The 57,671-nt window shown below is 59.7% G+C and carries 54 protein-coding genes and 2 pseudogenes (2 of these 56 only partly in view); 50 read left to right on the forward strand and 6 right to left on the reverse strand.

Annotated elements, in window-relative coordinates:
* Positions 1-210, forward strand: partial view of an alternative ribosome rescue aminoacyl-tRNA hydrolase ArfB gene (gene arfB, locus NTD87_RS23785; protein ID WP_262116639.1) — the 3' portion only. Its footprint begins 204 nt before the window's first position; 210 of the gene's 414 nt are visible here — the last part of the coding sequence; its start codon lies beyond the left edge, outside the window; the stop codon is at positions 208-210.
* Here the strand turns inward: arfB and NTD87_RS23790 are convergent.
* From NTD87_RS23790 to phhA, 6 genes are all read right to left on the reverse strand, one after another.
* A complete protein-coding gene (locus NTD87_RS23790) occupies positions 207-1,421 on the reverse strand; it encodes an MFS transporter (RefSeq protein ID WP_262116640.1) in 1,215 nt (404 codons plus the stop codon). The genes arfB and NTD87_RS23790 overlap by 4 nt on opposite strands.
* Positions 1,422-1,536: 115 nt before the next feature.
* On the reverse strand, positions 1,537-1,719 hold the full coding sequence (locus tag NTD87_RS23795) for a hypothetical protein (RefSeq protein WP_262116641.1): 183 nt from the start codon (positions 1,717-1,719) through the stop codon (positions 1,537-1,539).
* A gap of 76 nt (positions 1,720-1,795) precedes the next feature.
* Positions 1,796-1,927, reverse strand: coding sequence for a hypothetical protein (locus tag NTD87_RS23800; protein WP_262116642.1), 132 nt, complete (start codon positions 1,925-1,927; stop codon positions 1,796-1,798).
* A 304-nt stretch (positions 1,928-2,231) separates the two neighbouring features.
* Positions 2,232-3,425, reverse strand: coding sequence for an amino acid aminotransferase (locus NTD87_RS23805; RefSeq protein WP_410017514.1), 1,194 nt, complete (start codon positions 3,423-3,425; stop codon positions 2,232-2,234).
* Entirely contained in the window at positions 3,425-3,781 is a 357-nt protein-coding gene (locus tag NTD87_RS23810) for a 4a-hydroxytetrahydrobiopterin dehydratase (RefSeq protein WP_027620983.1), read from the reverse strand. Before NTD87_RS23810 ends, NTD87_RS23805 begins: the two co-directional genes overlap by 1 nt.
* Positions 3,782-3,861: 80 nt before the next feature.
* Positions 3,862-4,653, reverse strand: a complete 792-nt coding sequence (phhA, locus tag NTD87_RS23815) for a phenylalanine 4-monooxygenase (protein ID WP_262116643.1) — start codon at positions 4,651-4,653, stop codon at positions 3,862-3,864.
* Positions 4,654-4,931: 278 nt separating this feature from the next.
* On the opposite strand from phhA, the gene NTD87_RS23820 reads away from it, so the two are divergent.
* The 49 genes and pseudogenes from NTD87_RS23820 to fliP all read left to right on the forward strand — a co-directional run.
* The gene (locus NTD87_RS23820; protein ID WP_262116644.1) at positions 4,932-6,491 is read left to right on the forward strand and encodes a sigma-54-dependent transcriptional regulator; all 1,560 of its coding nucleotides are present in this window, start codon (positions 4,932-4,934) and stop codon (positions 6,489-6,491) included.
* Positions 6,492-6,830: 339 nt separating this feature from the next.
* On the forward strand, positions 6,831-7,571 hold the full coding sequence (locus NTD87_RS23825) for a flagellar basal body rod protein FlgF (RefSeq protein WP_262116645.1): 741 nt from the start codon (positions 6,831-6,833) through the stop codon (positions 7,569-7,571).
* Between the two features lie 45 nt (positions 7,572-7,616).
* Complete coding sequence (gene flgG / locus NTD87_RS23830; protein ID WP_262116646.1) at positions 7,617-8,402, forward strand: flagellar basal-body rod protein FlgG; 786 nt, start codon at positions 7,617-7,619, stop codon at positions 8,400-8,402.
* Positions 8,403-8,453: 51 nt separating this feature from the next.
* Positions 8,454-9,134, forward strand: coding sequence for a flagellar basal body L-ring protein FlgH (gene flgH, locus NTD87_RS23835; protein WP_262116647.1), 681 nt, complete (start codon positions 8,454-8,456; stop codon positions 9,132-9,134).
* Positions 9,135-9,149: 15 nt separating this feature from the next.
* Positions 9,150-10,259, forward strand: coding sequence for a flagellar basal body P-ring protein FlgI (locus NTD87_RS23840; protein WP_262116648.1), 1,110 nt, complete (start codon positions 9,150-9,152; stop codon positions 10,257-10,259).
* 10 nt (positions 10,260-10,269) lie between these two features.
* A complete protein-coding gene (gene flgJ / locus NTD87_RS23845; protein ID WP_262116649.1) occupies positions 10,270-11,562 on the forward strand; it encodes a flagellar assembly peptidoglycan hydrolase FlgJ in 1,293 nt (430 codons plus the stop codon).
* A 23-nt stretch (positions 11,563-11,585) separates the two neighbouring features.
* The gene (flgK, locus tag NTD87_RS23850) at positions 11,586-13,640 is read left to right on the forward strand and encodes a flagellar hook-associated protein FlgK (RefSeq protein ID WP_262116650.1); all 2,055 of its coding nucleotides are present in this window, start codon (positions 11,586-11,588) and stop codon (positions 13,638-13,640) included.
* A gap of 13 nt (positions 13,641-13,653) precedes the next feature.
* Entirely contained in the window at positions 13,654-15,219 is a 1,566-nt protein-coding gene (locus NTD87_RS23855; RefSeq protein WP_262116651.1) for a flagellar hook-associated protein 3, read from the forward strand.
* 115 nt (positions 15,220-15,334) lie between these two features.
* Complete coding sequence (locus tag NTD87_RS23860; protein WP_262116652.1) at positions 15,335-18,931, forward strand: glycosyltransferase; 3,597 nt, start codon at positions 15,335-15,337, stop codon at positions 18,929-18,931.
* 213 nt (positions 18,932-19,144) lie between these two features.
* Positions 19,145-19,918, forward strand: coding sequence for a glucose-1-phosphate cytidylyltransferase (gene rfbF / locus NTD87_RS23865; RefSeq protein WP_262116653.1), 774 nt, complete (start codon positions 19,145-19,147; stop codon positions 19,916-19,918).
* The gene (rfbG, locus tag NTD87_RS23870) at positions 19,900-20,982 is read left to right on the forward strand and encodes a CDP-glucose 4,6-dehydratase (protein ID WP_262116654.1); all 1,083 of its coding nucleotides are present in this window, start codon (positions 19,900-19,902) and stop codon (positions 20,980-20,982) included. Before rfbF ends, rfbG begins: the two co-directional genes overlap by 19 nt.
* Positions 20,979-21,539 (forward strand): dTDP-4-dehydrorhamnose 3,5-epimerase family protein, encoded by a 561-nt coding sequence (locus NTD87_RS23875; RefSeq protein WP_262116655.1) that lies wholly within the window; start codon positions 20,979-20,981, stop codon positions 21,537-21,539. Before rfbG ends, NTD87_RS23875 begins: the two co-directional genes overlap by 4 nt.
* Positions 21,536-22,762 carry a class I SAM-dependent methyltransferase gene (locus NTD87_RS23880; RefSeq protein WP_262116656.1) on the forward strand — a complete coding sequence of 409 codons (1,227 nt, stop codon included), beginning with the start codon at positions 21,536-21,538 and terminating at the stop codon, positions 22,760-22,762. Before NTD87_RS23875 ends, NTD87_RS23880 begins: the two co-directional genes overlap by 4 nt.
* Before the next feature lie 5 nt (positions 22,763-22,767).
* Positions 22,768-23,625 (forward strand): NAD-dependent epimerase/dehydratase family protein, encoded by an 858-nt coding sequence (locus NTD87_RS23885; RefSeq protein ID WP_262116657.1) that lies wholly within the window; start codon positions 22,768-22,770, stop codon positions 23,623-23,625.
* Positions 23,615-24,688: a class I SAM-dependent methyltransferase gene (locus NTD87_RS23890; RefSeq protein WP_262116658.1), complete on the forward strand. Its 1,074-nt coding sequence runs from the start codon at positions 23,615-23,617 to the stop codon at positions 24,686-24,688. Before NTD87_RS23885 ends, NTD87_RS23890 begins: the two co-directional genes overlap by 11 nt.
* A gap of 19 nt (positions 24,689-24,707) precedes the next feature.
* Positions 24,708-25,445, forward strand: coding sequence for a cephalosporin hydroxylase family protein (locus NTD87_RS23895; protein WP_262116659.1), 738 nt, complete (start codon positions 24,708-24,710; stop codon positions 25,443-25,445).
* 55 nt (positions 25,446-25,500) lie between these two features.
* On the forward strand, positions 25,501-28,431 hold the full coding sequence (locus NTD87_RS23900) for a TIGR00180 family glycosyltransferase (RefSeq protein WP_262116660.1): 2,931 nt from the start codon (positions 25,501-25,503) through the stop codon (positions 28,429-28,431).
* A 110-nt stretch (positions 28,432-28,541) separates the two neighbouring features.
* The gene (gene pseC / locus NTD87_RS23905; RefSeq protein ID WP_262116756.1) at positions 28,542-29,711 is read left to right on the forward strand and encodes a UDP-4-amino-4,6-dideoxy-N-acetyl-beta-L-altrosamine transaminase; all 1,170 of its coding nucleotides are present in this window, start codon (positions 28,542-28,544) and stop codon (positions 29,709-29,711) included.
* Positions 29,712-29,745: 34 nt separating this feature from the next.
* Positions 29,746-30,366: a pseudaminic acid biosynthesis-associated methylase gene (locus NTD87_RS23910; protein WP_262116661.1), complete on the forward strand. Its 621-nt coding sequence runs from the start codon at positions 29,746-29,748 to the stop codon at positions 30,364-30,366.
* Positions 30,363-31,073 (forward strand): pseudaminic acid cytidylyltransferase, encoded by a 711-nt coding sequence (gene pseF, locus NTD87_RS23915; RefSeq protein WP_262116662.1) that lies wholly within the window; start codon positions 30,363-30,365, stop codon positions 31,071-31,073. The genes NTD87_RS23910 and pseF overlap by 4 nt, the downstream gene beginning before the upstream one ends.
* The gene (gene pseG / locus NTD87_RS23920) at positions 31,070-32,575 is read left to right on the forward strand and encodes a UDP-2,4-diacetamido-2,4,6-trideoxy-beta-L-altropyranose hydrolase (protein ID WP_262116663.1); all 1,506 of its coding nucleotides are present in this window, start codon (positions 31,070-31,072) and stop codon (positions 32,573-32,575) included. Before pseF ends, pseG begins: the two co-directional genes overlap by 4 nt.
* On the forward strand, positions 32,568-33,620 hold the full coding sequence (gene pseI, locus NTD87_RS23925; RefSeq protein WP_262116664.1) for a pseudaminic acid synthase: 1,053 nt from the start codon (positions 32,568-32,570) through the stop codon (positions 33,618-33,620). Before pseG ends, pseI begins: the two co-directional genes overlap by 8 nt.
* A gap of 226 nt (positions 33,621-33,846) precedes the next feature.
* Positions 33,847-34,773, forward strand: a complete 927-nt coding sequence (locus tag NTD87_RS23930; RefSeq protein WP_071551296.1) for a ketoacyl-ACP synthase III — start codon at positions 33,847-33,849, stop codon at positions 34,771-34,773.
* Positions 34,774-34,854: 81 nt separating this feature from the next.
* Complete coding sequence (locus NTD87_RS23935) at positions 34,855-36,147, forward strand: motility associated factor glycosyltransferase family protein (protein WP_262116665.1); 1,293 nt, start codon at positions 34,855-34,857, stop codon at positions 36,145-36,147.
* Entirely contained in the window at positions 36,144-36,416 is a 273-nt protein-coding gene (locus NTD87_RS23940; RefSeq protein ID WP_262116666.1) for a hypothetical protein, read from the forward strand. The genes NTD87_RS23935 and NTD87_RS23940 overlap by 4 nt, the downstream gene beginning before the upstream one ends.
* Before the next feature lie 249 nt (positions 36,417-36,665).
* Positions 36,666-37,517 carry a flagellin domain-containing protein gene (locus tag NTD87_RS23945; RefSeq protein WP_262116667.1) on the forward strand — a complete coding sequence of 284 codons (852 nt, stop codon included), beginning with the start codon at positions 36,666-36,668 and terminating at the stop codon, positions 37,515-37,517.
* Between the two features lie 72 nt (positions 37,518-37,589).
* Positions 37,590-37,940 carry a flagellar protein FlaG gene (locus NTD87_RS23950; protein ID WP_262116757.1) on the forward strand — a complete coding sequence of 117 codons (351 nt, stop codon included), beginning with the start codon at positions 37,590-37,592 and terminating at the stop codon, positions 37,938-37,940.
* A gap of 83 nt (positions 37,941-38,023) precedes the next feature.
* Positions 38,024-39,472, forward strand: coding sequence for a flagellar filament capping protein FliD (fliD, locus tag NTD87_RS23955; protein ID WP_262116668.1), 1,449 nt, complete (start codon positions 38,024-38,026; stop codon positions 39,470-39,472).
* 129 nt (positions 39,473-39,601) lie between these two features.
* On the forward strand, positions 39,602-39,997 hold the full coding sequence (gene fliS / locus NTD87_RS23960; protein ID WP_262116669.1) for a flagellar export chaperone FliS: 396 nt from the start codon (positions 39,602-39,604) through the stop codon (positions 39,995-39,997).
* Between the two features lie 10 nt (positions 39,998-40,007).
* Positions 40,008-40,304 carry a flagellar protein FliT gene (locus NTD87_RS23965; RefSeq protein WP_262116670.1) on the forward strand — a complete coding sequence of 99 codons (297 nt, stop codon included), beginning with the start codon at positions 40,008-40,010 and terminating at the stop codon, positions 40,302-40,304.
* A 170-nt stretch (positions 40,305-40,474) separates the two neighbouring features.
* On the forward strand, positions 40,475-41,950 hold the full coding sequence (locus tag NTD87_RS23970) for a sigma-54 dependent transcriptional regulator (protein ID WP_262116671.1): 1,476 nt from the start codon (positions 40,475-40,477) through the stop codon (positions 41,948-41,950).
* Positions 41,951-42,059: 109 nt separating this feature from the next.
* Complete coding sequence (locus tag NTD87_RS23975; RefSeq protein ID WP_262116672.1) at positions 42,060-43,271, forward strand: sensor histidine kinase; 1,212 nt, start codon at positions 42,060-42,062, stop codon at positions 43,269-43,271.
* 5 nt (positions 43,272-43,276) lie between these two features.
* Positions 43,277-44,671 (forward strand): sigma-54-dependent response regulator transcription factor FleR, encoded by a 1,395-nt coding sequence (gene fleR / locus NTD87_RS23980; protein WP_262116673.1) that lies wholly within the window; start codon positions 43,277-43,279, stop codon positions 44,669-44,671.
* A 277-nt stretch (positions 44,672-44,948) separates the two neighbouring features.
* A complete protein-coding gene (fliE, locus tag NTD87_RS23985; protein WP_262116674.1) occupies positions 44,949-45,278 on the forward strand; it encodes a flagellar hook-basal body complex protein FliE in 330 nt (109 codons plus the stop codon).
* Positions 45,279-45,292: 14 nt separating this feature from the next.
* On the forward strand, positions 45,293-47,080 hold the full coding sequence (gene fliF, locus NTD87_RS23990; RefSeq protein ID WP_262116675.1) for a flagellar basal-body MS-ring/collar protein FliF: 1,788 nt from the start codon (positions 45,293-45,295) through the stop codon (positions 47,078-47,080).
* Entirely contained in the window at positions 47,073-48,092 is a 1,020-nt protein-coding gene (gene fliG, locus NTD87_RS23995) for a flagellar motor switch protein FliG (protein WP_262116676.1), read from the forward strand. The genes fliF and fliG overlap by 8 nt, the downstream gene beginning before the upstream one ends.
* A gap of 4 nt (positions 48,093-48,096) precedes the next feature.
* Positions 48,097-48,906, forward strand: coding sequence for a flagellar assembly protein FliH (gene fliH / locus NTD87_RS24000; RefSeq protein ID WP_262116677.1), 810 nt, complete (start codon positions 48,097-48,099; stop codon positions 48,904-48,906).
* Entirely contained in the window at positions 48,896-50,254 is a 1,359-nt protein-coding gene (fliI, locus tag NTD87_RS24005) for a flagellar protein export ATPase FliI (protein ID WP_262116678.1), read from the forward strand. The genes fliH and fliI overlap by 11 nt, the downstream gene beginning before the upstream one ends.
* Before the next feature lie 6 nt (positions 50,255-50,260).
* Positions 50,261-50,710 (forward strand): flagellar export protein FliJ, encoded by a 450-nt coding sequence (fliJ, locus tag NTD87_RS24010; RefSeq protein WP_262116679.1) that lies wholly within the window; start codon positions 50,261-50,263, stop codon positions 50,708-50,710.
* Positions 50,711-50,795: 85 nt separating this feature from the next.
* A pseudogene (locus tag NTD87_RS28175) lies at positions 50,796-50,906 on the forward strand (anti-anti-sigma factor); the annotation flags it as partial.
* Positions 50,895-51,167, forward strand: a pseudogene (locus NTD87_RS24015) (STAS domain-containing protein); the annotation flags it as partial. The pseudogenes NTD87_RS28175 and NTD87_RS24015, both read left to right, overlap by 12 nt.
* Before the next feature lie 5 nt (positions 51,168-51,172).
* On the forward strand, positions 51,173-52,879 hold the full coding sequence (locus NTD87_RS24020) for a fused response regulator/phosphatase (RefSeq protein WP_262116681.1): 1,707 nt from the start codon (positions 51,173-51,175) through the stop codon (positions 52,877-52,879).
* Positions 52,880-52,909: 30 nt separating this feature from the next.
* Positions 52,910-53,254 carry an Hpt domain-containing protein gene (locus NTD87_RS24025; protein WP_262116682.1) on the forward strand — a complete coding sequence of 115 codons (345 nt, stop codon included), beginning with the start codon at positions 52,910-52,912 and terminating at the stop codon, positions 53,252-53,254.
* 106 nt (positions 53,255-53,360) lie between these two features.
* A complete protein-coding gene (locus NTD87_RS24030) occupies positions 53,361-54,728 on the forward strand; it encodes a flagellar hook-length control protein FliK (RefSeq protein WP_262116683.1) in 1,368 nt (455 codons plus the stop codon).
* Positions 54,729-54,960: 232 nt separating this feature from the next.
* Entirely contained in the window at positions 54,961-55,461 is a 501-nt protein-coding gene (gene fliL, locus NTD87_RS24035) for a flagellar basal body-associated protein FliL (RefSeq protein ID WP_262116684.1), read from the forward strand.
* A 9-nt stretch (positions 55,462-55,470) separates the two neighbouring features.
* Complete coding sequence (fliM, locus tag NTD87_RS24040; protein ID WP_010456950.1) at positions 55,471-56,439, forward strand: flagellar motor switch protein FliM; 969 nt, start codon at positions 55,471-55,473, stop codon at positions 56,437-56,439.
* 69 nt (positions 56,440-56,508) lie between these two features.
* Positions 56,509-56,970, forward strand: a complete 462-nt coding sequence (gene fliN / locus NTD87_RS24045) for a flagellar motor switch protein FliN (RefSeq protein WP_262116685.1) — start codon at positions 56,509-56,511, stop codon at positions 56,968-56,970.
* Positions 56,971-57,402: a flagellar biosynthetic protein FliO gene (gene fliO, locus NTD87_RS24050; RefSeq protein ID WP_262116686.1), complete on the forward strand. Its 432-nt coding sequence runs from the start codon at positions 56,971-56,973 to the stop codon at positions 57,400-57,402.
* On the forward strand, positions 57,402-57,671 hold the beginning of the coding sequence (gene fliP, locus NTD87_RS24055; RefSeq protein WP_262116687.1) for a flagellar type III secretion system pore protein FliP. 480 nt of this gene lie beyond the right edge of the window; 270 of the gene's 750 nt are visible here — the first part of the coding sequence; its start codon is at positions 57,402-57,404; the stop codon falls past the right edge of the window. Before fliO ends, fliP begins: the two co-directional genes overlap by 1 nt.

A 57,671-nucleotide genomic window follows, 5' to 3' on the forward strand; every position in this document is an offset into this window, starting at 1 on the left:
GTGATCATCATCAAGGCCCAGCAATACCGTACGCAGGAAGCCAATCGCGCCGATGCGCTGGCGCGGCTGACCGAGTTGATCCTCAGCGCCACCAAGGTTGAAAAGAAGCGTCGCCCGACCAAACCGACCCTGGGTTCGAAGAAGCGGCGGCTGGAGTCAAAAACCAAGCGCGGCTCGATCAAGGCCGGGCGTGGCAAAGTCGACTTCTAGCGGGCTTCGCGTTCTTCTCGATACTTTTCGTTCAGGTGCAGTGGCGCCTGGCGGTACAGGTAGACGCTGAGCATCAAACCGCTCAAGGCGGCGAGGGCGGCGAACAGGAAGATCGAGGCAAAACCGAATCCGGCCGCGATGGCACCCGCGAATGGCCCGGTGATCCCCAGCGACAAGTCGATAAACAACGAGTACGCCCCGACCGCTGCGCCACGGCTGGAGGCCGGCACCAGATTCACCGCTTCCACACCCAGCGCCGGGAACACCAGCGAGAAGCCGAACCCGCTCAACGCCGCACCCGCCAGTGCCCAATGGGCGTCCGGGGCCAGCCACAACAGCAACAAGCCGAGGGTTTCGACCGACAGGCAGGCAATCGCCACACGAAAGCCGCCAAGGCGATTGATCAGGTTGCCGAACAACAGGCGCGCGCCAATGAAACAGGCACCGAACAGGCTCAGGCAGAGCACGGCGTCGTCCCAATGTCGGGTGGCGTAATACAGGGTGATGAAGGTGGCAATGGTGCCAAATCCGATCGAGCCCAGTGCCAGCCCGCAGCTGTGGGGCAGCACCCGTCCCAGGACATGCATGAAGGGCAGGCGTTCGCCGACGACGATCGGCGCTGCGGTTTTCGGCCAGGCCAGCAGCAATCCCAGCGCTCCCAGCAACAGAATGCTCACGCCCATGCTCCACAGCCCGAAGTGATGCACCAGCAGCACACCGAGCGGTGCACCGACGGCCAGTGCGCCGTAACTGGCGATGCCGTTCCAGGAGATGACCTTGGCGGTATTCGCTGCCCCGACCCGGCCGATGCCCCAGCCGATCGATCCCGATCCCACCAGGCTTTCGGCACTGCCCAGCACCAGTCGACCGATCAACAGGCTGATCAGGCTCAAGGTCGGCAGGCTTTGCGTCCAGGCCGACAGCAGCATGAATACGCCGCTCAAGCCGCATCCGGCCAAGCCATACATCACCGCGTGTTTGCTGCCCTGGTTGTCAATGATTCGGCCCGCGTAGGGGCGACTGAGCAGGGTGGCGAGGTATTGCACGCTGATCACCAGGCCCGCGATCACGGCGCCAAAGCCCAGGTCGCTGTGCACATAGCCCGGCAACACGGCCAAGGGGATGCCGATGTTCAGGTAGCCGATGAAGGTAAACAGGACGATGGATACGACTTGCAGCGTGACCGCCATGGGGCGCTGAGGATCTGGCATGGGAAAAGGTCCACGGGACAGCAGGATAGATAGGCTGCTTATGATACCGATGGTTGGATGCGCAGAGGGGGAGAAATTGGCGCCAGGTGTCGGCCGTTGTGTTGCCTGACAGGCATCAGGATTTGGCGGGTGCGACCAATTGCGTGGTGACCAGTGCGGCGAGGGCGTTTTCCTGGCTGCCGAAGCGGGCCAGTAGCAGGGCTTGTTTCTCGGGTGTCAGGCGGTTCCAGACATCGATCATCTTTTCGGCAGTGCCGATCAGTACGCTGGCCTGGCTTTCGGTGAAGGTGTCGCTCATGGGGCAGGTCCTTGGGTTCAGGCTGTGTGGAAAGCGCATGAGTCAGCGCTTTCCACACGGTCTGGGTAGTGCTTTTTCAGTCTTCGCTGTCGGCCTTGCGGCTGCCAGTGGCTTCTTTCGGCTCGGGCTTTTGGGCACCGGCTTGTTGCGGGGTTGTCTGCGCAGTTTCGTGCAGGCTTGGGAAGGGGAGATTAGGAATCTCGTGCATGTTGGTCGCTCCTCGCAAGGTCTGTTTTTAAATCGCTGTGTAGATCCGCGCTTTTAAAAAGCCTGGGCAGGATACAGCAGGGGAGATGACAGAAAGACTTTTATCTCCACTTGTTGCGACAGATGGCCGCAGCCGGTACTCGCAGGCAATTGTGGCGAGGGAGCTTGCTCCCGCTGGGCTGCGGAGCAGCCCCAAAAGCCAGGCAATGGGTTCGTTCAGTTAGAACTCGATGCAGGTTTTACGACCGCTTCGCGCTCGAGCGGGAGCAAGCTCCCTCGCCACAGGGAGCCTGCCTTGCATGGGGTTACTTGCAGACGTCTGCGATGGCTTGCGCCAGCAACTCCAGGCGTGTGGCATCAATCCCGGCGACGTTGGCCCGGCCGGAGTTGACCATGTACACGCTGTGGTTGTCCCGCAGGTTTTTCACCTGAGCCGGTGTCAAACCGGTGTAGGAAAACATTCCGCGTTGCACGCCAATATGCGCGAAGCGTTCGCCCAAGCCGTGCGGCTCCAGCGCTTCCACCAAGCCCGTGCGCAGCTGGGCAATGCGCAAACGCATGGCTTCCACTTCATTGGCCCACAGCTGTTTCAGCTCCGGGTCGCCGAGGATGGTTGCCACGACGGCGGCGCCGTGATCCGGTGGTGTCGACCACAGGTTGCGGGCGATGTTGGCCAGTTGGCTGCGGATATCAACGAGCTTCTCGGCATCCTTTGCGCAGACGATCAGCGCACCGGTGCGGTCGCGGTACAGGCCAAAGTTTTTCGAGCAAGAACTGGTGATCAGCAGCTCAGGCAGTTCAGCGGCAAACAATCGCACGGCCCAGGCGTCCTGCTCCAGACCATCGCCAAAACCCTGATAAGCGAAGTCGATCAGCGGCAGCAGTTCGCGGCTGCGAACCACTTCCAGCACACGGCGCCAGTCATCGTGAGACAGGTCGAAACCGGTCGGGTTGTGGCAGCAGGCGTGCAGTAGCACCACGTCGCCCTTGGGAATCAGGTTCAGGGTTGCCAGCATGGCTTCGACGTCGAGGCGGTTGTCGCTGCCCACGTACGGGTAGTGGCTGACCTTGAGGCCAGCGGTGGCGTAGATGGTTTCGTGGATTGGCCACGTCGGGTTGCTCAGCCAGACGCCGCGGCCCGGCAGGCATTGCGCGATGAAGTCGGCGCTCAAGCGCAAGGCACCGGTGCCGCCCGGGGTCTGGGTCGCGCCGACACGCTGCTCGGCGATCAGCGCTGAATCAGCGCCGAGCACCAGCTCATTGATCACTTTGCCGAACGCCGCATCACCGTGACCACCGATGTAGGTCTTGGTGGTCTGACGATCCACCAGACGCAGTTCGGCGAGTTTCACCGACTGCGGAATCGGAGTCAGGCCCTGGGCATCCTTGTAGACGCCCACGCCAAGGTCGAACTTGCGCGGATTGCTGTCCTGCGCATAGGCCTCCATCAGGCCGAGGATCGGGTCGCCGGGTACTCGGCCGATGGCGTCGAAATGCATTATTTTCGGCCCTCGGCGTCTTTCGCCACTTCGTCAGTGCGCGCGGCCATGATGAAGTCGTTGCGGTGCAGGCCTTTGATCGAATGGCTCCACCAGGTCACGGTGACTTTGCCCCACTCGGTGAGCAAGCCTGGGTGGTGACCTTCGGCCTCGGAGATTTCACCCATGGCGTTGGTAAAGGCCAGGGCGAATTTGAAATTCTTGAACAGGAAGACTTTTTCCAGTTGCATCACGCCGTCGCGAACTTCGATGTTCCAGTCAGGGATCTGCTTGATCAGTACCGGCAGTTCTTCGTCGCTGACTTGTGGGGCATCGGCGCGGCAGGCTTCGCAATGGGCTTGGTTCAGAGCGGTCATGGTGGGTTCCTGAATTCAGTTCTTGTTAGACGTTGTTACTTTTTACGAGCATTTGCAAGGTTGCCGCGACTGCGGCGCTCTCAGGCCGCCTTGGGTTTGGGCGGAAATTTCGGTGCGTGCAGACCTAGCTGCATGCCTTGCTGGACCATGCCCATGATGTCCTCGTGGGCCAGATCGAACAGGCGCTTGAGGTCAGGCAGGACAAAGTACAGCGGTTGCAGGATGTCGATGCGATACGGCGTGCGCATGGCTTCCAGCGGATCAAAGGCTTGATGCTCTGGTTCGTCGGACAGGCTGTACACGGTTTCTTTCGGCGAGGAGAGGATGCCGCCGCCGTAGATGCGCTGGCCTTGCGGGGTGTCGACCAGGCCGAACTCGATGGTCATCCAGTACAGGCGCGCCAGATAGACGCGTTCTTCCTTGGAGGCCTGTAGGCCGAGTTTGCCGTAAGTGTGGGTGAATTCGGCGAACCAAGGGTTGGTCAGCAGTGGGCAGTGGCCAAAGATCTCGTGGAAAATGTCCGGCTCTTGCAGGTAATCCAGTTCTTCGCGAGTACGAATAAAGGTCGCGACGGGAAACTGCTTATTGGCCAGCAATTCAAAGAAGGTCTGGAACGGAATCAGCGCCGGCACCCGGGCCACTTGCCAGCCGGTGGTCTCGCCGAGAACCTTGTTGATTTCGTCGAGCTGCGGAATGCGGTCATGGGGCAGGCCGAGCTTTTCGATGCCGTCCATGTATTCCTGGCACGCACGACCCTCGAGCACTTTCAGCTGGCGAGTGATCAGCGTATTCCACACCGCGTGTTCTTCAGCGGTGTAGTGAATAAAACCTTGCGCATCGGGCTCGCGGGCCACGTATTGCGTCTGCTTCATGCTGCTCTCCTGCAAAGGGATACGTTCTTGTTATGTCTTGCTATGGACTTAGAAATACGCCGAATTGTGCGACCCTGCAGCAGGGTTTGAGTGTGGCACGTAGGAAAATTCTCGGCTTTTCGTAAACTATTCGTTACGGTTTTGCCCCGATGGCGCAGGTATTGAGATTTCACGGTTTGAAAAGGCCTTGAGCTGTCACATAATCTTGACGACTAACTTTGCGCGTCGGCAGAAAAATCCTCGCCACGTGCTCTATCCACCACCGTTCGGGCCTTTATATGCGTATCAAAGTTCATTGCCAGAACCGCATCGGCATCCTGCGCGACATCCTCAATCTGCTGGTGGAGTACGGGATCAACGTCGCCCGCGGTGAGGTGGGCGGCGAACATGGCAATGCGATCTACCTGCATTGCCCGAACCTGATTAATCTTCAGTTCCAGGCGTTGCGTCCGAAGTTCGAGGCGATTGCCGGTGTATTCGGCGTCAAGCGCGTAGGGCTGATGCCCAGCGAGCGTCGGCACATGGAGTTGAACGCCTTGCTCGGTGCGCTGGAGTTTCCGGTGTTGTCGATTGATATGGGCGGCTCGATCGTTGCGGCCAACCGCGCGGCTGCGCAATTGCTGGGTGTGCGGGTGGACGAGGTGCCGGGTATTCCCTTGTCGCGTTATGCCGAGGACTTCGATCTACCGGAGCTGGTGCGCGCCAACAAGTCGCGGATCAACGGCTTGCGGGTCAAGGTCAAGGGTGACGTGTTCCTGGCCGATATCGCGCCGTTGCAATCGGAGCATGACGACAGCGAGGCCATGGCCGGTGCGGTGTTGACGCTGCATCGGGCTGATCGGGTCGGTGAGCGTATCTATAACGTGCGCAAGCAGGAGTTGCGCGGCTTCGATAGCATTTTCCAGAGTTCCAAGGTCATGGCGGCGGTGGTCCGCGAAGCGCGGCGCATGGCGCCACTGGATGCGCCGTTGCTGATCGAAGGCGAGACCGGCACCGGTAAAGAGCTGTTGGCGCGCGCCTGCCATCTGGCCAGCCCACGCGGGCAGTCGCCGTTGATGGCGCTCAACTGCGCCGGGTTGCCGGAGTCGATGGCCGAGACCGAGCTGTTTGGCTACGGCCCGGGTGCGTTCGAAGGGGCGCGGGCCGAAGGCAAGCTCGGGCTGTTGGAGCTGACAGCAGGCGGTACGCTGTTTCTCGATGGCGTCGGGGAAATGAGCCCGCGTTTGCAGGTGAAACTGCTGCGGTTTTTGCAGGACGGTTGCTTCCGCCGGGTCGGCAGCGATGAAGAGGTTTATCTGGATGTGCGGGTGATCTGCGCCACCCAGGTCGATTTGTCCGAGCTGTGTGCGAGCGGTGAATTCCGTCAGGATCTTTACCATCGTTTGAATGTGCTTTCACTGCACATCCCGCCGCTGCGTGAATGCCTCGACGGGTTGACGCCATTGGTGGAGCACTTCCTCGATCAGGCCAGTCGGCAGATTGGTTGTCCGTTGCCGAAACTGGCGCCTGCGGCGATGGACCGGCTCAGCCATTACCACTGGCCGGGCAACGTTCGGCAGTTGGAGAACGTGTTGTTTCAAGCGGTTTCGTTGTGTGATGGCGGCACGGTCAAGGCTGAACATATTCGTCTGCCGGATTACGGCGTGCGCCAGCCCCTGGGGGATTTCTCGCTGGAAGGCGGCCTCGATGAGATTGTCGGGCGGTTCGAAAAGGCTGTGCTGGAGCGACTTTACTCCGAACATCCAAGCAGCCGCCAACTGGGCAAGCGCCTCGGGGTTTCCCACACCACCATTGCCAACAAGCTACGTGAATATGAAGTGGGTAAGACCGAGCCATAGCTGGTATCAGCTGTGTTTGTGCTGGCCTCATCGCGAGCAGGCTCGCTCCCACAGGGTTATGGAGTGCTCACATATTATGTGGCCACTGAAGACTCAAAGTGGGAGCGAGCCTGCTCGCGATGGCGGTAGTGGCTGTAGCTCAAGATCAAAAGGTTGCCGCCAAACGGCATAACCGCGCCGGTTTTTCGTCTTTGACACAATTGCCCATTCCCTGCTGATTCCTCTCAAGTCCTTTGTTTAGAGGACTTGGATCCCCTGTGTGGAAGTTGGTCTGCAAATTGCTTGAGGCTCAGCAGTACAGCGGTGGGCGGCAAACGTCCGACATGCAGAGGAAAGACTGTGGACAAGTACCTTTATGTGGCAATGACCGGCGCCAGCCAGAACGCACTGGCGCAAAAGGCTCATGCCAACAACCTGGCGAACATCTCCACCAACGGCTTTCAGAAGGACCTGGAGCAGGCGCGATCGATACCGGTGTTTGGTGACAGCTTTCCGGCGCGTGCGTTTGCCATGACCGAGCGTCCGGCCACCGACTTTTCTCCTGGCTCGATGATAGAAACCGGTCGTGACCTCGATGTAGCGGTCAGCGGCAACGGCTGGATTGCCGTGCAGAACCCGAGCGGTGGCGAAAGCTATGTGCGCACCGGCAGTCTGAATGTCGACGCCCTGGGTGTGCTGCGCGCCGGCAACGGTATGCCGGTAATAGGCAATGGCGGTCCGATCGCCGTGCCGCCCGAGCAGAAAATCGAAGTCGGTCAGGACGGCACGATCAGCATTCGTGCGATGGGCGAAGGTCCGCGCGTCATGGCCGAGGTCGACCGCATCAAGCTGGTCAACCCGGATATCAAGAACATGACCAAGGGTCTGGACGGTTCGATCCACACCGCAGACGGCAAGCCGGCACCGGCCGATGCCAACGTGCAACTGGTGTCGGGCTTCCTTGAGTCGAGCAACGTCAATGCCGTCGAAGAAATGACTTCGGTGCTGGCCTTGTCCAAGCAGTTCGAACTGCACATCAAGATGATGACCACCGCCAAAGAAGACGACCAGGCCATGGCTCGGGTCTTGCAGATCAGCTAATTATCAGAACGTCGCGCCGTAAAACAGGCGCACGAGGAGAATCGAATGCTTCCGGCTCTATGGGTTGCCAAAACAGGTCTGTCCGCCCAGGACACCAACCTGACGACTATTTCCAACAACCTGGCGAACGTGTCGACCACGGGCTTCAAACGTGACCGTGCCGAATTCCAGGACTTGTTGTACCAGATCAAGCGTCAGCCAGGTGCTCAGTCGACCCAGGACAGCACACTGCCGTCGGGCCTGCAATTGGGTACCGGTGTGCGCATTGTCGGCACTCAGAAAAATTTCACCGCCGGTAGCCTGCAAACTACCGACCAGCCACTGGACATGGCGGTCGATGGTCGTGGTTTTTTCCAGATTCTGCAGCCCGATGGCACTACCGCTTACACCCGTGACGGTACTTTCCACCTGAGCTCCACCGGCCAGATCGTCAATGCCAGCGGCTTCGCGCTGGAGCCGGCAATCGTCATTCCGAACGATGCCCAGACCTTCACGGTCGGTCGCGACGGTACGGTTTCGGTGACCATTCCAGGCAACGCCACCTCGCAAGTGATCGGCAACCTGCAAACCGCCGACTTCATCAACCCGGCTGGCCTGCAGGCTGCGGGTAACAACCTGTTCCTGGAAACCGCGGCCAGCGGCGCGCCACAAGTCGGCACGCCAGGCCTGAACGGTTTCGGCACCACGCTGCAAAACACCCTGGAAACCTCCAACGTCAGCACCGTTGAAGAGATGGTCAACATGATCACCACTCAGCGTGCCTACGAGATGAACTCCAAGGTGATTTCCACCGCCGACCAGATGCTCTCGTTCGTCGCGCAAAATCTGTAATCAAGTCTGTGGGGCGGCATGAGGCCGCCTGCAACACCGTGAGGTAGGGTCATGAATCGCTTTGTATCTGTTCTCGCACTGAGTGGGATCGCCGTGCTCGCGGGCTGCGTCGCCCCGACGCCGAAGCCCAATGACCCGTACTACTCGCCGGTGCTGCCTCGTACACCCTTGCCGTCTGCGGCGAACAACGGCTCGATCTATCAGGCCGGTTTCGAGCAGAACCTGTACAGCGACCGCAAGGCCTACCGGGTCGGTGACATCATCACCATCACCCTGAACGAAAAGACTCAGGCCAGCAAAAACGCCAACTCCCAGCTGGCCAAAACCAGCAAGACCACGATGGGTCTGACGTCGTTGTTCGGTGGCACCCCGGCCGCCAATAGCCCCCTGAGCCTGAGTGCCGGTTACAGCGGCGACCGTGCGACCAAGGGTGACAGCAAGGCCGGGCAGGGCAACAGCCTGACCGGTTCGATCACCGTGACCGTTGCCGACGTATTGCCCAACGGCATCATCGCGGTGCGTGGCGAGAAGTGGATGACCCTCAACACCGGTGATGAGCTGGTGCGCATTGCCGGTCTGGTCCGGGCGGACGATATCGCGACCGACAACACTGTTTCGTCGACCCGTGTCGCGGATGCGCGAATCACCTATTCGGGTACCGGATCGTTTGCCGATGCGAGTCAGCCAGGCTGGTTCGACCGTTTCTTCTTAAGCCCGCTTTTCCCTTTCTAGGTGATGAAACGACTCATGTTTAATTTCAAGCACCTGATGGCGGCCCTGTTGTTGCTGTCCACCTCCCTCGGCGCTCACGCCGAGCGGTTGAAGGACATCGCCAGTATTTCAGGCGTGCGTTCCAACCAATTGATCGGCTACGGCCTGGTTGTCGGGCTTAACGGCACCGGTGACCAGACCACGCAGACTCCGTTCACCCTGCAGACCTTCAACAACATGCTCTCGCAGTTCGGCATCAAGGTGCCGCCAGGGTCGGGCAACGTGCAGTTGAAGAACGTCGCGGCGGTGTCGATCAGTGCCGATCTGCCGGCGTTTGCCAAGCCGGGTCAGCAGGTCGATATCACCGTATCGTCGATCGGTAACTCCAAGAGCCTGCGGGGCGGCACCTTGCTGCTGACGCCGCTCAAGGGGATCGATGGCAACGTCTATGCGGTCGCTCAGGGCAACCTGGTGGTGGGTGGTTTTGACGCTGAGGGTCGCGACGGTTCGAAGATTACCGTCAACGTTCCGTCGGCAGGTCGCATCCCCGGCGGTGCTTCGGTCGAGCGTTCGGTGCCGAGCGGTTTCAACCAGGGCAACAGCCTGACCCTTAACCTCAACCGCTCCGACTTCACCACCGCCAAGCGCGTCGTCGACAAGATCAACAATATGCTCGGCCCTGGCGTGGCGCAGGCTATCGACGGCGGTTCGATCCGTGTCACGGCGCCGCTTGATCCAAGCCAGCGTGTCGACTACCTGTCGATCCTGGAAAACCTCGAAGTCGATCCAGGTCAGGCAGTGGCCAAGGTCATCATCAATTCGCGGACCGGCACCATCGTGATCGGTCAGAACGTCAAGGTTTCACCGGCCGCCGTCACTCACGGCAGCCTGACCGTGACCATCACCGAAGACCCGATCGTCAGCCAGCCAGGGCCTTTGTCCAATGGTCAGACGGCCGTCGTGCCGCGTTCCCGGGTCAATGCTCAGCAAGAAGCCAAGCCCATGTTCAAGTTTGGCCCTGGCACCACGCTGGACGAAATTGTCCGTGCGGTGAATCAGGTTGGCGCGGCACCGGGTGACTTGATGGCGATCCTCGAAGCCTTGAAACAGGCCGGCGCCCTGCAAGCCGACCTGATCGTGATTTGAGATGGCGAACATGGATCTTCACAAGAGCGGGCTGGTCAGCAGTGGCGATTCGGGTTCGTACTCGGACCTGAACCGGCTTAACCAGCTCAAGGTCGGCGACAAGAACAGCGACTCGAACATGCGCAAAGTGGCGCAGGAGTTCGAGTCGCTGTTCCTTGGCGAGATGCTCAAGTCCATGCGTTCGGCCACCGAAACGCTGGGCAAGGACAATCCGCTGAACACGCCGGCAGCCAAGCAGTACCAGGAAATGTACGACCAGCAGCTGGCGGTTTCCATGTCTCGTCAGGGTCATGGTATCGGTCTGGCCGACGTGCTGATACGCCAGATGTCGAAGAACAAACCGCTGGCTCCGGGCGAGGCGGCGGCGATGTCTGCCGCCAAACAGGAAGTGGCGAAAGCGGCGGTGTCGACGCCGGTGGCTGCCGGCACGCTGGGCACCAATGGACCCTTGTCGCGACTCAATGGCGAGCGTCCGCTGTGGGCTTCGCGGTCGGTCAAGGCGCCGCAATCAACGGCCAGTCACAGTAATGATGTGGCGCTGCTCAACCAGCGGCGTCTGGCACTGCCGCCGAAACTCACGGACCGCTTGCTCGCCGGTCTGGTGCCGTCGGCATCGACGACCGCTGCGACCACAACGACGGAGCTCAACAAAGTCCAATTACCTCAGGGCAGCAAGACTGCGTCCGATCCTCTATTCAATGGCGATTGGCTGGCCTCGCAAACGGATTCGACATCGGGCGGGGGCATGCAGATTTATGGGCGTGCCATGGCTCAAATACCACTGGCGCCGGCGAAGAAAACCTTCAGCTCTGCCGACGAATTCATCAATACCATGATGCCGATGGCCAAAGCCGCCGCCGACCGCATTGGCGTCGATCCGCGCTACCTGGTAGCCCAGGCCGCACTGGAAACCGGCTACGGCAAATCGGTCATGCGCGCCCAGGATGGCAGCAACAGTCATAACCTGTTCGGCATCAAGGCCGGCAGCAGTTGGCAGGGTGATTCGGCGCGGGCAATCACCAGCGAATTCAGAAATGGCGCGATGGTCAAGGAGACGGCCGAGTTCCGTTCCTACGACTCTTATCAGGACAGTTTCCATGACCTGGTGACTTTGTTGCAAAGCAACAATCGCTATCAAGATGTGCTGAAGTCGGCCGATAACCCAGAACAGTTTGTACGCGAATTGCAAAAGGCCGGGTATGCAACCGACCCGAACTACGCCAGCAAGATTTCGCAGATTGCCAAGCAGATGAAGAGTTACCAGAACTACGCTGCGGCGGGCTCTTCCACGACGCCTTTATAGGCATAAGGTATAAGGTCTGAACCATGAGTTTGCTCAATATCGGGATGTCGGGGTTGAATGCGGCCTCATCGTCTTTGGCGGTGACCGGCAACAACATTGCCAACGTTGACACGGCCGGCTATTCGCGCCAACAAACCGTGCAGAGCAGCAATTCCTCGATTCAGTACGGCAACAACGTATTCATCGGCACTGGCACGACCCTGGCGGACGTGCGTCGGGTGTACAGCGCCTACCTCGACACCCAATTGCAGACCACCACCTCGCTTAACGGCCAGGCATCGTCCTTCCTGGGGAAAGTCACGCCGGTCGACACGCTGCTGTCCGACAGCAACACCGGCCTCAGTGGCGCGCTGCAGAAGTTCTTCACTTCCCTGCAAAGTGTCGCGACCTCGCCTACCGATGATCCGTCCCGCCAATCGGCGATGACCAATGCCAAGGCCCTGAGCGATCGCTTCAACTCGATTTCCAAGCAGTTGACCGACCAGAACACCGGCATCAACTCCAACCTGTCGGACATGGCTTCGCAGGTGAATAAACTGGCGAGCTCGATCGCCCAGTACAACCAGCAAATCACTCAAGTGTCGGGCAGCAACACCAGCAACAGCAGTGGGCCGAGCGACCTGCTCGACAAGCGCAACGAGGCGGTCCGTCAGCTCTCCGACCTGGTCGGTGCTCAGGTTGTCGAGCGCGGAACCAACTACGATGTCTACATCGGAAGCGGCCAGCCGTTGGTGATGGGCAGTACCACCAACACCCTGGAAACCGTACCGGGCAAGAGTGATCCGAGCCAGTCGGCGCTTCAACTGAACCGCGGTTCGAGCGTCATCGATATCACCTCGGTGACGACGACGGGGCAGATTGGTGGCTTGCTGAGCTATCGCAGCGAAGTGCTCAACCCGGCAATCAACGAGCTGGGACGGGTTGCACTGGTTGTTGCCGATCAGATGAACCAGCAGCAAGCCCAGGGCATCGACAAGAACGGCAACTTCGGTTCACCGATCTACAGCAACATCAACAGTGCCACGCTGATCGGTCAGCGCAGCATTGCCCAGGCAGGTAACAGCGCCGGTTCCGGTAACCTCAACGTCACCATCAACGACACGGGCAAGCTGACCACCAACGATTATCAGGTGACCTTCAGCAGCGCCACGAACTACAGCGTCACGCGCTCCGATGGCACCGCCATGGGTGCCTTCAGCACCACCACGACACCGGCTCCGGTGATCGACGGCTTCAGCATGGCGCTCAATGGCGGCGGTGCGATGAGCGCCGGCGACACCTTCAAGGTGACGCCAACCCGTAGCGGTGCCAGTGATATCCAGACCGTGATCACCGATCCGAAAACGCTCGCCGCGGCTGCACCTCTGAGCGGTGTCGCCAGTGCCAACAACAAAGGCACCTACAGCCAGCCAACGTTGACCAGCACCCTGGACATCTACAACCCGGCGGCCAATGCCGACATGCAAACCGGGCTTCAGTATTCGACACCGGTCAAAGTGGTGTTCGACCCGGCGGGTGCCGGGACTCAGGGTTATAAGCTTTACGATGCCAAGGGCGTCAGCATGGGCACGGGCACCATCGTTCCCGGTCAAAGCAATACCCTGAACCTGCAAGTGAACATGGTCGATGGCACAGGTGCCCCGATCCTGGACGGCGCGGGGGTACAGAAGACGTTCTCGGTTCAAACCACTGTCAATGGCTCGCCTGCGGCGGGTGAGAGCTTCAGCATTTCGTTGACCGGCGCCAACTCTTCGGACAACCGCAACGGTACCGCACTGGTCGGCTTGCAGACCAAGCAAACCGTGGAAACCGGCTCGACGAGCAAGGGCGTGAGCATCTCGGATGCCTACGGCAAACTGATTTCCAATGTCGGTGCCCAGGCTGCCCAGGCCAAGTCCGACAGCGATGCCGCCACCGTGATTCTGACCGGCGCCAAGAGTGCTCGCGATGCCCTGTCGGGGGTCAACCTCGATGAGGAAACCGGCAATCTGGTGAAATACCAGCAGTACTACACCGCCTCATCGCAGATCATCAAGGCTGCGCAGGAAACCTTCAGCACGCTGATCAACAGTCTTTAAGGAGTCGTAATTCATGCGCATTTCTACCGCCCAGTATTACGAAACGACCGCTGCCAACTATCAGCGTAACTACAGCAACGCACTGCAGACCAGCGCCGAAGCGAGCAGTCTGACCAAGGTCAACACGGCCGCTGATGATCCGATTGGTGCTGCGCGTTTGCTTCAGCTCGGGCAACAGAGTTCGATGCTGGATCAGTACGCTGGCAACATCAGCAACCTCAAAGGGTCGTACAGCCAGTCCGAAACCGCCTTGAGCGCCATTGGTACTGCCTTGCAACGGGCCAAGGAGCTGACGTTGGCTGCCAGCAACGGCACGCAAACCGATGCTGATCGTGGGGCCGCGGCCCAGGAGTTGGGGCAGATCCAGAGCCAGGTGCTGGGCCTCATGAACAGTCAGGACGCCAACGGCAACTACCTGTTCGGCGGCTCCAAAACCAGCACGCCTCCGTACACGGCAAACTCCGATGGCACCTACAGCTACAACGGTGACCAGACCGAGCAGAACCTGGCCATCGGTGACTCCATGTCGGTTGCCAGCAACATCACCGGTTGGGATGCCTTTCAGAAGGCGGCCAATACCACTCGCTCTCAGACCACCATGACCGCACCAGCGGTAGACGACGGTCGGGTGACGCTGTCCAACGGTCAGATCAGCAATAGCGGAACGTTCGACTCCAAGTTCACCGCAGGTCAGCCTTACACCGTGAGTTTTGTCAGTAGCACGCAGCTGAAGATCACCGATGCGCTGGGTACCGATGTCACCGCCGAGGCCAGCCAGAACGGTGTAATCAGCAATAAAGACGCGTCTAACCAGACGGTCAGTTTCCGCGGTGTGGACATGACGCTGAACCTCAATCTGAAGTCTGGCGATATTCCGGACGCAGTGATTGCCGGTCATAGCTTCCAGTTGTCGGTCAAGCCGGACACCATCAACGCTTCACGCAGCCCGGGCAACCCGTCCACGGCGGTGATCTCCGGCGCCACCCAGACCAGCTCGACCGCCTATAACAGCACCTTCCCGACAGGCGGGGCGATCCTCAAGTTCACCAGCGCCACCGCTTACGATCTGTATGCATCGCCGATCACGGCGAGCAGCAAACCGGTCTCCTCGGGCACCATGGCCGGCTCTACGGCGACAGCCGCAGGGGTCACTTTCACACTCGGCGGTACTCCGGCAGCTGGCGACCAGTTTGTTATCCAGCCCAATGACCACCAGACCCAGAACGTTCTGGACACCCTGAGTCAGTTGCGCACGGCGTTGACTACCCCGGCAGATAACAACCCTGTGGCCTTGCAAAAAATGCAGGCGGCCGTCGCGTCGGCCATTGGCAACCTGGACACTGCGCAGGCGCAGTTGGGGTCGGCAATTACTTCCGTGGGCGTGCGTGGCCAGGCCCTGGATGATCAGACGACAACCAACCAAAGCCTGAGTCTTGCCAACACGGCCAGCCAGTCGGCTATCCGCGACTCTGACCCGGCGGCGGTCATGACCCGTCTGACGTTGCAGCAAACCATGTTGCAAGCCGCGCAGCTGGCGTTCAGCAAAATCAGTCAGCTGGGTCTGTTCAACAAGATCTAAGGGATCCAGGCGCGCAAGCGCCCGGCCGTAAACCGCCGAATACCAATCGCCTTTTTTCAGCGGTTTCAGGGGCTCACCCGACCGGGTGAGCGTCCGCCGCTTGAGAGCCCCCGCCGTGAATCCAGCCTCGTTAGTCAGCCTTGTCATTCCCGCCTTCAATCCACGCTTCTTCGCCCGGGCCCTGCGCAGTGCCCTGATCCAGCAATACGCCAATCTAGAGATCATTGTGTGCGACGACAGTCGCGGCGATGAGATCAAGCAGGTTGTCGAGTCGCTGACGGGCGACGCAGCAGAGCGAGTACGGTATGTACGAAACCCGCAGACACTGGGGTTTGTCGGCAATCTGTTGGCCTGTCTGGGCGAGGCCAAAGGCGAGTACATCAAGTTTCTCTGCGATGACGATCAGCTGTCTCCTGCGTGTATCGAGCGCCAGGCGCAGGTCTTGAGCGAGCAGGGGGACATCAATCTGGTGCTGGCCCAGCGGGTGTTCTGGGATGCTGACGATCACCCGTTGCCGTCACGCCTGGAGAACAGCACGCTTTCGCCGGTTTGCGGGATTTTCAAGGGTGATGACCTGCTGGCGATTTTCGAAACCTTCCCGGTCAACTTCCTCGGTGGTTTCAGCAGTGCGCTGTTCCGCCGCAAGGATGTGCAGGAGCTGATGCCGGCCTTGACTCAGCCGGGCCATTGCTTTGTGGCGTCACTCGATCTGGCCTTGTACATCTGCCTGATGCGCCGGGGCAACATGGCGCAGCTCAACTATGTGCTGAGTGTCGAGCGCTTGTACCCGGAGCGTTTGATTCGCCAGCAACCGATGAAAGATGCGGTGGAGCTGGAAAAACACTGGCTGGTGCAAATGCTCAAGGGGCGAGGGGGCGAGGGGGCGCCTGCGGGGGGCTGGGTTCGTTACCTGCCGTTGAGCCGGGCCGATGAGGCGCCGCGCGTCTGGGACGAGTTGCCCCTGAGTCGAACCCTGGGCACTCGCCAGGCCAACCAGGCCTATCGGATCGGCATCGCCAGCGAGAGTTTTTCCCAGCTGTACACCCAATGGCTGGCGTGCCGCACGCTCAGTGAGACTCAGCGACGTCTGTTGCCGGAGACCATGGCGGGTTGGCCGCGGCAACCGAAAATCGTCCCGATCATCATCGATGATCAGTCCAGCCGTGCCGGTCTGGAACTCACCCTTAAAAGCCTTGCCGGTCAGCTTTATGCGCCGGAGCTGACCCTGGTGTTGTCCAGTGCCTGCACCGAGGCGCAACTCGATGAGCGGGTGTTCAACCTGCCGTTGCAGGAAGACTGGTGCGCGCAGCTCAACGCAGTGCTGGCGCAACTCGACGGGGTTGACTGGTTCTACGTGCTGCGTGCTGGCGACCGTCTGGTAGAGCCGGCGCTGTTGCTGTTGGCCGAGCGCATCAGTGCGTCACCGAGTGCATTGTGTGTGTATGGCGACGAAGGCGGATTGCGCGACGGTGAGTCGGCAGACCCGGTCTTCAAGCCAGATTTCAACCTGGACCTGATGCGCAGTTATCCCTATGTCGGGCGATCCCTGGCATTTGAGCGTGAGCGCTTCCTGGCGCTGGGTGGCTTCAACTCAAGTTACGGCGAACTGGCGCCTCACGATGTGCTGTGGCGCATGGTCGAGAACGACGGCATCAAGGTCGTCGAACATATTGCCGAGGTGATGCTGGAGTCGACGCTTGGTCTGGCGCAGTGGTTGGCACTGCCTGAAGTCATTGAGCTCAACCCGCAGGTGCTGGAGGCGCATCTTCAGCGATTGGGCGTTGCCCATGAGATTCGCCAGGGTAGTTTTACCTTGCTCAATCGCGTCGATTACCAGCACACGGATCGGCCGCTGGTGTCGATCATCATTGTCTGCAAGGACCAGTTGGCGGTGCTGCAGCGGTGTGTCGAAAGCCTGTTGGAGAAAACCGCTTACGGTGAGTACGAGTTGCTGCTGGTGGACAACGGCAGTGAGTCTGCGCAAACGCTTGAATGGCTGAGCGCCATGGCGCAGTTGGGCAGTGACCGGTTGCGGGTGCTGGCGTATCCGCAGCAGGGAAATGTCGCGGCGACGCGCAACTTCGCAGCGCAGCAAGCTCGCGGTGAATACCTGTTGATGCTCGACCCGTATGTGGTCGTCACCCGTGCGGACTGGCTGGGTGAGTTGCTCAACCATGCGCAGCGTCCAGAGGTCGGTATTGTCGGGGCCAAACTGTTCAATCCCGACGGTTGCGTGTTGCATGCCGGCCTGATTCTCGGGCTGCAAGGGCCGGCCGGTTCACCGTTTTTCGCTGACTCGCTGAACGCGGCCGGCTACATGCACCGCTTGCAGGTGGTTCAGGACTTGAGCGCTGTCGGTGCTGATTGCCTGATGGTGCGCAAGGCGGTATTTGAGAGCGTTGGTGGGCTTCAAGCGCAGGATTTTGCCTTGACCCTCAATGAGGTGGACCTGTGTTTGCGGGTCCGTCAAAACGGCTATCTGGTGGTGTGGACGCCGTACGCCCAACTGGCCCTCGGGACACAGCCTGCGGCCGTACCGGACAACGCCGAGCTGGCGCTTCGCACTCAGGAGCAGGCAACCTTCTACCAGCGCTGGCTGCCCATCATTGCTCGCGACCCGGCGTACAACCCCAACCTGATGCTGAACACGCTGGGTGGCTCCAGTTACAGTCTGGAGCCAGGCCTGCGCACAGGCTGGAGCCCGTTTTCCGTGCGCCAGTTACCGAAGGTCATGGCGTTGCCGGTCAATTCCTCGGCGGTCGGTCACTATCGGGCGATTCAGCCGCTGATCGAGCTGGAGAAGGCCGGTCGGGCGACCGGGCGGATTTACTACGACCTGCCGTCGATCATCGAGATCGAGCGCGAGTCACCGGACGTCATCATTTTACAGGGTCGCTACAGCGAAGGGCCGATCAACGAGATCGCTGGCTTCAAGCCCTACACCAATGCCCGACTGATTTTCGAGCTGGATGACTATGTCATCAAGGCGCCGAAGAAGAACGCGCACATTCGCAATATGCCGGACAACGTCGAGATGGAGCGTCTGGTCCGCCGCGGCATCGGCCTGTGCGATCGGGTGGTGGTGTCGACCCAGCCACTGGCCGATGCGTTGTCGTCCATGCATCACGACATTCGGGTCGTGCCGAACATGCTCGCCACTCATCTTTGGGATGGTCTGCGCAGTCAGCGTCGTACCTCGAAAAAGCCACGGGTTGGCTGGGGTGGCGGTACCAGTCACTCGGGCGACCTGGCGATCATTGCCGACGTCGTTCGCGAACTGGCCAACGAGGTGGATTGGGTGTTCTTCGGTATGTGTCCCGAAGAGTTGCGCCCTTACATGCATGAATTCCACGGCGTGATCGACCTCAGTGTCTATCCGGCGAAGCTGGCCAGTCTGAACCTGGACCTGGCGCTGGCACCGCTGGAGTTTCATATCTTCAACGACTGCAAGAGCAATCTGCGTCTGCTGGAGTACGGTGCTTGCGGCTACCCGGTGGTGTGTACCGATACCGAGGCCTATCGGGGTTATCTGCCGTGCACTCGGGTTGTCAGCAACAGCACCGATGAGTGGTTACAAGCCATCCGTATGCACCTCGCGGACCCGGATGCCAGCTACCGCATGGGCGATGAACTGCGCGAGGCGGTGCTGCGCGACTACATGCTGCGTGGAGATAACGTGCGGTACTGGGAAAATGGCTGGCTGGCCGATTGATCCCCACCGTGCAGCCGCTGCCTGAGGGTCGCGGCTGCACAGCGCCGCCGTTCGAGCTGGCGCGTTTCCTGCAAGTCCCCCTCAAAATCGCCATAAATCGAGCATGTGCGGTGCAGCCAGAAGGTGATGGGTGCAGCCTCATACGATTTATCCAGACGGTCGCAAAGCCTTGTAGGGCTTGGGCTGGCCCTGTGACGAACAAGAGGGGACAAGATGAAGGCAGTTATTCTGGCGGGTGGTCTGGGCACGCGAATCAGCGAAGAGTCGCACCTCAAGCCCAAGCCGATGATCGAGATCGGCGGCAAGCCAATTCTCTGGCACATCATGAAGCAGTATTCCGCACACGGAATTCACGACTTCGTGATTTGCCTGGGCTACAAGGGCTACGCGATCAAGGACTTTTTCGCCAACTACTTCCTGCATACCTCTGATGTCACTTTCGACATGTCCAACAACCGCATGGACGTTCACCAGAACTACAGCGAGCCTTGGCGTGTCACCTTGATCGATACCGGCGAAGAGACCATGACCGGTGGCCGTTTGCGTCGCGCCAGCCGCTATCTGGAAGACCAGGACGCGTTCTGCTTTACCTATGGCGACGGTGTTTCGGACCTCAATATTGGCGCACTGGTGGATTTCCACTTGAGCAGCGGCAAATTGGCCACGGTCACTGCGGTGCAGCCACCCGGACGTTACGGCGCGCTAGAGCGCGACGGTGATCTGGTGCGCGGCTTCATCGAAAAACCTCGCGGCGACGGTGGCTGGATCAACGGTGGCTTCTTTGTCTTGTCACCCAAAGTGCTGTCGCTGATCACGGCTGATGACACGGTCTGGGAATCCGAGCCGTTGATGACCCTGGCTGCCGAAGGGCAACTGAACGCGTTCCAGCACGATGGCTTCTGGCACCCGATGGACACCCTGCGCGACAAGAACCATCTGGAGCACCTGTGGCAGAGCGGGGAGGCCCCATGGAAGCAGTGGGACTGAGTCCGCAATTCTGGCGCGGCAAGCGGGTACTGGTCACCGGTCACACCGGTTTCAAAGGCAGTTGGTTGACGCTGTGGCTGCAAAGCCTGGGGGCTGAGGTCACAGGTTTTGCCCTGGACCCGTCCACCGAACCGAGTCTGTTTGAACTGGCGCGCGTTGCTGAAGGCATCAATGACCAGCGCGGTGACTTGCGTGACCTGGGTGCGTTGCTGGAACTGATCGCTGAAGTTCAGCCAGAAATCGTCCTGCACCTGGCGGCGCAGCCGCTGGTGCGCGAAGGCTACCGTGACCCGCTCGGGACTTACTCGAGCAACGTCATGGGCACGCTCAACCTGTTGGAAGCGATTCGCCAGGTCGGCGGGGTACGCGCGTGCGTGCTGGTGACCACCGACAAGGTCTACGCCAATCAGGAATGGCTGTGGCCCTATCGCGAGAACGAAGCCCTGGGCGGTCATGACCCTTACAGCAGCAGCAAGGCCTGTTGCGAATTGTTGGCGCAGTCTTACGCCGCTTCGTTTTTCCCTGCCGAACGGCATGCCGAGCACGGTCTGGCACTGGCCACGGCGCGTGCCGGGAATGTGCTCGGTGGCGGTGATTTCGCCCCGGAACGGTTGATTCCCGATGTGCTCAAGGCGTGGTCGGCGAATGAGCCGGTGACCCTGCGTTACCCACAGGCCGTACGCCCCTGGCAACACGCACTGGAACCCCTGGCCGGTTACCTGCAACTGGCGGCGGGCCTTTATGAGCACGGCCCGCAATTTGCCGGTGCATGGAACTTCGGGCCGAGTGAAGGCGACATGTGCAGCGTCGGTGAAGTGGTGGAACTGCTCTCCAGACGCTGGCCACATGCGCGAGGATTGCGCGTCGAACCGAGTGAGTTGCACGAGGCCGGCCTGCTGCGCCTGGACAGCAGTCGCGCCCGTCAGTTGCTGGCATGGCAAACACGCTGGTCGTTGCAAGACTGCCTGACGCACACTCTGGATTGGCACCTGGCCTGGGAAAATGGCGACGACATGCGTGCCATCACCCTGAACCAGCTGAACCTGTATCGGGGGCTGCGGTGAGCGAATTCCGGATCAGCGCCTTGCCACTTCAGGGCTTGTTCAGTGTTCAGCACAAACGTCATGAAGATCAGCGCGGGCACTTCGCCCGGCTGTTCTGCGAGGGCAGCCTGAGCGCTTTCGGCGAGCCGTTCCAGATTCGTCAGATCAACCAGTCCTGCACCCGTGAGCGTGGCAGCGTGCGTGGTTTGCATTATCAGAATGCCCAGGCACCGGAAGCCAAACTGATCACCTGCCTGCGCGGAGAAGTCTGGGATGTCGCGGTCGATCTGCGGCCCGACTCGGCGACGTTTTTGCAGTGGCACGCCGAGCACCTGCGCGCCGGTGATGGTCGCAGCCTGTTGATTCCTGCAGGTTTCGCCCATGGCTTTCAGACCTTGAGCGACGATGCCGAGCTTCTGTATCTGCACAGCGCCGATTACGCCCCGGATCACGAGGGCGGTCTGTCGGTGCTCGATCCGCGCCTGGCGATTGCCTGGCCTGAGCCTGTCAAAAATCTGTCGAGCCGGGATGCCGCCCATCCCTGGCTGGATGACCATTTCCCTGGAGTGCGTCTATGAACTGCCGAGGTTGCGGCACCCCGTTGGCGTTGCCGTTGATCGATCTGGGCACGTCACCGCCCTCCAATGCCTACCTGCGGGCCGAGCAGCTGGAGCACGCCGAGCAGTGGGTCCCGTTGAAAGTGGCGGTCTGCCAGGACTGTTGGCTGGTGCAGACCGAGGACTACACCAGCGCTGACAGCCTGTTCGATGCGGACTATGCGTACTTCAGTTCCTTTTCCAGCACCTGGCTGGCCCATGCCGATCGGTATGTGGCCCAGATGGTCGAGCGTTTCGGATTAAATGCCGACAGCCGCGTCGTGGAAATTGCCGCCAACGATGGTTACTTGCTGCAGTACGTCGCCCAGCGCGGTATCCGTTGCCTGGGCGTCGAGCCCACCCGCAGTACGGCGCAGGCTGCGCGGGAAAAAGGCCTGGAAATACGTGAGCTGTTCTTCGGTCGTGACAGCGCTTTGCAGTTGCTGAGCGAAGGCTGGGGCGCAGACCTGATGGCGGCCAACAATGTGCTGGCCCATGTGCCGGACATCAATGATTTCCTTAGCGGTTTCGCGACGCTGCTCAAGCCCACGGGCGTGGCGACGTTCGAGTTTCCGCAGCTGCTGACGCTGATGGCCGGGCAGCAGTTCGACACCCTTTACCACGAACACTATTCCTATCTGTCGCTGACTGCCGTACAGCGTTTGTGCGAACGCAATGGCCTGGAAGTTTTCGATGTCAGCCCGTTGCCGACCCATGGCGGTTCGCTGCGGGTGTTCGTGCAGCGTGTCGATGGTGTGCGCCGTGAAGTGACGCCTGCGGTGCAACAGCACTTGCAGGTCGAGCAGGCGGCCGGTGTGAAAACCCCTGCCTACTACGCGACCCTGGCCCCGGCCGCCGAGCGTATCAAGCACGAGCTGTTGCGTTTCCTGTTGCAGGCCAAAGCCGAAGGCAAGCGCGTGGTGGGTTATGGCGCCGCCGCCAAAGGCAACACCTTGCTCAACTATGCCGGGGTCAAGCCAGACCTGCTGGCGTGGGTGGCGGATGCCAGCCCGCACAAGCAAGGCAAGTTCTTGCCGGGCAGCCGTATTCCGGTGGTTTCACCCGAGCAGTTGGCCATCGAGCGACCCGACTACGTGCTGGTCCTGCCGTGGAACCTGTTGCAGGAAGTCAGCCAGCAACAGGCCCAAGTGCGGGAGTGGGGCGGGCGCTTCGTGATCGCCGTGCCTGAGTTGACGCTGCTGTGACCGGCATGAAGGTCCTGGTTACCGGCGCCAGCGGTTTTGTCGGGCGTCATCTGGTGTCGGCACTGTTGGCCAATGGCTGCCAGGTGCGGGCGGTGGCGCGTAATGCCGAGGCCGCCCAACGCATGCCGTGGATCAATGCGGTGGAGTTCGTGGCGGCGGATATTCATGGCGCCGATCTGGATATCACTGCGCTGACCGACGGGGTCGACGCGCTTGCCCATCTGGCATGGCCCGGGTTACCCAACTATCAAGCGCTGTTTCATTTCGAACACAACCTGATGGCCGATTACCGATTCATCAAAGACGTGGTCGAGGCCGGGGTCTCGCAGGTGCTGGTCACCGGCACTTGCTTCGAATACGGAATGCAGAGCGGCCCGCTGAGCGAGGCGACGGCGCCCCAGCCGAGCAACCCTTACGGGCTGGCGAAGAACACCTTGCGCCTGTTCCTTGAAGCCTTGCAGCGTGAACGTCCCTTCACCCTGCAATGGGCTCGTCTGTTTTACCTCTACGGTGCCGGGCAGAACCCCAGCAGCCTGCTGGCCAGCCTTGATCGGGCGATCGAAAGCGGCGAGGCGCAGTTCAATATGTCCACCGGTGAACAGTTGCGCGATTACCTGCCGATTGAAACGGCCGCCGGTTATCTGGCGAAGGTGTTGCAGCATCGCGGGTTTGACGGGGTGATCAATTGTTCCAGCGGTCGGCCGATATCGGTAAGAGCGTTGGTGGAGCAGCGGCTGCGTGAGCGCAATGCGTCGATTGCCTTGAATCTTGGCCACTACGGTTATGCCACCCATGAGCCGATGGCGTTCTGGGGTGTGGCCGAACGGTTGCAACAGCTAACGGGAGCTGAGCATGGTGCGTGAGCTATATCGGGCCACCGGCCTGCCGGTGTTGCAGAACCGGACGTTTGCCGATGCTGCGTCAGCCAGGGCGTCGGCCAGCGCCGATATCGTGCTGGTGCAGGATGATGTCAGCGGACTGATCTTCAATCAGGCCTTCGATGCCGACAAACTCAGCTATGACAGCGACTACCAGAATGAGCAGGCCCACTCGGCCGAGTTCAAGAAGCACCTGAGCGATGTCGAGGCCGTCATTGCCCGGCATTTCGAGGGCCAGGACCTGATCGAGGTCGGCTGCGGCAAGGGCTATTTCCTTGAGCAGTTGCGCGACCACGGCTATGCCATTACCGGTATCGACCCGGCTTACGAGGGTAGCAATGCCGACGTGATCAAGGCCCCGTTCACCCGTGGCCTGGGCCTGGCGGCCGATGCGGTGGTGTTGCGTCATGTGCTGGAGCACATCGCCGATCCGGTGGCGTTTCTGGCGCAGATCGCCGAGGCCAATCAGGGCGGCGGGCAGATCTACATCGAAGTGCCGTGCTTTGACTGGATCGTCGAGCGCAGCGCCTGGTTCGATGTGTTTTACGAGCACGTGAACTACTTCCGGCTCGATGACCTGCGTCGACTGTTCGGCACCGTACACGAGGCCGGGCACTTGTTCGGCGGCCAGTACCTGTACATCGTCGCGGACCTGTCGAGCTTGCAAACGACCCCGACCCAGACGATTGAACGGATGACCCTGCCGGCGAACTTCACCGCCAGCCTCGAGCGGGCGGTGCAGATCATCCAGAGCGCTCCCGAACACGGTTCGGGCATCTGGGGGGCGTCCTCCAAAGGCGTGATTTATTCGCTGTTCCTGCAACGTGCCGGTGTCGCGGTGGATCAGGTGGTGGATATCAACCCGGCCAAGCAGGGACGTTACTTGCCCCTCAGTGGCGTGCGGGTGTCATCGCCGCAAGAGGCGATGGATGCCCTGCCCGAAGGCGCCAATCTGTTTGTGATGAATTCCAACTACCTCGAAGAAATCAAGCGCATGACCGGTGGGCGATATGTCTACCACGCGGTCGACAGCGCTTCGTTCCAATGACTTTTACTGAGACTTGAACATGACCGACAAGACCGTAATTCAAGCATTCGAAGCCGAGTGCCAGGAGCAGATCCACGCTCAGGGCCAGGATGAAAAACTCAAGGGCCTGGCCCGCGACTTCTTCAACGAATCGGCTCTGCACAAATACAGCTATCACTTCTCCTGGATGGGCCGCCCGATCATTCAGCTGCCGCAGGACATGATGGCGATGCAAGAGATCATCTGGCAGGTCAAGCCGGACCTGGTGATCGAGTGCGGCATCGCTCATGGCGGTTCGATCATCTACTACGCCTCCCTGCTGGAGTTGCAGGGCCACGGTGAAGTGCTGGGCATCGACCTGGATATCCGCCCGCACAACCGCGAAGCCATCGAAAGTCATCCGATGAGCAAGCGCATCTCGATGATCGAAGGTTCGAGTATCGATCCGGCCATCGCTGCGCAAGTGCGTGCCGCTGCCGAAGGCAAGAAAGTCATTCTGGTGCTGGACTCCAACCACACTCACGACCACGTGCTTGAAGAGTTGCGCCTCTACGCTCCGCTGGTCTCGGTCGACAGCTACTGCGTGGTCATGGACACCGTGGTCGAAGACATGCCGCCGGAGTTCTTCCCGGACCGTCCATGGGGCCCGGGCGACAACCCGAAAACCGCGGTCTGGACCTACCTGGAAGAGAATCGCGATTTCGAAATCGATGTGCAGATGGACAATAAACTACTGATCAGCGTGGCGCCGGACGGCTACCTGCGTCGGGTTCGTTAAGCAACGACATCATTGTTGAGTTCATCGGGCGATACGCCGGTTGTGGGGAAAGAATATGCAAGGCAAGTACGGTTCTGAAAGCGGATTACCACTGAACGAGTTGTTGACGGTGGTGCTGGTCACCCACAACCGTCCGGCATTTGTGCGCCGGGCGGTGAAGTTCTACAGCACCTTGCCTTGCAGGATTCTGCTGCTGGACTCTTCGACCCACATCACCGAGGGCATCGACGGTGTGTACCCCTCGGTCGACTACAGGCATCTGCCGCAGTTCGGCTATCAGGGCTTGCGGGCCAAGCTTCACTACGGCGTGCAGCATGTCACCACGCCCTACATGGCGTTCGCCGCCGACGATGACTTCATCGTGCATGACGCGCTCGACGCTTCGGTCTCGTTTCTGGAGGCAAACCCGGACTACGGCATGTGCCATGGCTATTGCCTGATGTATCTGGCCCTGGCGAGCAGCGTGAGCTACTACCGTCGGGACAAGAAAGTCTGTGAAGACTATTCGTCCGAGCGTGCTCAGGACCGGGTCATCGACTTCATGCAGCAGTACATCCCGCCGTTCTATGCCGTTCACCGCACCGAGATGTTGCGTGACTGGTACGCGGTCATGCCGGAAGACACCATCTTCGAATGGCAGGAAATCGGCCATGCGTATTACATGCTGGCCAGGGCCAAGGCGCGAATCCTGCCGATCCCTTATGTGGTGCGAGAGGTCAATTACCTGGCGTCGGAGCACAACACCGAGGTCTACGGCACGCTGACCGCCAGCGATGCCAAATCGGTGGCGGATCGTGAGCGGTTCGCCCAGCTATTGTCGACGCTGCCAAGTAGCCAAACCGGTCTCGACCCTGAGCAGGGCAAGCAGCTGGCACTCGACAGTTTCGAGACGATGGCCGACTGCCTGCGCACCGGTCGGTCGCTGACCGCCGAACCGATTTTCGAGTCGCGCTGGACCAACGTACAGAAGGGGCCGGACCGTCGCTTCGGGCTTTTGCAGTACGTTGAATTGCCTTACTACAATCAACCGTTCTTCGACCTGTTGAGCCAGTATGAGTTTCTGCTGCACGCCATGCCGGCCGGCCGTGTTCAGCTGCAAGGGCTCGAAGGTATCTGGGCCCATCAGGAAAACATGATGCGGCCCCGCAACAACGACACCGCCGAAAGCGTTATCGAGCGGCTGTGGCATGCGTATGACAGCGGCCCGTTCAACCGTCAGGTGGTCAAGCGTCTGGCGCAGCAGTTGGAGCTTATGGGCGAAGCGGATGACGCGCGGGACATGTTCGCTTGGGCCGAGCGTCTGGACACGGTATCGACTCAAGGCAATGAAGAGGCGTTCGGAGCCATGCGTTCCGGTCGCCTGCTCAAGTGGCTGGCGGCGCGTACTCCGGATGCTGACGAAGTCGCCGCGACCTCGCGTTATCTGGCCGCCCACAATGGCGGTCCACAGTTTGGCATTCTGGTGCTGGACCTGGATAACGACGCGGCCAAGCTACAGATCACCCTCGACAGTTTGCTGGAGGGTCACAGCCATGCGTTCAAGATCGTAGTGTTCACCACGGGCGAGCCGCTGGCGGCGACGACGGTGCACAACACCTTGCACTTTGTTTGCGTAACCCAGGCCAATTACGTCGACAAACTCAATCAGATTACCCGCCAATCGCCGTGCGACTGGTTATTGCTGACCGAGGCGGGTGACGAGTTCACCGCCGGTGGCCTGCTGCGTGCCGGCCTGGAGCTGCAGGCCGCGCCCGAATGCCGAGCGGTGGCATCGGACGAGATTCAGCGTGACGCCAATGGCGCACTGGTCGACGTGTTCCGGCCAGGCTTCAACCTCGACCTGCTGCAAAGCCTGCCTGCGCTGATGGCGCGGCACTGGCTGATCCGCAAGGATGTATTGTTGGAGGCGGGCGGTTACCAGGCCGACTTCAGCAAGGCGCTGGAGTTCGACCTGCTGTTGCGCATCATCGAGCAGGGCGGCATGGCCTGGCTGGCTCATCTGGACGAGCCGTTGCTGATCGCCCGGGCGCCGGTGCTGGAAGACAATGCCCACGAGCGTCAGGCGTTGATCCGTCACCTCGCGACCCGTGGCTACAAGGCGCAAGTCAGCTCTGCCGAGCCGGGCACCTATCAAATCGACTACCGTCATACTGAGCGTCCGCTGGTGTCGATCGTCGTGGCAAGCCAGGACAATCTGGCGCAGTTGCAACGTTGCCTGACCGGTATTGTGCAACGAACCCGATATACCCGTTACGAAGTGCTGATCGCCGACAACGCGAGCCAGTCACCGGACATCCTGCAATGGCTGGACGGCCTCGGGCAGCCGGGCGACAAGGTCCGTGTCCTGCGGGCACACGAGCGTCTCAGCCTGTCGGCGTTGTACAACGAGGCCAGTCAGCAGGCCCAGGGTGAATACCTGGTGTTGTTGGCGGCGGACAGTGAGGTGGTCAACCCGAACTGGCTCGAATCCCTGCTCAACCAGGCCCAGCGCCCGGAAGTCGGGGTGGTCGGCGCCAAGCTGCTGGATCGCGACGGCAAAGTGACTCAGGCCGGGCTGATTCTGGGCATGAACGATGGCGTCGGTTCGGCCTTCGTCGGCGAGCCGAAAGATGCCAAGGGTTACCTGAATCGTCTGGTGCTGGAGCAGAACTACTCGGCTGTGTCGGCCGTGTGTCTGATGATCCGCAAAGCGCTGTTCGATGACGTTGGCGGGCTGGACGAAAACGCGTTTACCGACGCCTACAGCGATGTCGACCTGTGCCTTAAAGCCGGTCAGGCCGGCTATCTGGTGGTGTGGACGCCGCAGGTGCAGGTCATTCACCCAGGCACATTGCCTGACGCGCCGCAGGCGCTCGGGGCCTTGCGCGAGAAGTGGGCCGGACCGTTCCAGCATGATCTGGCTTACAACAAGAACCTCGCCCTGAGCGGCAAGGGTTTCACCCTTGGCAACGCGACTCCTGTGGATTGGGCGCGGTTGCTGGTTTAAGTCTGATGTACAGGTAGAGGGGCTCGGAACATGTTCAATGGCAAATTGATTTGCACCACCGGCAGCCGTCACGCATGCCTGGACCTGGCACTGATGGCCGGGTTCCGGTCATGCTGACCTATCAGATTCCTTATGGTTGCCAGAGCATCGAGCAGGCGGATATCGATGCGGTGGTCCAGGTGCTCCAATCGCCCTGGTTGACCCAGGGGCCCACCATTGCGCGTTTCGAGAGCGCCATGGCCGAGCATTGCCAGGCTGATTTCGCGGTGGCCGTGTGCAATGCCACGGCCGCGCTGCACATCGCCTGTCTGGCGGCAGGGTTAGGGCCGGGGGATCGGTTGTGGACCAGCCCGAATACCTTTGTCGCGTCTGCCAACTGTGGACGCTACTGCGGGGCCGAGGTGGACTTTGTCGACATCGATCCGCTGACCTTGAACCTCGACGCCCGGTTGCTGGCTGCCAAGCTTGAGGTTGCCGAGGCTGCTGGGCAATTGCCCAAGGTCGTCGTGGCGGTGGCCTTTGCCGGTCAGAGCTGCGACATGCGCACCCTGTCTGCGCTTGCCGAACGTTACGGTTTCACCTTGATTGAAGATGCCTCCCACGCGGTGGGGGCTTCGTATCTCGGGCGGCCGGTGGGCTGTGGTGAGCATGCGGCGATGACGATCTTCAGCTTTCATCCGGTGAAGATCATCACCTCGGCCGAAGGCGGCATGGTGTTGACCAATCGTGCGGACCTGGCCGAACGCATGCGGCGCTTGCGCAGCCATGGGATCACCGGCGATCCGGCGCAGATGGAGGTACCCGATCACGGTCTGTGGTATTACCAGCAACTGGAGTTGGGCTTCAATTACCGGATGACCGACCTGCACGCGGCGCTGGGGTTGTCGCAGATGGCCAGGCTTGACAGCTTCGTCGCCAAGCGACGTCAATTGGCCGCCCGCTATGACCGTTTGCTCGCGGATTTGCCGCTGGTATTGCCAGTCGCTCAAGCGGGCGCCGAATCGGCATGGCATCTGTACGTGGTGCGCTTGCGGCTCGACGAGATCAGCGTCACTCAGCGCGAAGTATTCGATACGCTGAGAGCGGCCGGTATCGGTGTGAACCTGCACTATATTCCCGTGCACCTGCAGCCGTACTACCGCGAGCTGGGCTTTGAAGAGGGTGACTTCCCGCAAGCCGAACGTTATTTCGGCGAGGCAATCACTTTGCCGCTGTTCCCGCTTCTGAGCGATGAACAGCAGGACTACGTGGTTGAACAACTTCGAAATATCGTCGGTTAAACGACGTTCCGTGCCCCGACGATGAGTGAGAAATATGCGTGAGCTAAGCGAGCAAGAAGTGTTCTGGCAGGGCGAGTTCGGCGATGGGTACGTGGCTCGCAATCAGGGGCAGGCGTTGATCGCCGCCAACCTGGCGCTGTTTTCCAAGGCGCTGGCGAGAACCTCGCGCCTCGACAGTCTGCTGGAGTTGGGCACCAATACCGGCAATAACCTGCGCGCTTTGCATCAACTGTTGCCCGGTTGTGCCTTGCATGGCGTCGAGATCAACGCCAAGGCCTGCGAGCAGGTACGCGCTCTGGGAATTGCCGATATCTGGCAGGGCTCGTTGTTCGACTTTCCCCGTGAGCAGACATTCGAGCTGACCCTGAGCAAAGGCGTGCTGATTCATCTGGCGCCGGAGTTACTGCCGGCGGCCTACGCACAGCTCTATGAACTGAGTCGGCGGTATATCCTGATTGCCGAGTATTACAACCCGGTACCGGTTGAAGTGTCTTATCGTGGCAACAGCGGCAAGTTGTTCAAACGCGATTTTGCCGGGGAAATGCTCGATCGTTACAGTGATCTGCAACTGCTCGACTACGGCTTCAGCTATCGACGCGACCCGCAGTTCCCGACGGACGATATCAACTGGTTTCTGCTGGAAAAACGCCCTTGAGTGCAATCGCAATTATCCCGGCCCGTGGTGGCAGCAAGCGCATCCCGCGCAAGAACCTCAAGCTGTTTCACGGCGAGCCGATGATTGCTCGCTCGATTCGCGTTGCCCTGACGTCGGGGTTGTTCGATGAAGTGATCGTCAGTACCGAAGATGATGAAATCGCCGCGCTCGCCCGCACCCTGGGCGCGCAGGTGCCGTTTATGCGGCCGGTGGAACTGGCGGACGATTTCACCGGGACGGCGGCGGTGATTGTGCATGCCCTTGAAACGCTGCAGCAGCAGGGGCGTTTCTTTGACCAGGCCTGCTGCATTTATGCGACCGCACCTCTGCTGCAACAGCGCTATTTGCGTCAGGGAGCAGAATTGCTGGCCCGGCATCCGGAAAAATCCTTTGCCTTTTCAGTCTGCGATTTCGGTTTTCCGGTGCAGCGCGCCTTGGCTGTCAACCCACAGGGCGCCTTGACGCCGCTGTATCCCGAGTATCGCAACACGCGCTCCCAGGACCTGCCGACTGCCTATCAGGATGCTGGGCAATTTTACTGGGGGCGCAGCGCAGCCTGGCTGCAAGGGACGGTTTTGTACTCTGAACAGAGCTTGCCGGTGATGTTGCCCCGGCATCTGGTCCAGGACATCGATACCGAAGAGGACTGGGTGCGCGCGCAATACCTGTACTTGGCACTGCAAGCGGCCGGGGAGCTGGAGCCGTGAGAGTACTGATCCGCGCCGATGCATCGTCGGCCATTGGCAGCGGCCATGTGGCGCGTTGTTTGACTCTGGCCCAGGTGTTGCGCGAGAGCGGTGCCGAGGTCGTGTTCGCCTGCCGTGTGTTGCCGGGCAATTCCCTGGCGAGTCTCCAGGCGCAGGGCTTTCGCACGTTTGCCTTGCCCGCGGACTATCCGGGAGAAAACCCGACGCAGGGGATCGAGGCGCTGTTGCCGTGGCAAGCGGACATAGGCGCCTTGGGTCACTGTCTCGCGGCAGAAAGTCGCTTTGACTGGATTGTGGTTGATCACTACGGTCTCGATCATCAGTGGCAAGCTTCAGCCCGTCAGTGGACCCGGCGCATCGCTGCGATTGACGACCTGAATAATCGCCAGCATGCAGTCGATATTCTGTTTGATCAAAACCTGACCGCCAACGATCCGGCGTACGCGCAGCGCGCGCTGAACCCTTGCCGGCAACTGTTCGGTCCTCGTTATGCGCTGATTCGCGACGAGTTCAGGCGTGCGCCGTTGCCGATCAGCCCTCGGCCGGGCCGGGTGCTGGTGAATTTTGGCGGTCTTGATGGGGCGGGTGAGACCTGGAAGGCCATGCGCGCGCTGGCCGATTTTACCGAGCTGGAAGTGGATTTCATTGCAGGTAGAGCCAATCCGGCACTGGAGCAGATGCAAGCGATGGCGGCGCAGCGGCCCAAGTGGCGGCTGCAGACCTTCGTCAGCGACTTTGCACCGTTGATGGCGCAGGCGGATCTGTTCATCGGCGCGGGCGGCGGAACCAGTTGGGAGCGCGCGGCGTTGGGGCTGCCGACCCTCTGCATTGCCGTGGCGGGGAATCAACAGGCCAATGCCGAGCGCCTGGCTGCGGCGGGTGCTCATGTGTACCTGGGCACCAGCGAGCAGGTGGATGTCGATTGCCTGCGTCAGGCTGTTGGTTTTGTGCTGAGCAATGTCAGCCTGCGTCAAAGCCTGGCTGAACGTTCGCGTCAATTGGTTGATGGCCTGGGCGCTCGGCGGTTTGCTGTCGCGTTGAGCGGTGAGAGTCTGCAACTGCGCCAGGCGCAAAGTGCTGACGAACGGCTGTTGTTTGACGGGCGTAATGCCGAGGCCGTGCGTCGCGGGTCGATCAATCAGGCCCCGATCGATTGGCAGGCTCATCGAGCCTGGATGGCGTCCAGCCTGGCCAATGCGCAGCGGTTATTGCTGGTCGGGCAAACCACCGATGGCCCCGTCGGAGTGTTGCGCTACGACCGTTGCGGCACACGCGCCGAGATCTCGGTGTATCTCTTCGACGGCCGTTTCGGTGTGGGCTGGGGCAGGGCGCTGCTGGCGCGTGGTGAGGAATTCGTGAGCCAGCATTGGCCAGACCTGACGGCTATCGAGGCTCAGGTGCTGCCCGCTAACGCGGCTTCGATCAAGCTGTTTGACGAGGCTGGGTACACTCAGTCGGCCTGTCGCTTCGAGCGCGTATTAAGGGATCGGATCAATGACTAGTTTTATGATTGGCTCGCGTTTGATCGGAGCAGAGGCGTCGCCGTTCATCATCGCTGAGATGAGCGGCAACCATAATCAGTCCCTCGAGGTCGCGTTGCAGATCGTCGAGGCGGCGGCCAAGGCCGGTGCGCACGCCTTGAAGCTGCAAACCTACACCGCCGACACCATGACCCTGGACCTGGATCACGGCGAATTCTTCATCCAGGATCCCAATAGCCTTTGGGCTGGGTCTTCGCTGTATGCGCTGTATGAGAAGGCGCATACGCCGTGGGAATGGCACGCGCCGATCTTTGCCCGGGCCAAAGAGCTGGGGATGCTGGCGTTCTCGACGCCGTTCGATGAGACGGCGGTGGATTTCCTCGAAAGCCTGGATGTGCCGGCCTACAAGATCGCCAGTTTTGAAAATACCGACCTGCCGCTGATTCGCCGGGTGGCGGCCACCGGTAAGCCGCTGATCATTTCCACCGGGATGGCCAGCATCGCCGAGCTGGATGAAACCGTGCGTGCGGCGCGTGCGGCAGGCTGCAAGGATCTGGTGCTGCTCAAATGCACCAGCACCTACCCGGCCACGCCTGCCAACAGCAACGTGAGAACTATTCCACACCTGCGCGAATTGTTTGGGTGCGAAGTGGGGTTGTCCGATCACTCCATGGGCGTCGGGGTCTCGGTGGCGGCGGTGGCCCTTGGGGCGACGGTGGTGGAAAAACATTTCACCCTGGATCGGGCTGCCGGAGGCGTCGACGCGAGCTTCTCGCTGGAACCGGCCGAGCTGGCCAGCCTGGTGGTTGAGACCGAGCGCGCCTGGCAGGCCCTGGGGCAGGTGCGTTATGGCGTCACCGAGGCCGAGCAGAAATCGCTGGTGTACCGTCGTTCGCTTTACGTCGCCCAGGACATGGCCGCCGGTGAGGTGTTCACGCCCCAGAACCTGCGGGCCATCCGCCCGGGTCTGGGCCTGGCACCCAAGCATGCGCAAAGCATTATCGGACGACGTGCCCGCGAGCCTCTAAAGCGCGGCACGCCGCTGGCCTGGTCGCTCATTGAATGACGGCTTCTGTGGCTGATTGCTTAAAATAGCGTGACCTGCGAGTCATAACGCGCATCTTCACTGTATTGTATTGATCGGGAAGATGGCGCCTGGCCGGTAATCGGTTCAGTGATAGCCCTTTAGGCTTCCCGTGGTTGCCCGTTGTGGGCAACGCAAACTCTATGTGTCGGCGCCCCTCGATTCGTGCGAACGGGGGTATTCAGCTGTTTATTATTGGGAAGCCGTAATGATTGGCATAAAAAGCATTGCGAGCTACGTACCTGTAGCCGGCGTGGACAATTACGCACAAGGTGCAAAATTCGAAAAGGATGAGGAATTCATCCTGGGCAAGATCGGCTCTGCCTTCCTGCCGCGTAAAGACGCCGGGCAGGAAACCTCGGACCTGTGCGTTGAAGCGGTCAATACGCTGTTTGCCAACAACCCCGAGCTCAAGCGCGAATCGATCGATGTGCTGATCGTCGTGACCCAGAACGGTGACGAAGAAGGTCTGCCGCACACCGCCGCGATCGTTCAGGACAAGCTCGGTCTGCCGACCACCGTTGCTGCCTTCGATATCTCGCTGGGCTGCTCTGGCTACGTTTACGGCATCTATGCGATCAAAGGCTTCATGGAAGCTGCGGGCCTGAAAAACGGCCTGTTGGTGACCGCCGACCCTTACTCGAAAATCGTCGACCCCGAAGATCGCAACACCACCATGCTGTTCGGTGATGCGGCCACTGCGACCTGGATGGGCGAAGACGCCCCGTGGCAGTTGGGCAAGGCCAAGTTCGGCACCGACGGTTCTGGCGCGCCGCATCTGAAAGTCACTGACGGGGTGTTCTTCATGAACGGTCGTCAGGTCTTCAACTTTGCGTTGCTGAAAGTCCCGGCGCATTTACACGAGTTGCTCGATGAGTCCGGCCTGCACGCCGATGATATCGATGCGTTCTGCATTCACCAGGGCAGTGCGGCAATTGTTGACGCGGTGGCGCGGCGTTTCGAGGGTGATCCGCAGAAGTTCATCAAGGACATGGTCGAGACCGGTAATACCGTATCGTCGAGCATTCCGTTGTTGCTGGAAAAACACGTACTCGACGCCAAATGGAAGCGCGTTGCGCTGAGCGGTTTTGGTGTTGGGCTCTCGTGGGGTTCGGCGATTATTTATCGCCCTTGAACTAAATCCTGTGGCATAAAAAAAGCGTCCAAGGTGTAACCTTGGACGCTATTTTTTTGCCTGAATGACGACCGAGGCAGCATGAGCGACAGCGTTGAAGACAATTTCCAGGTGATAGAGAGTCGCTGGCCGGCGCTGCATGTACGGTTGATGACTGAAGACAGTGCGGCGATTCAGGCTGAGTTGGTGGAAGGTTTGGGGTCGACCCTGAGCATTGCCGGAATCCAGCTCACCAGTCGCCATGACCGCACGCGTGAAGCGCGGTTGCAAGCGGCCAGTCTGCCACCGGCGAGCCCCGTGGTGCATGTCTACGGCACAGGGCTGGGTGACTTGCCGTGTGTGCTGCTTGAAAACACCGAGCTTCAGCGTTTGTACGTGCATATCCTCAACGGTGCGATTTTCTCGTTGACGCTGCAGTTGCTCGATCAGCGGCAGTGGCTCAGTGATCCAAGGGTCGAGTTGATCTATGCCGGTGACTTGTCGGACATCCACCTGCCGTTTTTTGCGCTGCCGTCCGAGATGCTGCTGGCAGATGACTTCAATGCCAAGATTCGCGATCGGCTGATCAGCGAAGTGCACCTTACCTTCAATAATCGTGAGTTCGACCCGCAGTCCCCGGCGATCATTGAGCGGCTGGAGGAGAGTCGTGAGCTGGTGAGTCGTGACCGCGATGTGGCCGAGTTGTTTGCGACGTGTCCGGGGCGAGAAGTCTACGTGATCGGCACGGGGCCAAGCCTTGAGCAGCATTTCGATCAGCTTCTGGCGATACGCGAGCGCGAACAGCGGCCCTTGTTCATCAGCGTCGACACTGCCTATCGACCGTTGCGCGAACATGGCATCACGCCGGATCTGGTGGTCAGTATCGACCGGAGAATCACCTTCAGGCACTTGCCGCCCGAGGACACCGACAACATCCCTCTGGTGTACCTGCCAATGAGCGACCCGCAGGTACTCAAGGCCTGGAAGGGCACGCGTTACGTCGGGTATTCAGCCAGCCCGGTCTATGCGGCTATCCGCCAGCAGATCAGTAAGGCTGAGCTCTATGTTGGCGGCAGTGTGATCCATCCGGCGGTGGATCTGGCAGTGAAGATGGGCGCGGACCGGATTACCCTGTTCGGCGCCGACTTTGCGTTCCCGATGAACAAAACCCATGCCGGCTGGAAGGATGGCGATCTGGGGCCAGGGGTGAGCCAGGCCAGGCACTGGGTGCTCGATGGTCATGGGCTGCGGGTCAGAACGCAGCTGAACTTCCGCAGTTACCTGTGTGAGCTGGAACGCTACATTGCCGGGCATCCGCAGGTACGTTTCTTTAACAGCAGCCGGGCAGGGGCGATGATTGTGGGAACGACGTTCAATCAGGAGTTCGTGCAATGAGCGGGCTGGCACAATGCATTATCGAGTGTCGGCAATGCGCCGGGTTGTTTCGTCTCGGACGTGATGTCGAAGCCGCGCTGACCATGGTCGATGTGTTCGATAAGGTGCAGGACCTGCTTTGTCAGCGCTCTGAAGAGATCCAGCAACAGTGGGCGCAATTGCTCATGTCGATGCTGACCGCTCAGGAGGCGCAGGACTGGCTGGGGTTGGCCGACACAATGGAATATGAATTGATCGATTTGCTGGAAGCCGGTCACGCTCACCACTGAATAGTTTTCTGCCGGCAAGGGCGATCCTCTCGCTTCTCTGTTTTCGGCAATTTCCTGACGTCATTTTTCTCTCGTGGGTCTCGTGCAGGCCTTTGTTTTCGCGGGGGTGGCAGTGTGATGGCAATATTTTTAAAAAAAGCCCTCAAGCAACCTGCAATCGCGACGATAACTACTACGAAGGTTCTCTAGGCCACACCCGGCGGTTGCCAGGGCCGGAAGCCGCAGTACCCAACCAACGAGGAACTCACCATGACTTTAGGCGTAAACACTAACGTTGCTTCCCTGCGTGTTCAGGCAAACCTGAACAAAGCCTCTAACGCTCTGCAGGATTCGATGACTCGCCTGTCTTCCGGCCTGAAAATCAACAGCGCCAAAGACGACGCTGCCGGCCTGCAGATCGCTACCCGTATGAGCAGCCAGATCCGCGGTCAGACCGTAGCCATCAAAAACGCCAACGACGGTATCTCGATGGCTCAGACCGCTGAAGGCGCTCTGCAAGAGACCACTAACATTCTGCAACGTATGCGTGAACTGGCTGTCCAGGCACGTAACGGCACCAACGGCACTGCTGACCAGACCGCGACCAACGCGGAATTCACTCAGATGTCCGACGAACTGACTCGTATCTCCGCGAGCACCAACCTGAACGGCAAAAACCTGCTGGACGGTTCGGCTGGTAGCATGACCCTGCAAGTGGGTTCCAACACCGGTACTGCCAACCAGATTACCCTGACCCTGAGCAGCAAGTTCGACGCCGTCAGCCTGTCGGTAGGTAGCGGTACTACTGTTCTGACCGGTGCTACCAGCGCTGCTGCTGCTTCGGCTATCGACGGTGCAATCACCGCAATCGACGCTGCACTGGCCACCGTTGGCGCTGTTCGTGCAAACCTCGGTGCTTCGCAAAACCGTCTGACCAGCACCATCTCCAACCTGCAGAACGTCAACGAAAACGCCACCGCTGCACTGGGTCGCGTACAAGACACCGACTTCGCTGCGGAAACTGCTAACCTGACCAAGAACCAAACCCTGCAATCGGCTTCCACCGCTGTTCTGGCGCAAGCCAACCAGCTGCCAAACGCCGTACTGAAGCTGCTTCAGTAATTTTGCAATGAGTTTTGGCGGGGGGGTGCGCTGGTCGTGCTCTTCCGCTTTTTGCTTTTGGAGGTGATGGACATGGACATGAGCGTAAAGCTGAACTTGTCTTACCCGGCGGTTAAACCGGTGAGCAGCACTACCGATAAACCGGTCGAGGCGCCTCAGGCCGATAGCGTACCGGCTGTGGCTGGTAGTAAAGACTCTGATGCCGATAAGTTGAAAGCTGCCGTGCAGGAAATCGAAAAGTTTGTGCAGTCGATCAAGCGCAACCTGGAGTTTTCAATCGATGAAGGGTCCGGCAAGGTTGTTGTAAAAGTGATTGCCACTGCAACGGGTGAAGTGGTGCGACAAATCCCTTCCGAAGAAGCCTTGAAGCTGGCGGACAGTTTGAATACGGCGAGCAACGTGCTGTTCGACGCAAAGGCCTGACAACTGGCATGAATAGTGTGTGTACGTTCATTTGACGGCATGAGTGGTCAAAAGTCCGGCAACAGACAGAAAGGGAGATGCACATGGCAAGTCCAATTTTACCGGGTACAGGTCTGGGTTCCGGCCTGGATATCAGTTCGATCGTTACTGCGTTGGTCAACGCCGACAAATCTGCCAAGCAGACTCAGATCACCACCCAGACCACGCTCACCACCTCGAAGATTTCCGGTGTGGGTTCGCTCAAAAGTGCCTTGGCTGCTTATCAGGCTGCCATGGACAAGCTTAATAGCTCGACAAGTCCTGCGTTTGCGGGTTTTGCGGCAACTTCATCGACTCCGTCGACCTTGACCGTGACCTCTGATAACACCGCGGTTAACGGTAATTACAACATTAATGTGAAAAACCTGGCCACCGGTTCCAAAGTTGCCAGTGCTTCATTTGCAGGCGGTGCTACCAGTGCCATTCCGAGTGGTACGTTGAATATCAGTCAAAATGGCACTGCCTACAGCGTCACTATTCCGTCCGGTGCGACGCTGCAGTCCACTCGCGACGCAATCAACACCACGCTGACAGCCCAGGGCATCACGGCCAACATCGTCACTGACAGCAACGGTTCGCGTCTGGTGATCGGGTCGACCGCAACGGGCAAGGGTTCGGACCTTACTGTCAGTGGTATTGCCGGTCTGGCAATCGACGGCACCAAGATGATGGGGACTATCCCTGATCCGTCGTCGACAACTGGAGGGACGATGCCTGATCCCGCCAGTTCCGGTACGATCGGTGCGCTGGCCGCTGATGCGAGCCTGACGATTGATGGCCTGGCACTCACCAGCAAAACCAACACCATCAGTCAGGCGGTGGGTGGCTTGAGCATGACGCTGGTAGCACCGGGTACCTCGACGGTGAACGTGGCGACCAACACCAGCGGTTTGCAGACGTCGATACAGTCGTTCGTCGACGCCTATAACACGCTGGTCAAGACAGTGACCTCGCTGACCCAGGCCTCGGCCGATGCCAGTGGCAAGCTGACTGTCTCTGCTGCGCTGACCGGTGACTCGGTGCCTCGTTCGATCATTGCCGATATTCGTAATCAGCTGGTGACTCCAGGGCCTGGAGGGCAATTGGCGGTGCTGGCGCAATTGGGTATCACCACCGATCAGAAAGCCGGTACGCTGAACTTTGACTCTGTCAAGTTCACCACTGCGATGACTACCCAAGGGTTGAGTAGCCAGGTTCAGACGCTGTTCACCGGGACTAACAGCACCAATGGCCTGCTGGCCCGGATGGGTACGGCGATCAGTCCTTACTTGCAGACCGGTGGGATTCTTGATCAGCGCACCACCAGCCTGAACGTGGCGAAAAACGATCTGAGCAATCAGCAGGTGGCGTTGGACTTGCGCGTTACCACTATGACCGCGACGCTGAGTGCCAAGTACAATGCCATGGACCTGTTGGTCGGACAGATGAAGGCGACGTCGACCAGCATCACCTCGTTCTTCAGCTCCTTGAACGCACAGAAGTCCAGCGGCTAATCATGAGCCAGCGCCAAAAACCCGGCTGCGTTTTTAACGCGCCGGGTTTTTGCCTTTTGACTTTAAAGTTTTTTGACTCGTAGACGATACATTGGTTATACGAGCCCTTGAGTTGTGATGAGGTAGAGCATGAATCCGATGTTAGCCCTTCGGCAATATCAGAAAATTGGCGCGCAAACGCAAACCTCCGAAGCCAGTCCGCACCGTTTGGTGCAGATGCTGATGGAGGGTGGGCTGGACCGTATTGCTCAGGCCAAAGGCGCCATGGAGCGCAAGGATATTCCAGGCAAAGGTGTATTTATCAGCAAGGCCATCGGCATCATTGGCGGCTTGCGTGAAGGCCTGGACCTTGAGAACAAGGCTGATGAGGTAGGGGAGCTGGATAATCTCTACGTCTACATGATGAAGCGTCTGGCAGAGGCTAACATCAACAGCGATCCGAAGATCCTCGACGAAGTCGCCGGTTTGCTGAGTACCGTCAAAGAAGGCTGGGATGCCATCGCAGTGCCGGGTCCGCAGTTTTAAGGAGATCACCATGAGTCTTGTACTGCAGCGTATCGAACAAACCCGTGAAGCTTTGGTCGAGGCACTGGCCGAGCGTAACTGGGAAGCTATCGGTCAATTGGACCTGGATTGCCGTTCCTGCATGGAAGACGTTTTGAGTGAAGCTTCGCTGGATGAGACGGCGTTGCGCGAAAACCTCGAGGAGTTGCTGGGGGTTTATCGGCAGTTGTTGGAAGCGGCGACGGGGGAGCGTCAGGCAATATTCGATGAGATGTCGCAGATCCATCAAGCACAGAACGCGGCAAAGGTTTACCATCTGTTCGGTTAACCCTCAGTTAATCCGACCGTGGTGCGCCATAAATTTGACTGTGCGCGGTTTTTTGACTTAACTAGTGGCTGTTTGATGATTTCAGGCGTCTATCAGGCTTAACGTGCCTGCAAGCGTCTAGCTTGCCCACTCATTTCGGGCATTGAGTTGACTAGGGAAGTTGCTATTGCATGTGGCGTGAAACCAAAATTCTGCTGATTGATGACGATAGCGTCCGCCGCCGCGATTTGGCGGTGATTTTAAATTTTCTTGGCGAAGAAAATTTACCCTGTGGTAGCCATGACTGGCAGCAGGCGGTCGGCTCTTTGTCATCAAGTCGTGAAGTAATCTGTGTCCTCATCGGGACCGTAAATGCTCCTGGCACTCTTCCGGGTCTGCTAAAGACACTCGCTACCTGGGATGAGTTCCTTCCGGTTTTGTTGATGGGCGATAATTCTTCCGTTGACCTGCCGGAGGACCAGCGTCGCCGGGTGCTTTCCACTCTGGAAATGCCGCCCAGCTACAGCAAGTTGCTGGACTCCCTGCACCGCGCCCAGGTTTATCGCGAGATGTACGACCAGGCCCGTGAGCGCGGTCGTCATCGTGAGCCCAATCTTTTCCGTAGTCTTGTCGGCACCAGTCGGGCGATTCAACACGTGCGCCAGATGATGCAGCAAGTGGCCGACACCGACGCCAGCGTACTGATCCTCGGTGAGTCCGGTACGGGTAAGGAAGTGGTTGCGCGCAACCTGCACTATCACTCCAAGCGTCGCGACGCGCCGTTCGTTCCGGTCAACTGCGGTGCGATCCCGGCCGAGCTTCTGGAAAGCGAGCTGTTCGGCCATGAGAAGGGTGCCTTTACCGGGGCCATCACCAGTCGCGCCGGGCGCTTTGAGCTGGCCAATGGCGGCACGCTGTTCCTTGACGAGATCGGCGATATGCCGCTGCCGATGCAGGTCAAGCTGCTGCGGGTATTGCAAGAGCGCACCTTCGAGCGCGTCGGGAGCAACAAGACCCAGAGCGTTGACGTGCGAATCATTGCCGCGACCCACAAGAATCTCGAAAGCATGATCGAGGTCGGCAGCTTCCGTGAGGATCTGTACTACCGCCTGAATGTCTTCCCGATCGAGATGGCGCCGCTGCGTGAGCGTGTCGAGGACATTCCGTTGCTGATGAACGAGTTGATCTCGCGCATGGAGCACGAGAAGCGCGGTTCCATTCGCTTCAACTCGGCAGCGATCATGTCGCTGTGCCGTCATGGCTGGCCAGGCAACGTTCGTGAGCTGGCCAACCTGGTCGAGCGCATGGCGATCATGCATCCGTACGGGGTGATTGGCGTGGTCGAGTTGCCGAAGAAATTCCGTTATGTCGATGACGAAGACGAGCAACTGGTTGATAGCTTGCGCAGCGATCTTGAAGAGCGGGTAGCCATCAATGGCCATACCCCGGACTTCACTGCGAACGCCATGCTGCCGCCAGAAGGTCTGGACCTGAAAGACTACCTCGGTGGTCTGGAACAAGGCCTGATTCAGCAGGCGCTGGATGATGCCAATGGCATCGTGGCGCGCGCCGCCGAACGCCTGCGTATTCGTCGTACCACACTGGTGGAAAAGATGCGCAAATACGGCATGAGCCGTCGCGAGGGTGACGAACAGGCGGACGATTGACGCCTGTTTTTCAACTCGTTGAATAATGGGTAGTTTTTTTTAGGCATGGGTATTGCTAGTTCCTCGCAACGTTCCGTTTAACTGACGGTCAGCCAAGCGAGAGAGCACGATGCCCCAAGCCGCCCAAATGTCTCCTGCCCCCGACGCGCCCTCTGTAGAGCAGGCAAGTCGACTTGGGCTTGAGCAGGCCTTCGCGCTGTTCAATCAGATGTCGAGCCAACTTACCGACTCCTACAGCATGCTTGAAGCCCGGGTCACCGAGCTCAAGGGCGAGTTGGCGGTGGTCAGTGCTCAGCGCATGCAAGAGCTGGCCGAAAAAGAGCGCCTGGCCAACCGGCTGCAAAACCTTCTCGACTTGTTGCCCGGCGGCGTGATCGTCATTGATGCCCAAGGTATCGTGCGCGAAGCCAATCCGGCCGCGAGCGAGCTGCTGGGATTGCCGCTTGAAGGTGAGTTGTGGCGTCATGTCATTGCGCGCTGCTTTGCCCCGCGTGAAGACGACGGTCATGAAATTTCCCTGAAGGATGGTCGGCGCCTGTCGATTGCCACCCGCTCGCTGGATGCCGAGCCGGGTCAGTTGGTGTTGCTCAACGACCTGACCGAAACCCGGCACTTGCAAGACCAATTGGCTCGCCATGAGCGCTTGTCGTCCCTTGGGCGAATGGTTGCCTCCCTGGCGCATCAGATTCGTACGCCATTGTCTGCGGCATTGCTTTACGCCAGTCATTTGACTGAGCAAGAGCTGCCGGTCGCCACTCAGCAACGGTTTGCCGGGCGATTGAAAGAACGTCTGCATGAGCTGGAGCATCAGGTGCGCGACATGCTGGTGTTTGCTCGCGGCGAGCTGCCGTTGACCGATCGCGTGACGCCCAAGGCGCTCCTGCAAGCGCTGCAAGCGGCCGCATTGACTCATGTTCAGGATTATCCGGTGCGTTGGCAGTGCGACAGCCATGTCGGGGAATTGCTGTGTAATCGCGACACGCTGGTCGGCGCGCTGCTGAACCTGATTGAAAATGCGATTCAGGCCTGTACTGGTGATGTACGCCTGAAAATTCATCTCTACACCCGTGAAAACACCCTTCGACTGTGTGTCAGCGATAACGGCGGCGGTATTGACGCGGCCGTATTGGCGCGCCTGGGTGAGCCATTTTTCACCACCAAAACCACCGGCACCGGTCTTGGCCTGACCGTGGTCAAGGCGGTGGCCCGTGCTCATCAGGGAGAATTGCAGCTGCGCTCGCGGCCGGGCCGCGGCACCTGTGCGGTGGTGGTGTTGCCGTTTTTTTCTGGTAAGCAGCCCAGCGCTCAAGGCGTGGAGTGAGGTTGATGGCAATCAAGGTTCTACTGGTCGAAGATGACCGCGCATTGCGTGAAGCATTGGCCGATACGCTGCTGCTGGCAGGTCATGATTACACTGCGGTGGGCTCGGCTGAGGATGCGCTGAAAGCCGTGGCGAGCGAGTCATTCAATCTGGTGGTCAGTGACGTCAACATGCCGGGCATGGATGGTCATCAGTTGTTGGGCGTGTTGCGTATTCGTCATCCGCAGTTGCCGGTGTTGTTGATGACCGCTCATGGTGCGGTTGAGCGTGCAGTCGATGCGATGCGTCAGGGGGCGGCGGACTATCTGGTCAAGCCATTCGAGCCCAAGGCCTTGCTCGACCTGGTGGCGCGACATGCCCTGGGTTGTCTGGGTGTCGCAGAGGGCCCGGTGGCGTTTGAACCGGCCAGTGCGCAGTTGCTTGAGTTGGCCGCACGTGTCGCGCGCAGTGATTCAACGGTGTTGATCTCTGGCGAGTCGGGCACCGGCAAAGAGGTGCTGGCGCGTTACATTCACCAGCACTCCCACCGCGCCAGTCAGCCATTCATTGCGATCAACTGTGCGGCGATCCCGGACAACATGCTCGAAGCAACCTTGTTCGGCCATGAGAAGGGCTCGTTCACGGGCGCTATTGCGGCCCAGGCGGGCAAGTTCGAGCAGGCTGACGGCGGGACCATTCTGCTCGACGAAATTTCTGAAATGCCCTTGGGTCTTCAGGCCAAGCTGCTACGCGTTTTGCAGGAGCGTGAAGTCGAACGCGTGGGGGGGCGCAAGCCGATTGTGCTGGATATCCGCGTGGTTGCGACCACCAACCGGGATCTGGCGGGCGAAGTGGCGGCGGGGCGCTTTCGTGAAGATCTTTACTATCGCCTGTCGGTATTTCCGCTGGCCTGGCGTCCGTTGCGTGAGCGCACTGCCGATATCTTGCCGCTCGCCGAGCGTTTGCTGGCCAAGCACGTCAATAAAATGAAGCATGCCGCTGCCAGACTCTCGCCTGAGGCTCAGGCTTGCCTGATCGGTTATCCATGGCCGGGCAATGTGCGCGAGCTGGACAACGCCATTCAGCGGGCGCTGATTTTGCAGCAGGGGGGCTTGATTCAGCCGCAGGACTTCTGCCTCGCAGGGCCGGTTGCTTGCGCACCGCTGCCGGTATCGGCACCTGTTCCGATGTCGGCGCGAGTACTTGAGGTCGAGGCGCCCCAGGGCGATTCAGCGGGCGCGCTGGGCGATGATCTGCGGCGTCGCGAGTTTCAGATGATCATCGATACATTGCGTTCCGAGCGCGGCCGGCGTAAGGAAGCGGCCGAGCGTCTGGGTATCAGTCCGCGGACCTTGCGCTACAAATTGGCACAAATGCGCGATGCCGGAATGGATGTCGAGGCCTATTTGTTTGCGACCTGAACCGTATCTGTAGCAGCTGTCGAGCTTGCGAGGCTGCGTTCGGCTGCGAAGCAGTCGTAAATCGGGCGACGAGATTTTCCAGAAAAAACGCGAACGCAGGATCTGCGAGGACTTCGTCCTCGAACGCAGCCTCGCGGGCTCGGCAGCTGCTACGGGGGCGGTGATCCGTGTCGGACTTTTATGAAAGGTCGCCATGGAGCTGGCACCCTTGTTGCTAACACCACTCTATCCGCCGAGTGAGTGTCAAAAAATTGCGGGCCGTCAGAGAGAGTAGACCATGAGCCAGGGAATTGAATTTAATCGGTTGATGTTGGACATGCGGTCCATGCAAATGGACGCCATGGCTCAGCCGAAAGCGGCAGTCGCGGTGCCGGAAATGGGCGGCAGCAGCTTTTCCGACATGCTCGGTCAGGCAGTCAACAAGGTCAACGATACCCAGCAGGCTTCGAGCCAACTGGCCAATGCGTTCGAAATTGGCAAAAGCGGCGTCGACCTGACGGATGTGATGATTTCCTCACAGAAGGCCAGCGTGTCTTTCCAGGCGTTGACCCAAGTGCGTAACAAGCTGGTACAGGCATACCAAGACATCATGCAGATGCCGGTCTAAGGAAGTATTGAGTCATGGCAGAAGCAGTCGCCGATAACGTTCCGGCCAAGGCCAAACCTGCAGACGGAAAACCGCCGTTGTTTGGTCTGTCTTTCCTGGAAAACCTCTCCGAGATGACCATGCTGCGTCAGGTGGGCCTGTTGGTTGGCCTGGCTGCGAGCGTGGCGATCGGTTTTGCCGTGGTGCTGTGGTCTCAGCAACCCGACTATCGGCCGTTGTACGGCAGCCTTGCCGGTTTGGACGCCAAGCAGGTCATGGAAACCCTGGCCGCCGCTGACATTCCCTACACCGTTGAACCCAACTCCGGTGCCTTGCTGGTCAAGGCCGATGATGTAGCGCGTGCGCGGCTCAAGCTCGCCGCTGCGGGTGTCAGTCCCAAGGACGGCAACATCGGTTTTGAAATTCTCGACAAGGACCAGGGGCTGGGGACCAGTCAGTTCATGGAGGCGACCCGTTATCGTCGCGGCCTTGAAGGTGAGCTGGCGCGGACCATTTCCAGCCTGAACAACGTCAAGGGTGCCCGTGTGCACCTGGCCATTCCGAAAAGTTCGGTATTCGTGCGTGACGAGCGCAAGCCAAGCGCATCGGTACTGGTTGAGCTCTATTCCGGTCGATCGCTGGAGCCGGGTCAGGTTCTGGCCATCATCAATCTGGTGGCGACCAGTGTTCCTGAGTTGAGCAAGTCGCAGATCACCGTCGTGGACCAGAAGGGCACCTTGCTCTCCGATCAGGCGGAAAATTCCGAACTGACCATGGCCGGCAAGCAATTCGATTACAGCCGCCGCATGGAAAGCATGCTCACGCAGCGGGTGCACAATATTCTGCAACCGGTACTGGGTACTGATCGCTACAAGGCCGAAGTCTCCGCCGACGTGGACTTCAGTGCGGTCGAGTCGACTTCGGAGCAATTCAACCCGGATCAACCGGCATTGCGCAGCGAGCAGTCGACGACCGAACAGCGCACCGCCAGCAACGGCCCGCAAGGCGTTCCCGGTGCTCTGAGCAATCAGCCGCCTGCGCCTGCCTCCGCACCGCAAACCACCGGTGGCGCGACGGCTTCGGCCGGCATGGTGCAGCCAGGTCAGCCGCTGCTCGATGCCAACGGTCAACAAATCATGGACCCGGCCACCGGTCAGCCGATGCTGGCACCGTATCCGGCGGACAAGCGTCAACAATCCACCAAGAACTTCGAACTCGACCGCTCCATCAGCCATACCAAGCAGCAGCAGGGCCGGTTGAATCGCCTGTCGGTTGCCGTGGTTGTGGATGATCAGGTCAAGGTCAACGCGGCCAACGGTGAAACCACTCGTTCGCCATGGAGCGCCGATGAATTGGCGCGCTTCACCCGTCTGGTCCAGGACGCCGTCGGTTTTGACGCCAGCCGTGGCGACAGCGTCAGCGTGATCAACGTGCCGTTCTCGGCCGAGCGTGGCGAAGTCGTCGCCGATATTCCGTTCTACTCGCAGCCCTGGTTCTGGGATGTGGTGAAACAGGTTCTCGGGGTGTTGTTCATTCTGGTGCTGGTGTTTGGCGTGCTGCGTCCAGTGCTCAACAACATCACCGGTGGCGGCAAAGGCAAGCATCTGGCCGGTATTGGCAGCGATGTCGAGCTCGGTGGCATGGGCGGTCTGGACGGCGAACTGGCCAACGATCGTGTCAGCCTCGGCGGCCCGCAAAGTATTCTGCTGCCTAGCCCGAGCGAAGGCTATGACGCACAGTTGAACGCAATCAAGAGCCTCGTGGCCGAAGACCCGGGTCGTGTGGCTCAGGTCGTGAAAGAGTGGATTAACGCAGATGAGTGATAACCGAGTCGCTATCGCCAAACTCAGCCGGGTCGACAAAGCCGCGATTCTGCTGCTGTCCCTGGGTTCAACCGATGCTGCGCAAGTGCTGCGCCACATGGGACCCAAAGAGGTTCAGCGTGTGGGCGTGGCCATGGCGCAGATGGGCAATGTGCACCGCGAGCAGGTCGAGCAGGTGATGAGCGAGTTCGTCGACATCGTCGGCGATCAGACCAGCCTCGGCGTCGGTTCCGATGACTATGTGCGCAAGATGCTCACCCAGGCGCTGGGCGAAGACAAGGCCAACGGCCTGATCGACCGGATCCTGCTGGGCGGCAACACCAGTGGTCTCGACAGTCTCAAATGGATGGAGCCGCGTGCGGTGGCGGACGTGATCCGTTACGAGCACCCGCAAATCCAGGCAATCGTTGTGGCATACCTGGATCCGGATCAGGCCGGTGAAGTCCTCGGCAACTTCGACCACAAGGTGCGGCTGGACATCATTTTGCGGGTTTCGTCGCTCAATACCGTGCAACCGGCGGCCCTGAAAGAACTGAACCAGATTCTCGAGAAGCAATTCTCCGGCAACTCCAACGCCGCGCGCACCAACCTGGGTGGTATCAAGCGTGCAGCCGATATCATGAACTTCCTCGACAGCTCGATTGAAGGCCAGTTGATGGACTCGATCCGCGAAGTCGACGAAGACCTGTCCGGTCAGATCGAAGACCTCATGTTCGTGTTCAACAACCTGTCCGATGTCGACGACCGCGGCATTCAGGCGCTGTTGCGCGAAGTGTCCTCGGACGTATTGGTGCTGGCCCTCAAGGGCTCGGACGAAGGCGTCAAGGAAAAGATCTTCAAGAACATGTCCAAGCGTGCGGCCGAATTGCTGCGCGACGATCTGGAGGCCAAGGGCCCGGTACGCGTCAGCGACGTGGAAACCGCACAGAAAGAAATCCTCACCATTGCCCGCCGTATGGCCGAAGCCGGAGAAATCGTTCTCGGCGGGAAGGGCGGCGAGGAAATGATTTAACGCCATGGCATCCAAGAGTGATGAGTCGCCCACCGACCTGATCCGTGCGCGTGATGTCCGTGGTTTCGATATCTGGTCGTTGCCCAGCTTCGATCCGTACGTCCCGGAGCCTGAGCCAGAACCGGTGGAAGAACCGCCGGAGATGGAAGAAGTGCCGCTGGATGAAGTCCAGCCACTGACCCTCGAAGAGCTCGAAAGCATTCGCCAGGAAGCCTACAACGAAGGCTTCGCCACGGGCGAGAGAGAAGGTTTTCACAGTGCCACGCTCAAGGTTCGTCAGGAAGCTGACGTGGCCCTGAGCGCGAAGCTCGCCCACCTGGAATTGTTGATGGGCAATTTGTTTGAGCCGATTGCCGAGCAAGATACGCAGATCGAGAAATCCCTGGTCGATCTGGTTCAGCACATCGCCAAACAGGTGATTCAGCGCGAACTGGCCATCGACTCGACGCAAATCGAACACGTCATGCGCGAAGCCCTGAAATTGCTGCCGCTGGGCGTCGGCAATGTCCGTCTGTACATCAATCCGCAGGATTTCGAGCAGGTCAAGGCACTGCGCGAGCGCCATGAAGAGACCTGGCGCATTGTCGAAGACGAAGCCATGCTGCCGGGCGGATGCCGGGTTGAAACCGAGCACAGCCGCATCGACGCAACCGTAGAAACCCGCATCACGCAAATCATGGCCAAGCTGTTCGATCAGTTGCACGATCAGGCGCTGCACCCGGCCGAGGCGGATTTGACGCTCGAACTTCCCGTCTCTGAAAAACCGTCTGCCACACTGCTTGACCCAGAACCGGAAGCCGCTGATGCGCCTTGATCGCACCAGCTTCGGCAAGCGCCTGAGTACGTATGCGCACGCCACCGAGTTGCCCGGTCAACCGATCCTCGAAGGGCGTTTGCTGCGCATGGTGGGCCTGACACTTGAGGCTGAAGGGCTGCGTGCGGCCATGGGCAGCCGCTGCATGGTGATCAACGACGACAGTTATCACCCGGTACAGGTCGAAGCCGAAGTCATGGGTTTCTCCGGCAGCAAGGTGTTTCTGATGCCGGTCGGCAGTGTCGCCGGCATCGCCCCGGGCGCCAGAGTTGTACCCTTGGCCGATACCGGCCGCTTGCCGATGGGCATGAGCATGCTGGGGCGCGTACTCGATGGCGCCGGCCGTGCACTGGACGGCAAGGGCGGGATGAAAGCCGAAGACTGGGTGCCGATGGACGGTCCGACCATCAACCCGCTCAAGCGTGACCCCATCAGCCAGCCACTGGACGTGGGTATTCGCTCCATCAACGGATTATTGACAGTCGGTCGCGGTCAGCGCCTCGGTCTTTTCGCCGGCACCGGTGTCGGCAAGAGTGTGCTGCTGGGCATGATGACCCGCTTCACCGAGGCCGACATCATCGTGGTCGGGCTGATCGGCGAACGGGGTCGCGAGGTCAAGGAGTTCATCGAGCACATCCTGGGTGAAGAGGGGCTCAAGCGCTCTGTGGTGGTGGCGTCCCCGGCGGACGATGCGCCACTGATGCGTTTGCGCGCCGCCATGTATTGCACGCGAATCGCCGAGTATTTTCGCGACAAGGGCAAGAACGTCCTGTTGCTGATGGACTCCCTGACCCGTTTTGCTCAGGCGCAGCGGGAAATCGCCTTGGCCATCGGCGAGCCGCCAGCGACCAAGGGCTACCCGCCGTCGGTATTCGCCAAACTGCCGAAACTGGTGGAGCGCGCCGGTAATGCCGAAGCGGGCGGCGGTTCGATCACCGCGTTTTATACGGTCCTGTCCGAAGGCGACGATCAGCAGGATCCGATTGCTGACGCAGCGCGTGGCGTGCTCGACGGGCACATCGTGTTGTCGCGACGCCTGGCGGAAGAGGGGCACTACCCGGCGATCGACATTGAGGCGTCCATCAGTCGGGTCATGCCGGCGGTGGTCACTGCGGAGCACATGATGCGCGCGCAGTACTTCAAGCAACTCTGGTCGCGTTACCAGCAAAGTCGCGACCTGATCAGCGTCGGCGCCTATGTGGCGGGCGGCGATCGGGAAACCGACCTGGCAATCTCGTTGCAGCCACAATTGGTCAAGTACCTGCGTCAGGGGTTGAACGACAGCATCAGCCTGGGTGAGAGCGAGGCCTATCTTGGCTCGATCTTCGCCCCTGCGGCTGGCGGCTAATACTTCATGACCCAGAGCCGGTCAGCGCGCCTGGCACCCGTGGTCGAGCTGGCTGAAAAGGCCGAAAAAGCGGCCGTCCAGCGCTTGGGGCACTTCCAGGGGCAGGTGCGCTTGGCCGAGAGCAAGCTCGCTGACCTCGAAAATTTCCGCCTCGAGTATCAGGAGCAATGGATCGAACGTGGCAGCCATGGCGTCTCGGGGCAATGGTTGTTGGGGTATCAGGGTTTTCTCGCGCAGTTGGGCACTGCTATCGATCAGCAGCGTCAAAGCCTGGCCTGGCACCAGAACAACTTGAACAAGGCGCGTGAAGCCTGGCAGCAGGCGTTTACCCGGGTTGAAGGGCTGCGCAAACTGGTGCAGCGCTACATCGATGAAGCCCGCCAACTCGAAGACCGGCGCGAGCAGAAGCTGCTCGATGAGCTTTCTCAGCGTTTGCCACGTCAAAGTCCTTACTGATCCGGCATTTGTCCGGTGCAGGTTGCCCATATGCGTGCGGGGTGCTAAACCTTCTACACGTTGCCAATGACAAGGAAGCTGCAACATGGGCGTTGAAGCAGTGATTTCACCGGATGGGAAAAAGCTGACGATCTCGATCAAGGGGCGGTTCGATCTTGGCAGCTATCAGGAGTTTCGTGGGTCCTACGAACATCTCGTCTTTAATCGTGACGACAAGCATTGGCATTTGGCAGAGCACGATCAGGAGCGCCCGCATAACAAGTCGCCGGAGCCGAGTTCGGTGGTGGTCGATCTGAAAGAAACTACCTATCTCGACAGCTCGGCGCTCGGCATGCTGTTGCTGCTGCGCGACCATGCTGGCGGGGACCGCGCCGATATCAGTGTCGTCAACAGCAACTCGGACGTGCGAAAAATCCTCGCGATCTCCAATTTCAACAAGCTTTTCGACATCAGTTGATCGCCATGTCACCACCGCTTGAGCCGCTGACGGTACTGATCGCTGAAGACAGCGCGGCTGATCGCTTGCTGCTGTCGAGTATCGTCCGGCGCCAGGGGCATGAGGTGCTAACGGCGGCCAACGGTGCCGAAGCGGTTGAGCTGTATCAGCAGCAGCGTCCGCAATTGGTGCTGATGGACGCGATGATGCCGGTGATGGATGGTTTCGAAGCCGCGCGGCAGATCAAGCTGTTGGCTGGCGAAACCCTGGTGCCGATCATCTTCCTGACTTCGTTGACGCAAAGCGAGGCCTTGGCGCGTTGCCTGGAGGCGGGTGGTGACGACTTTCTGGCAAAACCCTATAACCAGGTGATATTGGGCGCCAAGATCAAGGCGATGGACCGTTTGCGGCGGTTACAGGCGACAGTGCTGGAGCAGCGCGATCTGATCGCCAGGCACCATAATTACCTGCTCAATGAGCAGCGGGTGGCCAAGGCGGTGTTTGACAAGGTTGCTCACTCCGGTTGTCTGAGCGCGCCCAACATCCGTTATTCACAATCCCCCTATGCACTGTTCAATGGCGATCTGTTGCTGGCGGCGTTCACCCCGGCCGGTGACATGCATGTGTTGCTGGGGGATTTCACCGGTCATGGCTTGCCGGCGGCAGTCGGCGCCATGCCGATGGCGGAAGTATTCTACGGTATGACCGCCAAGGGTTACGGTCTGGCGGAAATGCTGCGTGAGATGAACGCCAAGCTCAAACGTATCCTGCCGGTGGATATGTTCTGTTGCGCGACCCTGTTGTGCCTGAGTTTTCAGCGCCGTTCGGTGGAAGTCTGGAACGGCGGTATGCCCGATGGCTACCTGCGTGACACTGCCAGCGGAAAGCGTACTGCGTTGCAGGCGCGGCATCTGCCGCTGGGTGTGTTGAGCCCGGAAGCCTTTGATGATCGCACCGAGGTGTTCCCGATGGCCCTCGGCGACCGGGTGCTCCTGATGTCGGATGGCGTGATCGATACCTGTGATGCCAACGAGCAGCTGTTTGGTGTCGAGCGGCTACAGCAGGTGTTTGCCGACAACCGCCAGCCGGACCGGCTGTTCGAGGAGATTGAGCAGGCGCTGTGGGATTTCCGTGGCGAGGCGCGTGATGATGTCAGCATGGTTGAGGTCAGCCTGCTCGAAGCCACGCAACTCACACCTCCAGCCATGGTGTATTCCGACAGTGGTCAGTCCTGTCCACTGGACTGGTCGGTGAGTTTCGAGTTTCGCGCGGACACGCTCAAGCGTTTCAACCCGTTGCCTTATCTGTTGCAGTTGTTGCTTGAAGTGCATGGGCTGCGGGCGCAAAGCGGGGCGTTGTACAGTGTGTTGGCCGAGCTCTATTCCAATGCGCTGGAGCATGGTGTATTGGGGCTCGATTCTAGCCTCAAGCGCGATGCGTCCGGGTTCGCGCGCTACTATGAGCAGCGCAATGCGCGCCTGGAAGCGCTTGAGGATGGCTATCTGCGGGTGCATGTGCAGGTATTGCCGCAAGGTGCGGGTGGCTGTCTGGTGGTTGAAGTTGAAGACAGTGGTGCGGGGTTCGACGTGCAGCGGGTAATGGCTCGACCTGTCGACGGCGGTCGCTTGTCGGGTCGTGGGGTGAGTCTGATCCGTCAATTGAGCCGCAACGCCAGTTGGTCGGACAACGGCCGGCGTGCCCACGTGGAGTTTTCCTGGGAGGCTCAGGCATAATCCGCACATTCTTGATCAAGGAGCGAACAAGTGACTGACATTCATCTGGACCACGACGTATTGAGTGCGCTGCAAGAAGTAATGGAAGATGAGTACCCAACGCTTCTGGATACTTTTCTTCAGGACTCCGAAGAGCGTTTGACTCAGCTGCGTAAAACCCAAGACCCTGATCAACTGCTCAGTACCGCCCACAGTTTCAAGGGCAGTAGCAGCAATATGGGCGCCAGGCGCCTGGCTGAGTTGTGCAGTCAGCTGGAGCTGCGAGCCAAGGAAAAACAGATCTTCGGCATCGAAAAGCTGGTCGGAGAAATCGATGGCGAATTCGCGATTGTCCGGCGCCTGTATCGGGAAGAGCGTCAGCGTTTTCATTACTGAAATCGTCATCGGTGCAGGTATTTTTCTGCGTCTGATCAAACTTGGCTCGACCCTTGCAGTTTTGTTTCTCAACTGTACCTACGATCCCAGTGCAGCGGAGACCGTTATGCCCCTCGCCCCGAATATGCTTCTTCAGGCTGCCGCGCAGGCCAAGACTCAGGCTGCGTCTGCCAATGCGCCGACAGTGCCTGCAGAGCCCAGGGATAAGGCCGCAAGCTTTTCTCAGGTCTACGCCAAACAGTCGCAAGCGACGCCTGCGCCAAGCACAGGTGGGGCCGGCAAAACTGCGCGTGACAAAGTAGCGGATACCGCCGGCAAAAAGGTTTCGCCTGATGACAAGTCTGCCGCCTCGCAACCGACGGTTGCCGATAACGGCAAATCCTTGCCCGCCGACACAACCGCGGATACCGGCAATAAGGCCGCAAGCTCCGACGCAAAGGTCACGGATGCTCCGGTGGCTGATAGTGCTCCGGTCGACCCTGCTCTTGATCCAGCGTTAGCGCAGGCGGTGCAGCCGACGCCGACACCAGTGCCGGCGCCAGACCCACAAACACCGCCGGTGGTGACTCAGGCTCAGCCCTTGCCTCAGGTCGACGCGGCGCTGGCGGCCACGGTCACGCCTGCGCCGGCTACGCCCGCGACCACCACTGATCCCTCATTCGATCCTGCATCCGATCCTTTGGACGCGATGCCGACCTTGCGTCTGGCGCTGGAGCAAAGTGGTCACGTGTCGGCCTCCAGCCAATCCCCGGCAAAAACGGCACCGGATCAGACCGATAGCGAGCCGACCGTGGCACAAAACTTTGCCAACGGCATGGCAAGCATGCTGGACGTGCAAACCGGCAAGGACAGCACCAGCCAGGGGGGTGAAAAGTCCTTCAGTGGTTTGATCGATGAGGGGCTCAAGGATCTGAAGTCGGCGACCAGTGACACCCGTGTTGATGATTTTGCCAGTCGTCTGGCGGCGCTGACCCAGGCCGCCACGCCGAAGACCGCAAATGCGCTGCCGGTGAATCAGCCGATCGCCATGCATCAGAGCGGCTGGACGGAGGAAGTGGTCAATCGGGTCATGTACCTGTCGAGTGCCAACCTCAAGGCGGCGGATATTCAGCTTCAGCCCGCGGAATTGGGGCGCCTGGATATTCGGGTGAATATGGTTCCCGATCAACAGACTCAAGTGACCTTCATGAGCGCTCACGTTGGCGTGCGTGAGGCGCTGGACAGTCAGATGCATCGTCTGCGCGACATGTTTGCCCAGCAGGGCATGGGGCAGGTCGACGTCAATGTGTCCGACCAGTCTCGCGGCTGGCAAGGGCAGGGGCAACAGCAGGCTCAGCAGGGGCAGGGCGCACGCAACTCTGCCAGTGGCGGTCGTCTGGATTCGGCCGATGAGGAGCTGCCGGCGAGCGTGGCTGAAGTGGCTGCCAGCACCACCAGCATCATCGGCTCCAGCGCGGTCGACTACTACGCCTGACCGAACGTCAAACCCTGTGGGAGCGAGCCTGCTCGCGATGAGGCCTTAACAGTCGATATCTTTGTGGGCTGTTACACCGCTATCGCGAGCAGGCTCGCTCCCACACTGGTCTTGTAGTGTTTTTTGGATTGCGCTCAATTCCCGCCGTTCCCCCTCCCGACACTTCTGGCATAACACTTGCTCTTGCCTTGCCGTGCAACGGTGAAAACTCGAATAGTGACGGATTATTGGCATGGCGAAGAGCGAAGCAGCAGTGAAAGACCCCGCCGGGAAAGGCAAACTCAAGCTTATTCTCGTGATTGTGCTGGCCGTGCTGCTGGCGATCGGCCTGTCCGTGGGCGCGACCTGGTACTTCATGCACAGCGCTCAGAGCAAGCCTGCGCCTGCGGCCGAAACCGCCAGCAACGTCAAGCCGGCGGCGATTTATGAGCCAATGGCCCCGGCCTTCGTAGCCAACTACAACCAGAATGGCCGTCAACGCTACATGCAGGTGAGCATTACCCTGCAGGCGCGTAATCAGGCGGATCTGGATGCGCTGAAAGTGCATATGCCGGTGATTCGCAACAATCTGGTCATGCTGTTCTCCGGGCAGAATTTCGACACCCTGGCGACTCCGGTCGGTCAGGAAATGCTGCGCCAGAAAGCCACTGCCAGTGTGCAGGAAGTAGCGCAGAAGGAAGTCGGCAAAGTCGTTATCGAGCAGTTGCTCTTTACCAATTTCGTACTGCAGTAGGAACACGACATGGCCGTGCAGGACCTGCTGTCCCAGGATGAGATCGATGCGCTGTTGCATGGTGTCGACGACGGTCTGGTACAGACCGACAACGCTGCTGAACCGGGCAGTGTCAAAAGCTATGACCTGACCAGTCAGGATCGCATCGTCCGTGGACGCATGCCGACCCTGGAAATGATCAACGAGCGGTTTGCCCGTTACACGCGCATCAGCATGTTCAACATGCTGCGCCGCTCGGCAGACGTTGCCGTTGGTGGCGTGCAGGTGATGAAGTTTGGCGAATACGTGCACTCGCTGTACGTACCGACCAGCCTCAACCTGGTCAAAATCAAGCCGCTGCGCGGTACCGCGCTGTTCATCCTCGACGCCAAGCTGGTGTTCAAGCTGGTGGACAACTTCTTCGGCGGTGACGGTCGTCACGCCAAGATCGAAGGCCGTGAATTCACCCCGACCGAATTGCGTGTCGTGCGTATGGTGCTGGAGCAGGCCTTCGTCGACTTGAAAGAAGCCTGGCAGGCGATCATGGAAGTCAATTTCGAGTACATCAACTCGGAAGTGAACCCGGCCATGGCCAACATCGTGGGGCCGAGCGAAGCGGTGGTGGTCTCGACCTTCCACATCGAGCTCGACGGCGGTGGCGGTGATCTGCACGTGACCATGCCGTACTCGATGATCGAGCCGGTCCGCGAAATGCTCGATGCCGGCTTCCAGTCGGACCTCGATGATCAGGACGAGCGTTGGGTCAACGCCTTGCGTCAGGACGTGCTGGACGTCGACGTACCGATCGGTGCCACCGTTGCCCGTCGCCAATTGCGCCTGCGCGACATCCTGCACATGCAGCCGGGTGATGTGATCCCGGTCGAAATGCCGGAAGAAATGATCATGCGCGCCAACGGCGTGCCGGCCTTCAAGGTCAAAATGGGCTCCCACAAGGGCAACCTGGCGTTGCAAGTGATCGAGCCGATCGAGCGCCGCTGATCGGCGCTCGTACACATTCGCTTTTAAATGACGGCTTCTAATTCAATGGTTGCCCGCCGAGGACAGATGATGGCTAACGATATGAATACCCAGGACGACCAGGCGCTGGCCGATGAATGGGCTGCGGCCCTTGAAGAGACGGGTGATGCCGGGCAGGACGACATTGATGCCTTGTTGGCTGCCGATTCAGCCACTTCGTCGGCTTCCAATCGTCTGCCGATGGAAGAGTTCGGCAGTGTGCCGAAGAACAACGAGCCAGTGACCCTCGACGGTCCGAACCTGGACGTGATTCTGGACATCCCGGTGTCGATCTCCATGGAAGTCGGCAGCACCGATATCAACATCCGTAACCTGCTGCAGCTCAACCAGGGTTCGGTGATCGAACTTGACCGTCTGGCCGGCGAACCGCTGGACGTGCTGGTCAATGGCACGCTCATCGCTCACGGCGAAGTGGTGGTGGTCAACGAAAAGTTCGGCATCCGCCTGACCGACGTGATCAGCCCAAGCGAACGCATCAAGAAGCTGCGCTGAGTGAAGGCGTTTCTCGGCGTATTACTGGCCTTGCCGCTCAGTGCATGGGCGGCGGAACCAGTGGCGGCGGTCGCGGCACCCGCGGTCGGTAGTGGCGTGGCCGGGCAGTTGACTCAGCTGGTGCTGGGTTTATTGCTGGTGTTGGGGTTGATCTTCTTCCTCGCCTGGCTGTTGCGTCGGGTCCAGCAGGCGGGTCCTGCCGGCAAAGGGCAAGTGATCGAACTGATCGGCTCGCGCGCCTTGGGGCCACGTGATCGCCTGGTGCTGGTGCAAGTCGGCAACGAGCAGATTCTGCTCGGACTGACCCCCGGCACCATCACCCCGCTGCATGTGCTCAAGGAGCCGGTTCAGGTTCCCAGTGCCGAACAAGCGACCCCCGAGTTTGCCCAGCGCCTGATGGAGTTGCTGGGTAAAGATAAGGATAAGAAGTAATGCCGTTGCGCATCCTGTTGACGTTGGTCCTGATGCTGGCTGCGCCGTTGGCGTTCGCTGCCGACCCGCTGTCGATTCCGGCGATCACCCTGGGCACGAACGCCAATGGCGCTCAGGAATACTCGGTCAGCCTGCAAATCCTGTTGATCATGACGGCGCTGAGCTTCATTCCGGCGTTCGTCATGCTGATGACCAGTTTTACCCGGATCATCATCGTTTTCTCGATCCTGCGTCAGGCCCTGGGCTTGCAGCAGACGCCGTCGAACCAG

This window comes from Pseudomonas sp. 6D_7.1_Bac1 (assembly GCF_025465945.1).
Taxonomy (GTDB): domain Bacteria; phylum Pseudomonadota; class Gammaproteobacteria; order Pseudomonadales; family Pseudomonadaceae; genus Aquipseudomonas.

Bases quoted from the DNA above. Each gene is read 5' to 3' on its own strand.
- flgH (WP_262116647.1), top strand. From the start codon at position 8,454: ATGAATCGCTTTGTATCTGTTCTCGCACTGAGTGGGATCGCCGTGCTC.
- NTD87_RS23950 (WP_262116757.1), top strand. From the start codon at position 37,590: ATGGACATGAGCGTAAAGCTGAACTTGTCTTACCCGGCGGTTAAACCG.
- NTD87_RS23910 (WP_262116661.1), top strand. From the start codon at position 29,746: ATGCGTGAGCTAAGCGAGCAAGAAGTGTTCTGGCAGGGCGAGTTCGGC.
- fliE (WP_262116674.1), top strand. From the start codon at position 44,949: ATGAGCCAGGGAATTGAATTTAATCGGTTGATGTTGGACATGCGGTCC.
- NTD87_RS23965 (WP_262116670.1), top strand. From the start codon at position 40,008: ATGAGTCTTGTACTGCAGCGTATCGAACAAACCCGTGAAGCTTTGGTC.
- NTD87_RS23885 (WP_262116657.1), top strand. From the start codon at position 22,768: ATGAAGGTCCTGGTTACCGGCGCCAGCGGTTTTGTCGGGCGTCATCTG.
- fliJ (WP_262116679.1), top strand. From the start codon at position 50,261: ATGACCCAGAGCCGGTCAGCGCGCCTGGCACCCGTGGTCGAGCTGGCT.
- NTD87_RS23855 (WP_262116651.1), top strand. From the start codon at position 13,654: ATGCGCATTTCTACCGCCCAGTATTACGAAACGACCGCTGCCAACTAT.
- rfbF (WP_262116653.1), top strand. From the start codon at position 19,145: ATGAAGGCAGTTATTCTGGCGGGTGGTCTGGGCACGCGAATCAGCGAA.
- fliI (WP_262116678.1), top strand. From the start codon at position 48,896: ATGCGCCTTGATCGCACCAGCTTCGGCAAGCGCCTGAGTACGTATGCG.
- pseI (WP_262116664.1), top strand. From the start codon at position 32,568: ATGACTAGTTTTATGATTGGCTCGCGTTTGATCGGAGCAGAGGCGTCG.
- NTD87_RS23935 (WP_262116665.1), top strand. From the start codon at position 34,855: ATGAGCGACAGCGTTGAAGACAATTTCCAGGTGATAGAGAGTCGCTGG.
- flgK (WP_262116650.1), top strand. From the start codon at position 11,586: ATGAGTTTGCTCAATATCGGGATGTCGGGGTTGAATGCGGCCTCATCG.
- NTD87_RS23790 (WP_262116640.1), bottom strand. From the start codon at position 1,421: ATGCCAGATCCTCAGCGCCCCATGGCGGTCACGCTGCAAGTCGTATCC.
- flgG (WP_262116646.1), top strand. From the start codon at position 7,617: ATGCTTCCGGCTCTATGGGTTGCCAAAACAGGTCTGTCCGCCCAGGAC.
- pseC (WP_262116756.1), top strand. From the start codon at position 28,542: ATGCTGACCTATCAGATTCCTTATGGTTGCCAGAGCATCGAGCAGGCG.
- NTD87_RS23805 (WP_410017514.1), bottom strand. From the start codon at position 3,425: ATGCATTTCGACGCCATCGGCCGAGTACCCGGCGACCCGATCCTCGGC.
- fliS (WP_262116669.1), top strand. From the start codon at position 39,602: ATGAATCCGATGTTAGCCCTTCGGCAATATCAGAAAATTGGCGCGCAA.
- NTD87_RS23970 (WP_262116671.1), top strand. From the start codon at position 40,475: ATGTGGCGTGAAACCAAAATTCTGCTGATTGATGACGATAGCGTCCGC.
- NTD87_RS23880 (WP_262116656.1), top strand. From the start codon at position 21,536: ATGAACTGCCGAGGTTGCGGCACCCCGTTGGCGTTGCCGTTGATCGAT.
- rfbG (WP_262116654.1), top strand. From the start codon at position 19,900: ATGGAAGCAGTGGGACTGAGTCCGCAATTCTGGCGCGGCAAGCGGGTA.
- NTD87_RS23945 (WP_262116667.1), top strand. From the start codon at position 36,666: ATGACTTTAGGCGTAAACACTAACGTTGCTTCCCTGCGTGTTCAGGCA.
- fleR (WP_262116673.1), top strand. From the start codon at position 43,277: ATGGCAATCAAGGTTCTACTGGTCGAAGATGACCGCGCATTGCGTGAA.
- NTD87_RS23795 (WP_262116641.1), bottom strand. From the start codon at position 1,719: ATGAGCGACACCTTCACCGAAAGCCAGGCCAGCGTACTGATCGGCACT.
- fliH (WP_262116677.1), top strand. From the start codon at position 48,097: ATGGCATCCAAGAGTGATGAGTCGCCCACCGACCTGATCCGTGCGCGT.
- NTD87_RS23895 (WP_262116659.1), top strand. From the start codon at position 24,708: ATGACCGACAAGACCGTAATTCAAGCATTCGAAGCCGAGTGCCAGGAG.
- NTD87_RS23900 (WP_262116660.1), top strand. From the start codon at position 25,501: ATGCAAGGCAAGTACGGTTCTGAAAGCGGATTACCACTGAACGAGTTG.
- flgJ (WP_262116649.1), top strand. From the start codon at position 10,270: ATGGATCTTCACAAGAGCGGGCTGGTCAGCAGTGGCGATTCGGGTTCG.
- fliF (WP_262116675.1), top strand. From the start codon at position 45,293: ATGGCAGAAGCAGTCGCCGATAACGTTCCGGCCAAGGCCAAACCTGCA.
- NTD87_RS23975 (WP_262116672.1), top strand. From the start codon at position 42,060: ATGCCCCAAGCCGCCCAAATGTCTCCTGCCCCCGACGCGCCCTCTGTA.
- NTD87_RS23940 (WP_262116666.1), top strand. From the start codon at position 36,144: ATGAGCGGGCTGGCACAATGCATTATCGAGTGTCGGCAATGCGCCGGG.
- fliD (WP_262116668.1), top strand. From the start codon at position 38,024: ATGGCAAGTCCAATTTTACCGGGTACAGGTCTGGGTTCCGGCCTGGAT.
- fliG (WP_262116676.1), top strand. From the start codon at position 47,073: ATGAGTGATAACCGAGTCGCTATCGCCAAACTCAGCCGGGTCGACAAA.
- phhA (WP_262116643.1), bottom strand. From the start codon at position 4,653: ATGAAGCAGACGCAATACGTGGCCCGCGAGCCCGATGCGCAAGGTTTT.
- NTD87_RS24030 (WP_262116683.1), top strand. From the start codon at position 53,361: ATGCCCCTCGCCCCGAATATGCTTCTTCAGGCTGCCGCGCAGGCCAAG.
- NTD87_RS23800 (WP_262116642.1), bottom strand. From the start codon at position 1,927: ATGCACGAGATTCCTAATCTCCCCTTCCCAAGCCTGCACGAAACTGCG.
- NTD87_RS23930 (WP_071551296.1), top strand. From the start codon at position 33,847: ATGATTGGCATAAAAAGCATTGCGAGCTACGTACCTGTAGCCGGCGTG.
- fliM (WP_010456950.1), top strand. From the start codon at position 55,471: ATGGCCGTGCAGGACCTGCTGTCCCAGGATGAGATCGATGCGCTGTTG.
- fliN (WP_262116685.1), top strand. From the start codon at position 56,509: ATGGCTAACGATATGAATACCCAGGACGACCAGGCGCTGGCCGATGAA.
- NTD87_RS23840 (WP_262116648.1), top strand. From the start codon at position 9,150: ATGTTTAATTTCAAGCACCTGATGGCGGCCCTGTTGTTGCTGTCCACC.
- NTD87_RS23810 (WP_027620983.1), bottom strand. From the start codon at position 3,781: ATGACCGCTCTGAACCAAGCCCATTGCGAAGCCTGCCGCGCCGATGCC.
- NTD87_RS24020 (WP_262116681.1), top strand. From the start codon at position 51,173: ATGTCACCACCGCTTGAGCCGCTGACGGTACTGATCGCTGAAGACAGC.
- NTD87_RS23820 (WP_262116644.1), top strand. From the start codon at position 4,932: ATGCGTATCAAAGTTCATTGCCAGAACCGCATCGGCATCCTGCGCGAC.
- NTD87_RS23890 (WP_262116658.1), top strand. From the start codon at position 23,615: ATGGTGCGTGAGCTATATCGGGCCACCGGCCTGCCGGTGTTGCAGAAC.
- fliL (WP_262116684.1), top strand. From the start codon at position 54,961: ATGGCGAAGAGCGAAGCAGCAGTGAAAGACCCCGCCGGGAAAGGCAAA.